We start from the raw sequence: 56529 nt of genomic DNA, 5'->3' as shown, positions 1-56529 counted from the left end.
CCGATGCGGCCCACCGCGGCGCCATAGCGCTGCTCGCCTTCGATCAGCGGCAACGTGGACAGATCCAGCGCACGCAGTTTTTCCAGGCCGGCATTGGTGAGGTGCTCACCGGCGACATCGTCGATGACACCGCTCAGGTCGCGGATGCGGCCTGCGGTGTCGATCACGCCGGGACGTTCGTGGCCTTCGGCGCCAATACGTACGAGTTTCATGCAGTCTTCCTTTGCAGGGGAGGAATCGGAGCGAGCAGCCAGCTGTTGCAAGGTGTTTCAGCAGGAGGTGGACAACGCGCTCGGAACAGGACTATCGGTGATGCGTGCTGGCAACAGGTCACGTCGGCGTGCGATGCGGCGTGTTGTCAGCGGTACTCAGTGCGGCTGAGACACCATCGCGAGCGGCCAAGGGTCTGGCCGCTGCACAGCAGTGTGGTCGGCTGGGTTTAGTTGGACCAGCCCCCGTCGATGATGTGGGTCTGGCCGGTGGTGAACGAGGATTCGTCCGAGGCCAGATACACCACCAGCTGCGCGATTTCGCGCGGGTCGCCCAGGCGGCCCATCGGCTGGCGATCGGTAAAGCTCTTCCACACCGCCTGTTCGTCGCCGCCCAGGGCCTGCACACGCTGGCCCAGCGACGGCGTCTTGATGGTGCCCGGGCAGATCGCGTTGCAGCGCACGCCTTGGGCCACGTAATCGGCAGCAATGGCCTTGCTCAGGCCGATCACCGCGGCCTTGGTCACGCCGTACACAAAGCGGTTCGGCACGCCCTTGATGCTGGACGCGACCGAGGACATGTTGATGATGCTGCCGCGGCCGCGTTCGAGCATGCCCGGCAGCACCGCCTTGCAGGTGTAGTACATCGCATCGACGTTGATCGAGAACGAGCGGCGCCATGCCGGCTCGTCGCAGTCGAGAATGCTGCCCTGATGCACGTAGCCGGCGCAGTTGAACAACACATCGAACGGGCCGTGTTCGGCGACCAGCGCCACAATCGCGGCGGCATCGGTGACATCGAGCAGCTGGGTGGTGATCGCATCGGACTCGGACGCCAGCGCCTGCAAGGCAACGGCGTCGATGTCGGTGGCGATCACCTGCGCGCCGGCACGTGCACAAGCCAGCGCGCTTTCGCGGCCGATGCCGGCGCCGGCGGCGGTGATCAGGCAACGCTTGCCCTGCAGACGGGTGTTGGGCGTGGTGGGAATGGAGACTGTCATACCGATAAGGTTCCGTGGGTGGGGGCCGCCGGCCGTGGCAGACGATAGAACGTGCGTGCGTTGTCGCCGAACACCGCATCGGCATGTTCGGCGGCATGCCGGGTGACGAGCTGTTGCGCAAGATCGAACCATTGCGCGTAATCGGCGCGCAGGGTCAGCACCGGCCAGTCGCTGCCCCAGAGCAGGCGCTGCGCACCGAAGCGCGCAAACAGATGCGCAACATACGGCTCCAGTGCATCGATGCCGGCGCCGCGCGCGGCTTCGGTGAGCAGCCCGGACAGTTTGCAGTGCACGTTGGGATGCTGTGCCAACGCGGCCATGCCTGCGGCCCAGGCGACGAATTCGCCGGCCGCAATCTGCGGCTTGCCGCCGTGATCGACGACCACGCGCAACTGCGGGTGGCGCTTCAAGCGCGCCTGCAATGCCGGTACATGCACGGGGCGAATCAGGGCATCGAAGGCCAGATCGTGCGCCAGCATTGCATCGAAGGCGGCGTCCAATGCGGGGCTTGCCAACCACTGCGCATCGGCGATGTCCTGCACCATCGGGCGCAGCCCCTTGAGTACACCGCCGGCTGCGCGGACCAGTGCGCCGATGCGTGCGGCGGCATCGGGCGCAGCAAAATCCGTCCAACCCACCACGCCTGCAATGCGTGGCGCGTCGTGTGCAAGCTCGAACAGGTAACAGGTTTCGGCTTCGGTTGCGGCGGCCTGCACCACCACGACGCTGTCGACACCGGCCGCATCCAGTGCGTCGTCCACATCATGCGGCGCGAAATCGCGGTACAGCGGCGCAAGCTCCGGCGTCAGCCAGGCGTAGTCGCCACGGGCCAGGTGCCAGAAATGCAGATGCGCATCGACGCGGCTCATGGTGTGGGCAGGTCCGTGTCGAGCAGGCCGCCATCGCGCAGGCGCTGCCACAGCGCAGGCGGGATCGATGCCTGCAGGCGCGTGGCGGCCGATTGCACCTCGGCCAGCGTGCGCATGCCGGCCACCACGGTGGTCACCGCCGGATGTGCCAGCGGGAACTGCAGGGCGGCCGCGCCGATATCCACCTCGAACGCCGCGCACGCCGCATACAGACGCTGCGCATGCTGCAAGGTGGCGGTATCCACCGGGGCGTAGTTATAGGTGGCGCCGGGGCCGCGCGCATCGCTGAGCAGGCCGGAACTGTACGGGCCGGCCGACAGGATCGACACGCCGTGTTGCTGCGCCTGGTCGAGCAGCGCACGCGCGCCGTGCTGTTCCAGCAGGGTGTAGCGCCCGGCCAGCATCACGCAGTCGATCGGGAAGCGTGCCAGCACCTCCAGTGCCACGTCCTGCTCGTTGACGCCCAGCCCGATCGCCCCGCACGCACCGGATGCCTTCAACTCCGCCATGGCCGGCAAGGCCTCCTCCAAGGCCTGCTGCAGCACGTGGGCGTGGTTGTCGCCGTGGGTCAGCGCACCGATGTCGTGCAGCAGCAGCACGTCGATATAGTCGGTGCCCAGGCGCTCCAGGCTGGAGGCGAACGCGCGCCGCACGCCGTCGGCGCTGTAGTCGAATGCGGCGCGGCGGCCGGCCACGGCAAAACCGTCGCGCCCGGCAACGGCGTGTGCGTCGTCGTAGATGCAGCGGCCGACCTTGGTCGACAGCGTATAGGCAGCGCGCGGCACGCCGGCCAGGCCGCGGCCCAGGCGCGTTTCGCTGAGTCCGTAGCCGTAGTAAGGCGCGGTGTCGAAGTGACGGATGCCGGCCTCGAACGCGCCTGCCACCGCCGCCAGCGCGTCTGCCTCGTCGACTTCGGTGTACAGGTTGCCGATCGGCGCAGCGCCAAAGCCCAGCGCCGACAGCTGCACGTCGGTGCGGCCCAGACGTTGCCGTGCCACGGCGCTCATGCGCCACGCTCGGCAAGGGTGGCGCAGGCGCGAAGGGTATCTGGAGGGCAGCTGGGCATCGCAACGTCCACCAGCCGGCAGGTGCCCGGCTGTTTGCATATGAATATCGCAATCATCAATGAACAGATCACGCTGCAGTGCAGCATGGCGAGCCAGGACGGCTGACGAGATTGGGCGATGGGCACCGTGCGCGTCGCGCGCTCTCTCTGTTCGTGCGCGCATCGCTTTTGGTCGTCTGGTACATCGGCCATCGGCCATCGGCTAACGGCTAACGGCTAACGGCAAGACCGCACTCCGCTGACCAATCGGATCTTTCGTGCGGCAGCTGCGGCCGGTGAAACGGCAGGCGTGTGGAATCCATGACCCAGACCCGCATGGTCTTCGATCCGTGTGCCCCCATTGCGAACTCGTTCGTCCACGCGCGCTGGAGAGATCGCTCTACCGCTCTCCACGCCAAGGGTCGCGCCGCACTGATCGCGCGGGCGCGCCTGCTTTCGCCGTCTGGATACCCGCATCACAGCGCAGCGGCGTGCCCCCTCGCATTGCAACGCACTCCATCCCTGCTATTTCAAAATCCGGGCGCCGCATCACCAGTTCCTATAACGCGGCCTGCGCGGTTGCCTCGCACCGGCGGCTAGGGCTAGATACCAGCCCTGATCCGATGAAGCTGATGCATGCCAGACACGACACGGCGGGAGTTGTTCAAGGTGCTGGCCGCAGGCGCATTGGTCGCGCCGTTGCCGGCCGCCGCGCAGGCGTCAGCCGTGCCATGCGCCGCGCATCCGCCGCCATGGGCACGCGGCATCGAGGGCCAGCGCAAGGCCGACCTGGGCAACGGCACCTATCTCAACCCCATCGTGGCCGGCGATCACCCGGACCCCACCATCCTCAAGGATGGCGACGACTACTACATGACGTTCTCGTCGTTCTTTTCGTACCCGGGCATCGTGCTGTGGCACTCCACCGACCTGGTCAACTGGACCCCGATCGGCCCGGCGCTGCGCCAGCAACTGGGCACGATCTGGGCGCTGGATCTGTGCAAGCACGCCGGCCGTTACTTCATCTATATCCCGGCCAATCCGGACGACAAGGGCTGGTCGATCTTCGTGATCTGGGCCGATGACATCCGCGGGCCATGGAGCGCGCCGATCGATCTGAACATCGCCGGCTGCATCGACCCCGGCCATGTCGTCGGCGAGGACGGCAAGCGCTATCTGTTCGTCAATGGCATCCGCAAGATCGGCCTGCGCGACGACGGCCTGGCCACCGATGGGCAACTCGAACCGGCCTACGCGCCCTGGCGCTATCCCGACGACTGGGTGGTGGAGAACTTCGCGCCCGAAGGCCCCAAGCTCACCTGGCACAACGGCTGGCTGTATCTGGTCACCGCCGTCGGTGGCACCGCCGGGCCGGTGACCGGGCATATGGTCATCGCCGCGCGGTCGCGCTCGGTGCACGGGCCGTGGGAACACTGCCCGCGCAACCCGCTGGTGCGCACGCTGTCCGAACAGGAGCCGTGGTGGTCGCGCGGCCATGCCACGCTGGTGCAAGGCCCACGCGGCGACTGGTGGCTGGTCTATCACGGCTACGAACACGGCTTCCGTACCTTGGGGCGCCAGACCCTGCTGGAGCCGATCGAGTGGACCGCCGACGGCTGGTTTCGCGCCACCGGCGGCGACCTGTCCACGCCGTTGCGCACGCCGGCACGCGCTGCCACCAGCAGTGCGAATGTGGCCGCCGGCTTCGCGTTGTCCGATCACTTTTCCACCGACCGATTCGGCATCCAGTGGAGCCTGCACGCGCCCAAGCCCGGCGAGCAGGCGCGCGTGCGGCGGGCCAACAAGGCATTGACGCTGACCTGCGCCGGCACATCGCCCATCGACAGCGCACCGTTGACCTGCGGCGTGCCCGATCGCGCCTATGCTGCCGAGGTGACGCTGGAGCTGGTCGGCAATGCCGAAGGCGGCCTCCTGTTGTTCTACAACCACAAGGCCTTCGTCGGCATCGGCTTCACCGCCGACACCATGAAGACCTACGAATATTCCGAAGAACTGGTGTGGGCACGCGCGCCCAACACGCATCGCCGCATCCGCGTGCGGCTGACCAACGACCGCCACATCGTGAGCTTTGCGTATTCGTTCGACGACGGCAGGCAGTGGACGCGCCATCCCACGCGCATGGAAGTGTCCGGATTCCACCACAATGTGTTCGGCGGCTTCTTGAGCCTGCAGCTGGGCGTGTATGCCGCGCAGCAAGGCGAGGTGGTGTTGCGCGATTTCAGCTATCGCGCGCTGGGCTGAGCATGGCGCACGGCGGACCCAGCGCATTGGCACTACGTGGTGTCAGTGCCTGGGTTCACGAAGAGGGCGGGGCCTTGATGGCCCCGCCGCTGGACTCAACCGCAGCAGTAGCAGACGTTGCCCGGTCCGAGGTCGCCGCCGAACTCCGGACACTCGGCCCTGCAGGCCCATGCACTACACGACTCGGCCTTTGGCTGTGCGCCGTCCACGGCCATCACCTGGAACGCACCGAAACCGGTGCTGGCCAGAAACGTCGCTGCCATCAACGCACTACGCAAGCTCACCCAACGCTTTTTCATGCACTACTCCCTCAACGTTGCAAAAGCCGCTGGCGCATCCGTGCGGCCCAAGGCGGCGACCAGGTCCTGCACCCGCTCCGTGGTATCGAATACGCCAACATGAGAATGGCGCACGCGCCCGTCCCCATCGATGGCCATCAGCAGCGGCACGTTGCGCGCGCGGAACAGCATCAGTGCGCGACGATCGGTCAACGTGACCACCGGAAAATCGAAGCCATGCACCTGCGCATAGCGCGCGGCCTGCGCCGCATCGCAATGGCACACGCCCAGCAACTGCGGCCGGCCCGGCAGGTTGGCCTGCAACTGCCGCGCCGCGCGCAGTACCGTCGGCGCCGAGCGCTGGCAGTACGGACACGTGGTCGTGAAAAAGAACAGCACCTGCGCCGGCCCCTGCGGCGCACCCAGCAGATGGTGCTGACCCTCGGCATCCACCGCCTCGATGCGCGGCACGTACATGCCCTCGTACGGCGTGGTGATGCGCGTCTGCAGCCATTGCTGCTGTACGCGCAGTTGTCGGTTCTGCCACGCCAGCGCCGCGATCAATGCACAGGCCACCAGCAGGCCGATCCAGAGCCAGGGAAAACGTCGCGCCATGCCAGCTCCAAAGCGTCCTTGATGCCCGAGCCTTGCCCAGGCATCAGCTTATGGTCAATGGTGATATCGACAACTGCGATGTCGCGCGGTGCGCAGGTGTGGATGCGATCACGCCGGTGCGCTTGGGCTTGCCACCGTCGGGCGATGACATGCGGGAGGTTTGCGCAAACGCGGCTGCAACCACTGCCTTGCGACAGATAACGCACGCAGTTAGTCGCGCCATGCCATCTGCCGAGGCGGTCATGCCAGTGCGCGTGGCCTGCCACCTGTGAGCAACGACAAGCGAGTGGGCAGCGCGAGCACCGCTGCAACCAGTACTTTGCGACTAATAGCGAGCGCAGCTATCACACGATGCCAACTGTCGATGCGGTCATGCCGATGCGCTTGGGCTCGCCATCGTTGGGCAACGGCACGCGGACTGTGTGCACAAATAGCTGTAACCGGCCCGCCGCTGCAGCTAACGCATGCAGCTGTCGCACGCTGCCATCTGCCAGTGCGCGGTGCATGGCATGCTGTGCAGTGCGGCGCGTCGGTGCGTGCCGGTGACGGGGGAGCGATGCATAACGGTTCAATGGCGTGCCGGCTGCTGCTGGCGGTGTTCGTCTGTGCGACAGCGCACGCCAACGACAGTAGTTTTGGCGACGACAACGGCAGCATCCTGCTGCTGCACCAGCCCGACATCAGCATGGACAAAGAAGCGCTGCTGCTCAGCGAAGAACGTGTGCAGGTGGACTACGTGTTCACCAACAACAGCGAGCGCGACCTCAGCGTGCCGGTGGCCTTCCCGATGCCGCCGATGTACTTCGGCATGGCCGACCACAGCGAACTCACCGACTTCAAACTGTGGGTGGACGGCAAGCCGATCGCCACCACGCGCAAGTTGGTGGTGTTGCTGGACGACGGCAGCGATATCTCCAAGGCATTTGCCGCCACCGGGTGGACCCAGGACGATGTGCAGGCCTTCACCGAATCCGGCACCGCGCCCAAGGGCCGCAAACCGCTGCCCGCACGCTGGGTCGATGCCGACGCGCAACCGCGTTTCACCCTCAACGAGTACTTCGTCTGGCAACAGGCATTTCCGGCGCGCCGCAGCGTGCAGATCCGGCATGCGTATGCGCCCAGCCTGTCCACCGGTGTGCCGCAGCCCAGCACGTATTTGCTGGAGTCCTATGCAAAGGACACCTGCATCGAACCGGCCACCAAGACCAGCATGCAGCGCCGCGAAGGTCAATACGGGCTGGCTTGGTCCAACTTGCGCTACGTGCTCACCACCGGCAAGAACTGGAACGGCCCGATCAAGGACTTCCAGCTGACCATTCGCAAGCAGGCCGCCAGCAACATCCTCAGCCTGTGCTTCGACGGCGAGCTGAAAAAGATCGACCCGCTGACCTTCCAGTTCAAGCAGACCAACTTCGTCCCGATGCGCGATCTGAACGTCTTGTTCGTGCGCGCGCCGGAGTAAACGCCAAAGCCCCACACGTAGGAGCGCACCCGGGCGCGATGGGGCTTTACCGGTAACGCCCAGCACAGTCGTACGCGCCAACGCGCGTCAGGTTTCTTCTGCAAAACAAGCTTTGCCGGTAACGCCCATCGCGCCCAGGTACGCTCCTACGCGGGTGTCGTTTCGTGTTGCGTTGCACGGCACAGCACAGCAAATCTATCGATTGCCCACCAACGACGACGACGGCAAACGTAGCGGGATCACACGTAGGAGCGCACCCGGGCGCGACCGGGCTTTCCCGACCCACCCCAACGCACAAAGACTCACCGCTGCGCGTCAGTCCTCTTCCGGCGGCGGCAACACGATGCCGTCGGAGTCGATGGCGAGCTTGCCGGCCATCAGCACGGCCTGGGTACGGTTGGTGACGCCGAGCTTGCGCAGGATCGCGGTGACGTGCGCCTTGATGGTGGCTTCGGACACGCCAAGGTCGTAGGCGATCTGCTTGTTGAGCCGGCCTGCGCCCAGCATCTGCAGCACGCGGAACTGTTGCGGGGTGAGATCGCGCAACCGTTGGCCGACCTCGCGCTCTTCGCTATCGGTGGGCGGCAGGTTTTGTGCTTCGGCCGGAATCCAACGTTCGCCGTCCAGCACGGTGGCCAACGCGCGGCCGATGGTGTCCGAGTCGGCGGATTTGGGAATGAATCCGAACGCACCATGGTCGATCGCACGCCGCATCACCGTGGGCTCTTCGCGTGCGGACACCACCACCACCGGCAACTGGGGATGCAGCGAGCGCATATGCACCAGCGCGCTGAAGCCCTGCGCGCCCGGCATGTTGAGATCCATCAACAGCAGGTCCGCGTCCGGTTGCGCATCGGCCAGCGTGTACAACGCATCCACGTTGTCGGCTTCGAACAATTGCACGCCCGGCATGACCCGCTGCACCGCCCCGCGCAAGGCCTCGCGAAACAGGGGATGGTCATCGGCAATCAGCAGGGTGGTCATTGAGGGGCCGGGAATCGTGAGTCGGGAATGGGGAATCGCAACAGCAACAGCGCAGAGCGGCGAGGCAAATAATGGCAATTTCGGCGTGGTGAGGTTGAGGACGACAGTCGGCAGTGATCAGCTAGGTTGGCAATCCGCTTCAGCGGATCCCCAATCCCCAACCTCAACTCCCAGTCGCTCAGGGAATCGCTCTCACGATTCCCGATTCCCCATTCCCAACGCGCGTCAGCGCGTCAGCCGCTCATTGACCAGCGAATCCACCACCGACGGGTCGGCCAGGGTGGAGGTATCGCCGAGTTGATCGGGTGCGTTTTCGGCGATCTTGCGCAGGATGCGGCGCATGATCTTGCCCGAGCGCGTCTTCGGCAGGCCCGGTGCCCACTGCAGGTGATCGGGCGAGGCGATCGGGCCGATCTCCTTGCGCACCCAGTTCACCAGTTCCTTGTGCAGTTCTTCGCTGGGGTTTTCGCCGGCGATCAAGGTGACGTAGGCGTAGATGCCCTGGCCCTTGACGTCGTGCGGGAAGCCCACCACCGCCGCTTCGGCAACCTTGGGGTGCGAGACCAGCGCGCTTTCCACTTCGGCGGTGCCGATGCGGTGGCCGGACACGTTGATCACATCGTCCACGCGACCGGTGATCCAGTAATAGCCATCGGCATCGCGGCGGCAGCCGTCACCGGTGAAGTAGCTGCCTGGATAGGTACGGAAATAGGTGTCGATGAACCGCTGGTGGTCGCCGTAGACGCTGCGCATCTGGCCCGGCCACGAATCCAGCAGCACCAGGTTGCCTTCGGTGGCGCCGTCCAGGATCTTGCCTTCGGCATCGACCAGCGCCGGCTGCACGCCAAAGAACGGCAGCGTGGCCGACCCCGGCTTGAGGTCGACCGCGCCGGCCAGCGGCGAAATCAAAATGCCGCCGGTTTCGGTCTGCCACCAGGTGTCCACGATCGGGCAGCGGCTGTCGCCGACCACTTCGTAATACCAGCGCCAGGCTTCCGGATTGATCGGCTCGCCGACGCTGCCGAGCAGGCGCAGGCTCTTGCGCGAGGTCCGCTTGACCGGCGCTTCGCCATCGCGCATCAGCGCGCGGATCGCGGTGGGCGCGGTGTAGAACAGGGTGACCTGATGCTTGTCGATCACATCCCAGAAGCGCGAGACATTGGGGTAGTTGGGCACGCCTTCGAACATCACCGCAGTGGCGCCATTGGCGAGCGGGCCGTAGACGATGTAGCTGTGGCCGGTGACCCAACCCACGTCGGCCGTGCACCAGTAGATGTCGTCCTCGCGCAGGTCGAACACCACTTCGTGCGTGTAGCTGGCAAACAGCAGATAGCCGCCGGTGGTGTGCAGCACGCCCTTCGGCTTGCCGGTGGAGCCGGAGGTATAGAGGATGAACAACGGATCTTCCGCGTTCATGCGCTCGGGTTCGCACTCGGCCGGCTGGCCATCGACCACGTCATGGAACCAGCGATCGCGCGGCGCCTGCATGTCCACTGCGCCACCGGTATGGCGCACCACCAGAACGGTTTCGACCGTGTTGGTGCCGGGGATCTTCAGCGCCGCATCCACGTTGGCCTTGAGCGGAATCTTCTTGCCGCCGCGCAGACCTTCGTCGGCGGTGATGATCAGCTTGCTCTGGCAGTCGATCACGCGGTCGGCGATCGAGTTGGCGGCAAAGCCACCGAACACCACCGAGTGCACCGCACCGATGCGCGCGCAGGCGAGCATGGCCACGGCCGCATCGACGATCATCGGCAGGTAGATGGTGACCCGGTCGCCCTTCTGGACGCCCAGGTTGCGCAGCGCGTTGCCGAGCTTGCAGACGCGCTCGTACAACTCGCGGTAGGTGACCGGGTAGGATGCCGCATCCGGGCTGTCGGGTTCGAACAGCAACGCGGTCTTGTCGCCGCGCGTGGTGAGCTGGCGGTCCAGACAGTTGACGCTGGCGTTGAGCTCGCCATCGCCGAACCAGCGGATGTGGAAGTCGTCCAGCGCAAAGCTGACGTCCTTGACCTGGGTGGGTTGCTTGAACCAGTCCAGCCGCTGCGCGGCCTTGCCCCAGAACTGCTCGGGATGCTCGATCGATTCGCGGTACAGCGTTGCGTACTGCTCGCCATTGACGCGTGCGCCGTTAGCGAACGCGGGATCGACGGGATAAACATCAGCCATGGCACCCTCACTTGCGATGAACTTGTCGGGAGAGGGCGTTGCGGCTGCCCTCGGTAGGCAATCAGTGTGCCGTATCCATTCTGTCCCGGTGGTCAACGGCGCGTTAGACAATGGTCGTAACCGAAGGGCGTGCGCTGGCGCACATCCATTGCGGGTCCTGGTGCGACCATCGCTCACCCGGTGGAATGCTGCGTTGCAGCTACGACCAAAGGCGAATAGGCTGCAAAGCGCGGACTGCCTCACGCTCCGCACAGCATCGCCATTAAGCGCGAGGCCTTCATTGGGGAGAGGGTTCCATGAAACACCGTACTGCACCGCTGGTGCGCCATCCGTTGGCGGCCGCCTTGTTCGTGGCCAGCATCCTGCCAGGCGTCGCGTTTGCGCAGACGCCAAAGGAAAAGGCGCTGGAAGCACGTATTGCCGAGCTCGAGCGTCAGGTCCAACTGCTGGTGACCGCGCAGCAACAACAGCAGGGCCAGATTGCCCAGACGCAGACGCAGGTCACCGAGGTGCGCACCTTGCAGGCGCAGACTCCGCCCGCGCCTGCGCTCCCGGCCGGCAAGAAGCCGATCCAGCTGACCAGCATCACGCCGAACGCGTTGCCGGGGACAACGTTTCGTTACGGTGGTTTCATCAAGGCCGACTTCATGACTACCCGCACCAGCGACGGCGCATTGCCTGAAGGTGCGGTGGGGCGCTACCTGTACATCCCGACGCAGACGCCTGTCGGGGGGCAGGCGTCGAGCACCGATACCGACTTCCATGCCAAGTTCTCGCGCTTCAATCTGGGCGTGGACACGGTCACCGAAAACGGCGACAAGCTCACCGGCTTCATCGAACTGGATTTCTTCGGCAACGCGCTGGCCAACCAGGTCAACAATCTGTACGGCGGCACCTTGCGGCACGCCTACATGAGCTGGAACAACTGGCTGGCCGGCCAGACCTGGTCCAACTTCGTCGACTCCACGATCCTGCCGGAAGCGGCCGACATCGTCGGGCCGACCGACGGCGCGCTGTTCAGCCGTCAGACCCAGATCCGTTACACCCGCGGCGCCTTCAGCGTGTCGGCGGAAAATCCAGAAACGCTGACCACGCCATACCAGGGCGGCAACACCATCCTGGCCTCGGACCATGGCGCGATGCCGGATCTGACCGCGCGTTACAACTGGAAGGGCACCTGGGGCACGTTCGGCCTGTCTGCGATTGCACGCCAGTACCGCACCCGCAGCGCGCTGACCAACGACACCGACTTCGGCGGCGCCATCGCCGGCGGCGGCCGCTGGATCATCAACTCCAACAACGACCTGCGCTATCAGCTCAGCTACGGCGAAGGTCTTGGCCGCTATCTGGGCCTGGGCAACGGCTCGGATGTGGAAATCGACATGGATGGCAACATCCAGACCGTCAGCACCGTGGCCGGCTGGGTGGCCTGGCGCCACGATTACAACGCCAAGTTACGCAGCACCATCATGTATTCGCGCGTGGATTACGACCACGACATCGCCAATACCGGCGGGCTGGCGAGCAAGTCGCAGCAGAGCATCCGCGCCAACGTCTTCTATTCGCCGCTGCCCAAGGTCGATGTGGGTGCAGAGCTGATGTACGGCCGCCGCGAAGCAGAGAACGGTGATTCCGGCGACATCTCGCGCCTGCAGTTCACCACCAAGTACAGCTTCTAAGATTCACCCCGCCGGTGGCCCGCCACGCATGTGGACGGGCTGTGCCGCCCGCACTCCAGGAGACAGACCATGACCGTCTCGAATGACGCATTGATCGCCAAGATCGATGCCAATCCGAAGTACCACGCGCTCAAACGCCAACGCAACACGCTGGGCTGGACGCTGACCGTGCTGATGTTGCTCGCCTACTACGGCTACATCGGCCTGATTGCCTTCGACAAGGAATTCCTCGCCAAGCCGATCGGCGCCGGGGTGACCTCGATCGGCATTCCGATCGCGATCGGGGTGATGGTGTTCACCATCATCATCACCGCCATCTACGTGCGTCGTGCCAACAGCACCTACGACCAGCTGACCGCGCAGATCCTGGAGGAAGCCCGCAAATGAGCAAGACTTCGCGCCTTCTTCTGATTTTGGCCGGCCTGCTGCCGGCCGGCCTCGCGCTGGCCGCCGGTGGCGACATGGGCCAGGTCGACAAGCAGCCCACCAACTGGGTGGCGATCGGCATGTTCGGCTTCTTCGTGCTGGGCACCTTGTGGATCACCAAATGGGCGGCGGCCAAGACCAAGTCGGCCGCCGACTTCTACACCGCCGGCGGCGGCATCACCGGCTTCCAGAACGGCCTGGCGATCGCCGGCGACTTCATGTCGGCGGCTTCGTTCCTGGGCATCACCGCGGCGGTGATGGCCAACGGCTACGACGGCTTGATCTATGCGATCGGCTTTCTGGTCGGTTGGCCGATCCTGACCTTCCTGATGGCCGAACGGCTGCGCAACCTCGGCAAGTACACCTTCGCCGACGTGGCCGGCTATCGCTTCGCACCGACCGCCATCCGCAGCTTCGCCGCTTCCGGCACGCTGGTGGTGGTGCTGTTCTATCTGATCGCACAGATGGTCGGTGCCGGTGCGCTAATCAAGCTGCTGTTCGGGCTGGATTACTGGGTCGCGGTGACCCTGGTCGGCGTGCTGATGATGGTCTACGTGTTGTTCGGCGGCATGACCGCCACCACCTGGGTGCAGATCATCAAGGCGGTGCTGCTGCTGACCGGCGTGACCTTCATGGCCGTGGCGATCATGTGGCACTTCAACTTCAGCTTCGAGGCGCTGTTTGCCGAGGGCGTGCGGGTGAAGACGGCGATTGCGGCCAACGGCGGTGCATCGCCCGACGACGCGGCCAAGGCTGGCCTGGCGATCATGGGCCCGGGCGGTTTCGTGAAGGACCCGATCTCGGCGATCTCGTTCGGCATGGCGCTGATGTTCGGTACCGCCGGCCTGCCGCACATCCTGATGCGCTTCTTCACCGTCCCCGATGCCAAGCAGGCACGCAAGTCGGTGCTGTGGGCCACCACCTGGATCGGCTACTTCTACATCCTGATCTTCATCATCGGCTTCGGTGCGATCGCCCTGGTGCTGACCAACCCGCAGTTTGCGGACGTCACCACCGGCACCATCCACGGCGGCAAGGGGGCGGCCAACATGGCGGCGGTGCTGGTCGGCAATGCGGTCGGCGGCAACGTGTTCATGGGCTTCATCTCGGCGGTGGCCTTCGCCACCATCCTGGCGGTGGTTGCAGGGTTGACCCTGTCCGGTGCCTCGGCGGTGTCGCATGACCTGTACGCCACGGTGATCAAGAAGGGCAACCCGGCGCCGGGCTCGGAGCTGAAGGTCTCGCGCATGACCACCCTGGTGCTGGGTGTGATCGCGGTGCTGCTGGGCATCGTGTTCGAGAAGCAGAACGTGGCCTTCATGGTGTCGCTGGCCTTCGCCATCGCCGCCTCGGCCAACTTCCCGGTACTGATCCTGTCGTTGCTGTGGAAGAACTGCACCACGCGTGGCGCAGTGACCGGCGGTTTCCTGGGTCTGATCTCCTCGCTGGTGCTCACGGTGCTGTCGCCGTCGGTGTGGGTGGACACGCTGGGTAACGCGGCTGGGTCGGCGCCGTTCCCGTACACCTCGCCGGCACTGTTCTCGATGACGATTGGCTTTGTCGGCATCTGGCTGTTCTCGGTGCTGGATCGCAGCCCGCAGGCGGCCAACGAACGCGCAGCGTTCAAGGCGCAGCAGATCCGTGCCGAAACCGGCCTGGGTGCCAGCGGTGCGTCGGGTCACTGAGTGCAGCGTCACTGGATGTAGTCGCAAAACGCCGGCCCAGTGCCGGCGTTTTGCGTTTTGGCGCCCTTCGGAGCAGGCAGCGTCGCTGCTGCCACGTATCCATGCGCATCCGCAGAAGCCAAGGCTCTGTCTGTATCGCTCGACCGTGCGCGCAGTTGCCGATGCTGGCGGCGATCCAATGTCGGGATCACCCAGGCACGGCGCGACATCAGACATCGGTGCGCAGGCGCCCGCCGCGTTACGCGCAGGGAAACCAATCGCCGCGTACTTGCGCGCCAACGATGCGATCGCTGTCGTCCACTTCGTTTTTCACGCAACGCCTGCGCGATCGCGAACAACCGCAACACCAGCGAAGAAATTAAGTCATCGATAGTGACTAAATTGGCTCGCAAGCCGAACGCTGATCACGCACGGCTTGGCCTCTCCCCCGGTATCGACCGGCTGGCGAGTGCGCTGCAAGCGAGTGCGCCGATTGCGTCGACCCGTCGGCTCTCGTCCATCCCTTGCCCTTCCTGCACCTACGAACCGGGACACAGAGACCATGCTTACCCTCCTCGCTCCACATCCGCTGGCCCGCGCCTGCCGCCTGCTCGGCGCACTGGCCCTGCTGGCGGCACTGCCGCAGCTGGCACTGGCTGCCTGCAGCGACAGCTCCGACGTCAAGATGCAACGCATCCTGTTCAACTCCTCCAATACCGTCGTGCTGGCGCACCGCGGCTTATGGGGCAACTACGCCGGCATCGCCGACATGCCGGAAAACTCGCGTGGTTCGCTGCAGACTGCCAACGACCAATGCATGGATGGCGTGGAGCTGGACGTCAAGCTCACCAGCGATGGCGTGCCGGTGTTACTGCACGACTACAACCTGGGGCGCACCACCACGGTGTGGCAGCACCATCCGGGGGTGAAGTACGACCCGATCACCAATCAGGGCGTCAACCCATCCGTGTTGGTCACCCCGTGGTCGGAAGTCAGCCAGTTGTTCCTGCTGGCGCCGAATCGTCGTACCACCACCGGCTATCACGTGCCGCGTGTGGATGAGCTGTTCGCCTACTACAAACAGCGCCAGCTGCGCACACCGATGGTGTTCGATATCAAGGACGCCAAAACCGTGCGTGCGGTCAGCAGTGCAGCCAATAAGGTGTTTGGCATCGCTTCCGGCAGCTACGTCGCCGCCAAGGTCAATGCAACGCTGTACACCAGTCGCGATGCTTACCGTGCCGATGGCAGCGGCATGGTCGGCATTCCGGTGTTCACCACCAACATGCTGGGCAAGATCAATGTGCGCCAGACGATCTCGGCATGGATGAACTCGGGTAACCAGACGATGGAGATCAACGTCAAACAACTCGGCGGCTTGCTGCAGAGCGATGCCGATTTCATTCGCGAGCGTGGTTATCGCGTGGGCGTGTTCCAGGCAATTCCGGATGGCCCGTCTGCCGGCAAGTTCTATCAGAACAGCGGCGCTTGTTGCTACGCGCTGTCGGATCTGTATTTCTCTTACGCCGGTGGCCGCGACACGGCCGACAATCGCGGCAATCTGGATTTCATCGTGCGCGACGAGGCCTTCGGCCTGATCACCAGCGACAACCCAAAAGCGGCCATCGCCTACCTGCATGCGCGCGGCAAGCACGACTAAGAGCGACTCACAAAACGACTGCGCGGCCGCCAGGCGGGCGCGGACGGTGCTCTGAATCGGCATGTACCACTCATACACGCCGGTTCTGAGCGCGCCGTCCACGCCCACCTGACGACTGCTCACTACGTTGTGTTAGCCGCTTCAAGCAGCTGTTACCGGCCCGTGCGGGCCGGCTGTCCCGGCGACGGCACCTGCCGCCGCCGGTTCATGCCATCACGGAGATTGCCCATGTTTTCCACACCGCATTTTTTCAAAGTGCTTTCGCTGAGCCTTGCCTGCTGCACGCCGCTGGCGCAGGCCGCCACGGCCGATGCACACCTGCAGGCTGGCCCGGCTTCCGGAAAGGTGCTGCAGATCGGGCAGCAGACGTTCACTGCGCCGGAATATCGCGCGCTGGCCCTGGCCGATCTGCCGCAAAACGCCAATCCGGCCGTTGCGGCCGACCCGAGTTTCGTTCGCGAATTTGCCGACCGGCTGCTGCTGGTGGACCAGGCGCGTCAGACGCATCTGCAAGACGACCCGGTGGTGGCCGCGCACATCCGTCAGGCCACCGATGCGATTCTTGCCGAGGCGATGCAGCGGCGCGCACGCGATGCCGCACCGATCGAGGCGACCCAGGTGCAAGCGCAGTTCGATGCGCATCCGCACGATTACGACGAGGTGCGCCTGAGCCATCTGTTCGTCGCGTTGCAGCCACAAGGCGATGCGCGGCGTGGCACACCGTTGACCGATGCGCAGGCGCTTGCACGCGCACAGCAGCTCAAGCAGCAGCTGGATGCCGGGACGCCCTTCGAAGAACTGGCGATGCGCGAATCCGACGATGGCAGCACCGCGGCCGAGGGCGGCCAGTTGTCATCGATTTTCCTGCGCAATGTGGCCGATGCCTTTGTTGCGCCGGTAGAGGGAATAGGCGTGGGGGAGGTGTCGGCCCCCGTGCGCGGGCCGGAGGGGTATCACCTGATTCGGGTGGATGCGCGTAGTCCCGCCACGCTGGAGACAGCGCGCGGGCAGATCGAAGTGCAATTGCGCGACCAGGCCGCCACCGCTGCACTGGAGCGTCTGCGCCAGGCCAATCCGTTGCAGTTCGATCGCGCCGCGCTGGAAGCGGCGCTGCGTTGATGCCGGCGCCTGCGCTGAACGTCGGCACGCAGCCATGCCATCGGCCCCGGCTGCTCTGGCCGGTGGCGGGTGCGATGTGTGTGATTGCAGCGGTGTCGGCAGCAGGGATGTGGGGCCTGCGCACGCCGGCTGCATCGGCTCTGCAGCGCAGCGTCGCTGCGCCCCAGTTGCTGCCTGCCGGCGTTGCGTCCGCGCAACCGTCTGCACGCGCCGCGCAGGGCCTGTTCGACAGCGCCATGCAACAGCTGGCCTGTCGCGACCAGGGCGAGGAACGCGCGGCGCAGATCGCGCACGGCGGCACGCACAGTCCGCCGTTGGACGCGCGTCGCTGCGTCGCCGGGACGCCGTTGCAGATCGAGGCACTGCTGCGCACGGCCGCAGCGCACGGCGATGCCGACGCGCAACGCTATCTGCTTGCACAGCATGTGACCGAGTTACTGCAACGTGCGGTGGCCGTCGCACCCGCCGGCATGCCCGCGCAACTGTCGGCGAGCGACGAACAGGAGGTGGCCGCGATTGTGGCCGAGCTGGAAACGCTGGCGCTGGCAGGCCATCGCGATGCCATCGAGACCCTGGCGCAGGTGGTGGAATCGCCGCTGTTGCACGCGCCCGATCCGGTGTATGCAGCCGCGTGGCGACTGGCCGCGCGGCAACCGCCGGGCCGTGCGTTGGATGCAGCCGCACCGTTGCAGGCAGAAGACGAGTTGCTGGAGTCGATGCCGCAACAGCAGCAGCAACAGGCACGTGCGCTGGCAGTGGCAGTGTTCGGCTATTGCTGCCGCACGCGTGTTGCGGCAGCACGATGATGCGACTTATCCAATGTAGTCGCCGAGCGCATGTGTGTTCGACGGCCAGGCACTGTGCGTGCCAGCGCCGCTGCAGCGCTGCCGCCACTCAACGGAAGTAGCGCGCCTTCAACGGCAGCGTTGCCGCGCCGATCGCGCACGCATCGGCCGGTGCTTCGGCCGGCAGCAGCAGTGGCATCGGGCGGCCCTGGCCGCGGCGCGGCTGGTTGTCGATCTGCACGGCGGCGATCAGCCGTTGCGCCAGATCGGCCGGCAGGCGGCCGCCGAAGACGATGGCTTCCGGGTCGCACACTGCAGTGATCGCCGAGACGATCAGCGACACGCCTGGCGCGCTGCGCGCGATCCAGCGATCGATTGCCGGCCATGCCGGGTCGTAGGCAGACAGCAACGCGCGCACATCCGGCAGCGCGATGCCGTCTTCTGCCACCAGTTCGCGTAGCAACTCCAGCGTGGCGCGCTCGAGCTGTTGCGCCGGCAGCATACCGGCGAACTCACCGGCGTTGCCGCGGGCGCCGCGCAGCACCTGGCCGTCGACCACCAGCCCGCCACCGAAGCCGTAACTGAGGTAGAGATAGGCGAAATCGCGATGCCGCCGGCCCACGCCCAGCATCGCTTCGCCCGCCGCTGCCACGCTGCCGTCGTTGTCCATCCACACCGGCTGGGTAAACGCATCGGCCAGCCACGGACACAGCGCGACCTGGCCCAAGGCGCGCAGCGGCTCGGGCGGATTAATGAAGGTGTCCACGCCGGTAAAAAACCCGCTCATCGCCACGCCGATGCCCAGCCGCGGGCCTGCATCGTCGACGCTCGCCAGCAACGCGGCATCGGCGGCCTGCAACTGGGTCAGCACGCCGTACAAGGTGGTATCGGTCAGCGCGACCTCGGTGACGGCCAGTACCGCACCGGAAAAATCCATCAGCGCCAGGCTCAGCGCATCGGTGGCGATGGAGATGCCCAGCGTGTGGCCGTGCCCCGCGTTCAACGACACCGCCACGCCCGGCTTGCCGCGCCCGGCGCGCGCGATGCCGCTGCCCATGTGCACCATGCCGCGCGCCTGCAGGCCCTCGATCAGGCGCACTGCGGTCTGCACGGTCAGCCCGGTGCCGCGGCTCAAGTCGGCGCGGGTCAGCACCCCGGCCAGCCGCAAGCGGTCGAGCATGTCGCGCTCGTTGAGGCTCAAGCCGGGCACGGCGGGCGTGTGCGGTGGCAGCGCAAAGGCGGCGGGAGAGGCCATGGGGGAGGGTAGCGCGGGGGAGACACAAGCTTACCCGCCCGCGACTGAAATAATTAATTCACAGTAAGTTATTAAATTAGCCACCTCATCCTCGACCGGCCGCCCCATGTCCCGCCTCAGCACCCGCCCGTGCCCCCGCCTGTGTCTGCTGGCCCTGTGCGTCAGCGCCAGCCTGAGCGCCCATGCCGCCGAGCCGGCGCCGTCCCCGGCGGCTTCCGCCAGCGACGCACCCGTCCAGCTGGACACCGTGCAGGTCTCCGGCCAGCACCTGTCGATCCGCCAGGCCATCGGCGCCAAGCGCGAAGCGGCGGTGGTCTCCGATGGCGTGGCGGCCGACGATATCGGCTCGATCCCCGACTTCGGCCTGGGCGAGGCGTTGCAGCGCGTGCCGGGCGTGTCGATGGTGGTCAACAACGGCCGCGGCGAGGCGCAGTTCATGAGCCTGCGCGGCTTCAATCCCGACTACAACACGGTGCTCATCGACGGGGTGGCGCTGCCGTCCACCGAAACCAGCCGGCGCGTGCAGTCGCTGGATGTGATTCCCGCATCGCTGGCGCAGCAGGTGGACATCTACAAAACCTTCAACGCCGACATGGACAGCAATGCCATCGGCGGCATCGCTGCGCTGCGCACGCGCAGCGCGTTCGATCACGACGGCCCGTTCGCCACCGTGCGCGCGAATCTGGCCGATTGGGAAAACCGCCGGCAGCTGCAAGGCAGCGGGCCGTCCGGGCAGGTACAGGGCAGTTTCAGCAACACCTTCGGGCCGGACCACCGCTTCGGTGTGGTGCTGTCGGCCGATTATTTCCGTCGCGATTCGTCGTCGTTGAACACCGCCATCGACAGCTACAGCTACTACGCCAACGGCGCGCGGCAGACCCTGGTCCCCACGCTGGACACCAACGGCATGGCGATCGCCCCGGACCGTTTCCGCCCGCTCAGCTACGACAACGTGCGTCAGCGCCGCAGCGTGTTCGGCAAGCTGGAATACGACGATGGCGATGCGCTGAAACTGGCGTTGAGCGCCGGCTCCTTCGAACACGGCAACGACGAACAACGCCGCTCGCAGTGGATCAACCGGGTCGGCAATGCGCTGGTGGCCGATGCCGACGACGGCCTCTACGCGCAGGGCAGCGCACAGACCGACGCCAACCGCTTCGACCAGACCCGCACGCTGCGCTATGCGCAAGCCAGCGGCAGCTTCCGCCTCAATCCGCAGGGCCACATCGATGTGTTGTTCAACCGTGCCACCGGCAAGTATCGACAAGACACGCGCGAAGACGTGTTCACTGCGGCCGCCTCCGCACGGCTGGGATTCGGCTACGTGCTGGGCAACGACACGCGCCCGACCATCACCCTGGTCGACCCCGGCTACTACAGCAATCCGGCCAACTACCTGCAGTCGTACTTTCTGACCCGGGTGGAAAAGAGCAGCACCGACACCACCACGGTCAAGGTCGACTACAGCCAGAACGCCGATGCCGATGCGCAGGGATGGGGGCTGCGGACCGGCCTGCAGTACCGCGATCTGCAGCAGCGCTACAACCTGGACGAGGTGCGTCGCAATCCGGTCGGGCGGGTCAGCCTGGCGACGGTCGGGACCGACGATGCGCGCATCTGTCCGTATGCAGATTTCAGCTGCCTGCTGCTGGTCGACCCTGCGCGGGTGGCCGCGTTTGCGGCCGCTTCGCCAAGCGCCTACGTGCTGGCCAACACCAATGCGCGCAATAGCGCGATCAGCGATTTCCGTATCGACGAACGCAATGGCGCGGCCTACCTGATGGGCACCTGGCATGGCGAACGCACGCAGGCCACGTTCGGCCTGCGCAACGAGTATCTGCAGCGCGAGGTGCTCAGTGCGGTGCCGCAGCCGCTGAGCAGCACCACCAATTATCTGCAGCAATCCGACGCCAGCGACCGGCGCTTTCTGCTGCCATCGGCCAACCTTGCCTGGGACATCACCCCGGCGCTGAAACTGCGCATGGCCGGCAGCCGCACCATCGGCCTGCCCACCTACGGCGATATCGGCCAGAACAGCAGCCCGGTGGTCGATACCACCGGCTTGACCATCAACCGCAGCATCGCCAACCCGCAGTTGCGTCCGCGCCGCGCCGACAATCTGGACCTGTCGCTGGAGTGGTACCCGGACCAGGATTCGCAGGTGTCGATGGCGGTGTTCCACAAGCGCATCGACGACGAGATCGTGCGCGTCACCAACACCGATCTGCAGCGCGATCCGGGTGGGCTGGTCGGCACGTATCAGGTCACCACCACCCAGGCGATCAATACCGGCGCGGCCAGCGTGCGCGGCGTCGAGTTCACCGCCATCGATACGCGGTTCGATTTTCTGCCGGGTGCGTGGTCGCATCTGGGTGCGATGGCCAATCTGACCGTGCTCGACCCGCGCACCGCCGACGTGCAGATGAGCGATGGCAGCCTGCGCGCGCTGCCCGGCCTGATGGAATCGCCCAAGCGCAGCGCCAATGCCTCGCTGCTGTACGACCTCGGCCGCTTCAGTGCACGCGTCAGCGCCAATTACACTGGTCTGCAATTGCTGTCCGCAGCCACCGACAACCGCGTCAACGACCGTTACTACGATGCCATCACCAGCTACGACGCACAGCTGGCGTGGCGCTTGTCCAGCAAGCTGCGCATGACCGTGCAGGGCCGCAACCTCAGCAACGCGCGGCTGACCCGCGTCATCGGTGCCGATCAGCAATTGATGCGCGAGCAACTGGATAACGGCCGCGCGTATTACCTGGGAGTGGACTATGCGTTCTGATCGACGCTTTGCTGCGGCACTGGGTATTTGTCTGATGGCCGCATGCATCGGCAATGCGTGTGCCGACCAAGCGGCCACGCCCGCAGCAACGCCGCCGTTTGTGGCGATGGAGACCATCGTCAGCGGCGATTGCTGGGGCCAATGGCCCGGCGACGTGCTGGCGGCGGTAACCCGCTGCAAACCGGCCGAGCACAATCGTATTGCGTTGCAGGTGCTGGACGATGCCGACGGCCCGGCACGCGTGGGCAGCGACGCGGCACCCTGCAGTGGCGCGCGCTGCATCGGCCTGGCACAGCTGCTGCAGTCGGCACCGGCGCAAGCGCTGCTGTTGCGCACACCACCGGCACGCATCGATGCGGTCCTGGCTGCGCTGGATCGCGCGCAGGCGCGTGCGCGCGTGACCATCGAGCCGCTGGTGCAACCGGTGCCCGCACCTGCCGCGCCGGTCACGCTGGCGCCGGGCGTGCGCTATTGGCGCAAGCGCGTGGATGGGCCGCAGCCGGTGATGCTGCACATCGCCCAGATCGACCTGACCACGCCGGGCCTGCAAATGGTCGGCACGCATGGCGACCGCAGCGGCGGTGGCGAATTCCTCGCCAACCCCACCACTGCCTTCGTGCGCGATAACGGGCTGGCGCTGGCGATCAACGCCGACTACTTCCTGCCGTTCGATGGCGGGCATCTATTCGACAAGGCATTCGTGCCGGCGGCTGGGCAGGGCGTCACCGCCGAAGGTTTAGCCATCGACGACGGCCACCTCGATTCGGCCGCCGCCACCAGTGATGCGCGTGTCGATGCCGCTTTTTGCGTGAGCGCGCGCAACGCCGTGCGCATCGTGCGCGGCAGTTGCCCGTCCGGCACGCGCGTCGGTGTGGGCGCCGGCCCGCTGCTGTTGCTCGATGGCAAGCGCCAACCGCGCGAAGCCACCCAAGCCGACTACTACAATGGCCCCGAACCGCGCAGCGCGCTGGGCCTGGACCGCGCCGGCAACACCCTGTGGATGGTGGTGGTCGACGGCCGCCAACCCGGCTACAGCGCCGGCATGACGCTGGATGCGCTGACCGCCGTGCTGCAGCAGCTCGGTGCCTATGCGGCCATCAACCTGGACGGCGGCGGCTCCAGCACCCTGGCCGCCCGCGTGGACGGCCGCGTGCGCACGCTCAACCGCCCCATCCACACCGGCATTCCGGGCCGCGAACGCCCGGTCGCCAACCAGTTGGGTGTGCGGATCGTGGGGCAGCCCTGAGGCGTCGGCAGATGGCGCGGTACCATTGGTGGTTTGGACCACGGCCCCCGCCATGAAGATCGCCTCCTGGAACGTCAACTCGCTCAACGTGCGCCTGCCGCACCTGCAACAGTGGCTCACCGATGTCGCGCCGGACGTGGTGGGCATCCAGGAAACCAAGCTGGAAGACCACAAGTTCCCGGATGCGGCGCTGGCCGCGCTTGGGTACCGCAGCGTGTTCTGCGGGCAGAAGACTTACAACGGCGTGGCGATCCTGTCGCGCGCGCCGGCGTTGGACGTGCAGATGGGCATCCCCGGGTTCGATGACGTGCAACAGCGCGTCATCGCCGCCACCGTCGATGGCGTGCGCATCATCAATCTGTACGTGGTCAACGGCCAGGACGTGGGCACCGACAAATACGCCTACAAACTGCGCTGGCTCGATGCGGTGCACGCCTGGATCGCGCAGGAGCTGCAGCGCCATCCGCAGTTGGTGGTGCTGGGCGACTTCAATATCGCCCCGGACGCGCGCGACGTGCACGACCCGGTGGTGTGGAACGAGACCCACATCCTCACCTCCACCGCCGAGCGCGCCGCGCTGGAAAAATTGCTGGCGCTGGGCCTGCACGATGCGTTCCGTTTGCATCATGACCAAGCCGAGCAGTTCAGCTGGTGGGATTACCGCCAGGCCGCGTACCGCCGCAACCTGGGGCTGCGCATCGACCTGACCCTGGTGTCGGATGCGCTGCGCGCACGCGCGGTGGCGGCGGGCATCGACCGCGAACCGCGCACCTGGGAGCGCCCCAGCGACCACGCCCCGGCCTGGGTGCAACTGGCGGAGGCCGGCGCATGAGCGAGCGTCACCTGCGTCGCAGCACGCACAAGATCGGCGACGTGACGCTGGGGCCGGTCCACCGTTTGAGTTGCCATTGCGGCGCCGTGCAGATCGACCTGGAATTGCCGCACGGCCTGCTCGATCCACGCCGTTGCGATTGTTCGATGTGCCGCCGTCGTGGCGCCATCGTCGCCTCGGTCGCGCTCGATGGCCTGCACGTCCGGCAGGGCGAAGACGTGCTGCGCCTGTATCAGTTCAACACGCACGCCGCCGCGCATTATTTCTGCGGCGTGTGCGGCATCTACACCCATCACCGCCGCCGCTCCAATCCCAACGAATACGGCTACAACGTCGGCTGCCTGGACGGCGTCAACCCGTACGCGCTGAACATTGCGGTGCAGGTGCACGATGGCGTCAACCATCCGGCAGATCGCGCCGCTGCCGGCAGCTGAAACGACACTGCCCGGGCAAGCCCGGGCAGTGTCGTCACCGATGTTGCGCGATTCAGATCGGCTAACCAATCGACCGCGTAGTCGTTAGGTGCGCGGACGGTGCTCGAAGCCAGTATGTACCGCTCGTACGCTGCGGTTCTCCCGTGCCGTCCATCTCCACCGGCGACTGCTCTTTAGCCGTTCTTAAAGCGACCAGCAAAACAGCCAGGAGACTACTGAGTGGATGCGGCCGATGCCCGGAGGCATATGCCGCGCGTACGCTAAGATGACGCCGTGTTATCCGCATGCACCTGACGGCCGCACCCACCAGTTTGTCCGACGCTGTTAGCGCAACCGGCCACGGGTAAACAGATTGACGATGGCCAGCAGAATCACCGCACCCACCAGCGACCAGACAAAGGTCATCAGCGTGATCGCCTGATTGATGCCGCCGCCTAAGAACCAGCCGGCGATCATGGCACCGACGATGCCGACCACCACATTGAGAATGATGCCCTGCTGTGCATCGCGACGCATGATGATGCTGGCCAGCCAACCCACGATGCCGCCGATGATCAACCAGATGATGATGCCCATGGTGCCAATCTCCTCGTTCGCTTGCACCGGGAGCGGTGCATGCGCGCCATTGGACGCAGCGCGCCGTGAAGCAGCTGTCGCGTGCGACCCACGCACTGTCCAAGCGTTGGGGTTGGTGTGCACGGCGTGACAGCGCACGCTGGGTGGCAGCATGGCCCGGTGCAGCTATGGCTATGCCCGCATCGGCCCGGTGAGCGCGGCGAACCGCAGGCGCGGCAGCTGCTAGGCCCGGCCCTGGCGATCGACCCGGCCGCGGTGCCGCTGCTGCGCGATGCGCGTGGTCGCCCTTCGCTGCAGCCGGCGCTGCCCGACTGGGATACCGGATGGAGCCACAGTGGCGATTACTTGCTGGTCGGGCTGGGCCGCGGCGTGCGGCTGGGGGTGGATCTGGAACGCATCCGCGCCCGCCCGCGCCTGCTGGACATCGCGCAGCGTTTCTTTCATCCGGACGAACTGGCGTTGCTGGCGGCGCTGGAGGCCGATGCGCAACAGGCGCTATTTTTCCGCCTGTGGTGCGCCAAGGAGGCCTTGCTCAAGGCCTACGGGCATGGCCTGTCGTTCGGTCTGCATCGGCTTGCGTACGCCGTTGACTCGGATGGCGCATTGCACCTGCAGTGGTGCGACCCCGAACTAGGTGATGCCGCACAGTGGCAGCTGCACGAATGGTGGGTCGCGCCGGACTGCCGCGCCGCGTTGGCGTTCTATCCTCAGCCCGCCGCGTGAGACTCCGCGCCATACGGCAGGATCGGCTGACGGAACTGCGCCACGCCATCGAGATCGCGCAAGGTCACCGTCAACACGCCGCTGGCGCCGTCGATCTCCACCTCGCCGAAGAACTGATACCCGGCCAACGGTGAGGTGTTCGGCGCGGGCGGCGCCTTCTGGAACACGACCGTTGGGCCGAAGGTGGCATCCAGCGCATTCGGCCCGAAGCTGCCGGCATTGAGCGGGCCGCCGACAAATTCCCAGAACGGCTCGAACTGCTGAAACGCCGCGCGGTCCGGGTGGTAGTAATGCGCGGCGCAGTAATGCACATCGGCCGTCAGCCACACCGTGTTACGGATACGCGCGCGGCTGATGAAGCGTAGCAGCGCGGCGATCTCCTGCTCGCGTCCGCGCGGCGCGCCGTCATCGCCGTTGGCGATCGCTTCCCAGCGCGGGCGCCCGTTGCCGTCTTCGCCATCGGGGACCTGCAAACCGATCGGCATGTCGGCGGCAATCACCTTCCACTGCGCGCGCGAGCCGGCCAGCTCGCGCTGCAACCAGGCCAGCTGCTCGGCGCCGAGAAATGCGGTGTCCGCGCTTGGCGTGGGTTGCAGATTGTCGCTGTTGGCAGCGCGATAACTGCGCATGTCCAACACGAATACATCCAGCAGCGGGCCATAGCCGATCTTGCGATAGATGCGCCCATTGCCATCGGCGCGCACCCCGCGCATCGGGGCGTATTCCAGGAACGCCTTGCGCGCACGTGTGGCCAGCACGCCGATGTCGCGCACCTGGTAGCGCGCATCCAGTTGCTTGCCGGGCGACCAGTTGTTGGTGGTTTCGTGGTCGTCCCATTGCCACAGTTGCGGCACCTCGCCATTGAAGCGCCGCACATGGTCGTCGAGCAGGTTGTAGCGGTAGTTGCCGCGAAATTCGTCCAGCGTTTCGGCCACCTTGCTCTTGGCCGCGGTGGTGAGATTGCGCCAGCGTTTGCCGTCTTCCACGGTGAGTTCGGCCGGGATCGGGCTGTCGGCGTAGATGGTGTCGCCGCTATGCAGGAAGAAATCCGGGTTGCGTGCGCGCATCGCGCTGTAGATGCGCATGCCGCCGATGTCGGGATTGATGCCGAAGCCCTGGCCCACGGTGTCGCCGCTCCAGACAAAACGCACATCGCGGCGCGTCTGTGGTGCGCTACGCAGATGGCCATGCGGCGCACTCAGCACACCGCTGTCGGCGTCCTCGAAGCGCACCCGATAGAAGATGTCCTGATCGCACGGCAACCCGCCCAGGTCCACGCGCGCGGTGAAATCGTGGGCGGGTACCGCCATGCCTCCCTCCACGCGGCGCGCCTGGCGCAGGCTGGGCCGCGTATCCCATTCCACCCGCATCCGCGCCGGGCGGTCTGCGCGGCTCCACAGCAGCGCGCTGCCGTCGCGCACATCGCCGCTCTGCACGCCATCGGTGATGATCGGTCGCCCGGAGGGCGCGGCCAGGCTGCGTGCAGACCCACCGCCGGCGGCCGGCAGCAACAGCCCGGCGCCCAAACCTTGCAACACGCGGCGGCGCGCGGGATCGGAAGCGGTCATGGGGTGTCCTTCGCGCAACGGGGGAGCCTGCAGATGTAGCGCCGCTGTCTTACCGCTGCGTGTCCGGCAACGGCACAGCTCCATGCCGCGTGACCGGGATCACGCCGATGCCGGTAAGCGATGCGCCCGCATCGCCGGACACGCCGGACCGCACGCCCGCGATGCGTTGCCGTATCGCGGCCGCCAACCAATGCCGTGAAGTGCCGGCCGACTGCGTCGACGCACGCTCCGTTTGAATGCTGCTTCAGATCATTCCTGCGAGCATCGACGATTCCCGATTCCCGATTCCCGATTCCCAATCCCCAATCCCCAATCCCCAATCCCCAATCCCCAATCCCCAATCCCCAATCCCCAATCCCGCCACGCCACGCCACGCCACGCCCACCTGCGATAATCGCGGCATGAACGATGCCGCACTTCCCCCCGATGTCTCCGCTGCACTGGCGCATGGCCTGCAGGCCCAATCCCTGGATGCGGATTTCGCCGCGCCGTTGCTGCGCTATCTCACGCTGCTGGTGCGCTGGAACAAGACCTACAACCTCACCGCCGTGCGCGACCCGCGCGAGATGGTCACCCGCCATCTGCTCGATTCGCTGGCCATGCAGCCGTACATCGCCAGCGGTACCCTGGCCGATCTGGGCACCGGCCCCGGCCTGCCCGGCATCCCGCTGGCGATCACCCGCCCGCAGCTGCAGGTGACCCTGGTGGAAAGCAACGGCAAAAAGGCGCGCTTCATGCGCGAGGCGCTGCGTCACCTGGCGCTGGGCAATGCGCGTGTGGCCGAGTCGCGCGCCGAAGCGCTGGATGAGCCGGCCGCCTACGACCACCTCACCGCCCGCGCGCTGGATACGCTGGCCGGCATCATCGCCGTCGGCGGTCACCTGCTGCGCCCGGGCGGCAGCCTGCTGGCGATGAAGGGGGTCTATCCGCACGAGGAAATCGCCGCGCTCCCGGCCGGCTGGACGCTGGCCGAGGTACACCCGCTGCAGGTGCCTGGCCTGGATGGCGAACGGCATCTGGTGGTAGTGCGTAAGGCCTGAGCCGAAGCCACGTTTATCGGCCTCGAGCGGCCCTCACCCCGACCCTTTCCCGCAAGCGGAAGAGGGGGCGAAGCACGTCACGTCCTTTACCTCCGGCGAACCTTTACCTCCGGCGAAGAGGTGACGACCGGCTTCTGACAAGCCCACCACGTCCCTTCCCCCGCCTGCGGCGGAAGGTGCCCGCAGGGCGGATGGGGCCAGTCCCCGACTCGCCCCGCCATATCAATCCAGCCGCCGATACTCCAGCCACACCCGTGCGCCGGCCCGCGTTGGGACTTCCGGCCCATGGCAGCGCTCCCGGGGGCTGCCATGATCGGGCGTTCGCTCCAGATCAGGCTCTCCGCACGTGACCTCTCCTCTCGCCGCTGCACTCTCGCTCGCCCTGCTGGGCCTGTCCTTCGGCGCTGTCGCCGCTCCGCCCGTCGCGGCTCCGGCCACGCTGACTGCCGAAGCACCTGCCGACGCGCGCTTCCGCGCGATCTACGAAAAAGAGTGGGCATGGCGTCAGGCCGAAACCGGCCAGGCCGATGAAGACACCGACACCACCGGCGACAACACCAAGCTGCCGGACGTCGGCGCGACCGCGCAGCAGGCGCGTCTAGCAGTGTGGGAGGGTGTGCTCAAGCGGCTCGACGGCATCGACCCCAAGCAGCTCTCGCCCGCCAACCAGGTCAACCTTGCGATCTATCGCCCGCAGGTGGAAAACCTCGCGGCCGAAGTGCGTCTGCGCCTGTACGAGATGCCGTTCAATTCCGACAGCTCGTTCTGGTCCAACCTGGGCTTCATGGCGCAGCGGCCGATGAAGACCGCCGCCGAGTACCGCGCCTACATCGCGCGCTTGAATGATGTGCCGCGCTATTTCGATCAGCAGATCGTCAACATGCGCACCGGGCTGGCGCGCGGCTTCAGCGTGCCGCGCGCGGTGCTGGACGGGCGCGATGTCTCCATCGCCACCGTCGCCGAGGTCAAGGACCCCACCGAGTCCACCTTCTACGCGCCGTTCAAGCAACTGCCGGCGCAGATCCCGGCCGCCGAGCAGGCGCAGTTGCGTGCGCAGGCCAAGACTGCGGTCAGCGGCGCGGTGCTTCCGGCCTACGCCAAGTTGCTGACCTTTTTCCGCACCGACTACATGCCCAAGGCGCGCACTACTTTGGCCGCCGAAGCGCTGCCCGATGGCAAGGCGTTCTACCGGCAGCAGATCCGCGAATACACCACGCTGGAATTGACGCCCGAGCAGATCCACCAGATCGGCCTGGACGAAGTGGCGCGCATCCAGACCCAGATGAACGCCATCATCCAGCAGGTGGAGTTCAAGGGCAGCTTCGCGCAGTTCCTCAGCTTCCTGCGCACCGACCCGCAGTTCTACGCCAAGACCCCGCAGGAGCTGCTCGATCGCGCCGCATGGATCTCCAAGCGCGTGGACGGGCAGGTGGGCAGGTTTATCGGCACGCTGCCGCGCGGACGCTTTACCATCAAGCCGGTGCCGGCCGATATCGCGCCGTTCTGGACCGCCGGGCGCGGTGGCGCCACGACCTATTGGGTCAACACCTACAACCTGCCGTCGCGGCCGCTGTACAACCTGCCGGCGCTGACCTTGCACGAGTCTTCGCCCGGCCATTCCTTGCAGGGCTCGCTCGCATTGGAGCAGGGCGAGCAGCCGGCATTCCGGCGCGAAAACTACATTTCCGCCTATGGCGAAGGCTGGGCGCTGTACACCGAAAAACTTGGCCAGGAGATGGGCATCTACGAGACCCCGTACGAGGAATTCGGCCGGCTCACCTACGAAATGTGGCGCGCCTGCCGGCTGGTGATCGACACCGGCGTACACCACGACGGCTGGACCCGCGAGCAGGCGCTGGCCTATCTGCGCGACCGCACCGCGCTCAGCGAGCATGAAGTCACCACCGAAGTGGACCGCTACATCTCCTGGCCCGGCCAGGCGCTGAGCTACAAGCTGGGCGAGATCACCATCGTCAAGCTGCGCGCCGAAGCCGAACGCGAGCTGGGCGAGCGCTTCGACATCAAGGCCTTCCACGACGTGGTGCTGAAGCAGGGCTCGGTCACCCTGCCGGTGCTGGAGCAGCAGGTGCGTGCGTTTATCGCCCAGAGCAAGGCGCGCCCGGCCGATGCCAAGCGGGTCCGCACCGTGGCGCCGTGATGGCTAGGAGCACTGGGAGCACTTGGAGCGGCGGACAGGACCACCTGTAGAGCGTCTGATCTGTGGTTGGGCTGCAGGGCCCTTGCCCGCCCACCATCACGGGACACGCCGTGAATCCGTCCCTGGAGGCTCTTACGCGGCATCCATGCCGCGTAAGGTCCCGCGACGGTGGGCGGGCAAGGACCAGTGGACATGGTCGGTATGAACGGTAGGAGCAGTGCTTGATGCGCGTTGTCGGATCGTGACGCGCCGGCGCAATGTTTGATGTGCAGCGCGCTACAAGCGGCTTTTACGCGACCACCGACCAACGTTCTGGTGCGGTGTCCCCGCCGCTTGCGGGACCGTTGGCGGCATGGATGCCGCCACCGAGCCCCCAGGGAAGGGTTCACGGCGTGTCCCGCGAGCGGTGAGGGCACCGCACCCTCGGCCCACCAAGGCTCTGCCCTGAGCTTCCAACTAAGAGCGGCTAACAAAACGTAGCGAAGCGGTCGTTAGGTGAGTGCGGGTGGCGCGCTCAGAACCGGAGTGTAGGAGTGGTACATGCCGCACCGAGCACCGACCGCACCCGCCTGGCGGCCGCGCAGTGGTGCTGTTGGCCGCTCTTAGCCGTGCATGCGATTGTGTAACTACCCTGGCCCCGATACGCTGCGCCCCATGTTGCTTCGCCGCGCCCGCCTGTTGCACCCTCTGCTGCGCCTGATGGCGTTGGCGGTGCTGGTCATGGGCGTGCTGGTCGCCCCGGTGGCCTGTGCGCTGGGAGATGTGCATGCGCTGGCGCACGACCAGGCGCATCTGGACGACAGCGCGCCGCACGGCCACGACGGCGCCGATGAAGACGATGCCGGCGAGCGCGATGGTGCTGGCCTGCTGCATGCGTTGATGCACAGCGGTTACTGCCATGGGCATAGCCCGGCGATGCTGCCTGCCATCGCCTGGGGTCCACTGCCGATGCGCGCACACGCGCAGCCGGCCGCGCTGACCTCCGACTACCGTTCGCATCTGATCGATACCTTGCTGCGGCCCCCGATCGCGGCCTGATGCCTTGCCGGCGGCTGCCGGCCTGTCCATCGATCCCGATTCGCGGAGATACCCTCATGTGGTTGCGACTGGCGGCACTTGCCGCCTTCGCGGTCGTGCCGTGCGCCATGGCGCAGGACGTACCGCCCCAAACCGTGCTTACGTTGGACGACGCCATCGCGCGCGTCGCCGCCAAGCACCCCGATCTACGTCTGGCCGACGGCCAGCAGGCCGTGCTCACCGCCGAGGCGCAGCGCGATGCGTTGCGCCCGCAGTTGCGCATCGGCGCGGAGATCGAAAACGTATTCGGCAGCGGGCCGACCCGCGCGCTGGACCAGGCCGAACTCACCGTCACCCTGGCCAGCGTGCTGGAACGCGGCGGCAAGCTGGATGCGCGCCGCACCCTGGCGCAGGCGCGCATCGATGCGCTGGCTCCGCAACGTGCCATCGCGCGGTTGGACGTGCTGGCCGACGTGGCGCGGCGCTATCTGGCCATCACCGCCGCCCGCCAGCGCCACACCATCGCGCTGGAAACCCTGGCGCAGCGCCAACGCACCGTGTCCGCCGCCCGCCAACGGTTGCAGGCCGGCGCATCGCCCGAATCGGTCTTGCTCACCGCACAGGCCCTGCAGGCGCGTGCGGAACTGGACCGCGACCGCGCGCAGCTGGAACTGGCCGCGGCACGTCGGCAACTGGCGCTGCTATGGGGCGCGCGCAGCATCGAGGCCGACCAGATCAGCGGCGATGCCTTGCAACTGCCGGCCATCCCGGAGTTCGAGGTGCTGGCACAGTTACTCGACAGCACACCGGAGCTGGCACGCCTGAACAACGAGCAGCGCCTGCGTGATGCGCGGTTGCAGCTGGCCCGCAGCCAGGCCAGCCCGGACCTGGACTGGCAAGTGGGTGTGCGCCGGCTCGAAGGCAACAACGCCACCGCGCTGGTCGGCAGTGTGTCGCTCGCACTGGGCAGCGCCGGTCGCGCGCAGCCGGACATCCGCGCCGCGCAGGCCGAGCTGTCGCTGCTGGACATCGAACGCCAATCGCAGGCCTTGCAGCTGTACGCCACCTTGGCCGATGCGCATGGGCGTTACCGCGCCGGCCAGCTGGAAGTGGCGCGCATGCGCGAAGAGGTGCTGCCCGCGCTGGCACGCGCCGATACCGCTGCAGAGCGCGCTTACCGCGCCGGTGCCACCAGTTATCTGGATTGGGCGCAGCTGCAGGCGCAGCGCAGCGATGCACGGCAGCAGCAACTCGCTGCCGCAGTGGAAGCGCAGAGCGCATTGATCGAAATCCAGCGGCTGACCGGGCAACCGTTCGTGGTCACGGCGGAGACGACGCCATGACGACGATCATCCAGGTGCACGCGCGGTTGCACACACCGTTGCACGCCATCTCGCCCGCACCGCTAGCCGTAACCTGCACCGCAGACGCTACCCACGCGGGCACCTCTACGCGCACGCAGCCGCAGCCGCCGTGCCGCACCTCACTCGCTGCATCGTTCGGCGCAGTGCGCCGGCATTCCAAAGGATCTCGTTCGATGACGCCATACATTTTTGCGCCGCTGCTGCTGGCGCTGTTGCTCGGCGGTTGCGGCCGCGCCGATGAAGACGCCCACGGCCATGCAGGCAGCGAGGCCGGCCATGCCGAAGAGGGTGGCGGTGCCGAGGAGGGCGGCAGTGCCGAGCACGCCGACGAGGCCAAAGGCAAACACGGTGGCCGGCTGCTCAGCCAGGACGGCGACAGCGTAGAGCTTGCGATTGCCGAAGACGGCCGCCCGCCGACGTTCCAGGCCTGGCTGTATCGCGATGGCAAACCAGTGCCGGCCAGCGCCGGCAGCGTGGAGGTCAAGACCACGCGGCTGGGGGGCAAGGTCGACACCTATCCGCTGCGTGCGCAGGCCGACGGAAGCCTGCTGGCCGCCAGCGAAGTGGGCGAGCCGCATTCGTTCGATGTGGAAGTGCGCGCCAGCGTGCAGGGCAAGACGCATCGCTGGACCTATTCCAGCTACGAAGGCCGCACCACGATCGCCGCCAAGATTGCGCAGGACGCCGGCATCCGCGTGGCGCCGGTGGGGGCCGGCAGCATCGCCGATCAGCACGAAGTGCAAGGCCTGCTGACGCCGGCAGAAGGTGCGCAGGCGCAGGCGACCGCGCGCTTTCCCGGGCCGGTACGCAGCTTGCGCGTCAACGTCGGCGATCAGGTGCGTGCGGGCCAGGTGCTGGCCACGGTGGAGAGCAATCTCAGCCTGACCACCTACTCGGTCACCGCGCCGATCAGCGGCACCGTGCTGGCGCGTCACGCCAGCCTGGGCAGCAACGCGGGTGAGGGCCAATCGCTGTTCGAGATCGCGGATCTGTCGAGCCTGTGGGTGGATCTGCACATCTTCGGCGCCGACGCCGGGCATATCGCCGCCGGCGCGCCGGTGACGGTGACGCGCATCAGCGATGGCGTGGTGGCGCAAACCGTCCTGGAGCGCGTGTTGCCGGGCACGGCCACGGCCAGCCAGAGCACGGTGGCACGCGCGGTGTTGCGCAATACCGACGGGTCCTGGCGACCAGGCTCGGCAGTGAAGGCGCGGGTGACGGTCGCGCAGCAGCCGGCCGCGATGGTGGTGCCGGTGGGAGCGTTGCAGCAGTTTCGCGACTGGGATGTGGTGTTTGTGCGCGTGGGCGATGTGTACGAGGCGCGGCCGGTGACGTTGGGCGCGCGCGACGCGCAGCAGGTGGAGCTGGTTTCGGGCGTGTCGCCGGGCGACACGGTGGTGGTGGAGCAGAGTTATCTGGTGAAGGCCGACATCGAGAAGTCGGGGGCATCGCATGATCATTGATCAGCGTGTTTCCGGTTTGATTCGACGCCGACCGCATGTGCGTGCTTGGGAGCGACTCTTCTCTTGTGCGCTTTTAAGCGACGCTCCCGGTAAGCACGGGTGCGGCGATCTCCTCGATCATCGTGCGTGGAGGTGGGTGTCATGCTGACCAACATCATTCGGTTTGCGATCGCGCAGCGGTGGTTGATGCTGGCGCTCACGGGGGTATTGATCGCGATCGGGGCGTGGAGTTTTTCGCGCTTGCCGATCGATGCCACGCCGGACATCACCAATGTGCAGGTGCAGGTCAATACCGCAGCGCCGGGGTATTCGCCGCTGGAGTCGGAGCAGCGGGTGACGTTTCCGTTGGAGACGGTGCTGGCGGGATTGCCGGGGTTGGAGTCGACGCGCTCGCTGTCGCGCTATGGTTTGTCGCAGGTGACCGCCGTGTTTGCCGATGGCACCGATCTGTACTTTGCGCGGCAGCAGGTGGCCGAGCGTTTGCAGCAGGTCAAATCGCAGTTACCGGCCGAGCTTGAGCCGCAACTGGGGCCGATCGCTACCGGCCTGGGCGAGATCTTCATGTACACCGTGGAGGCCAAGCCCAATGCGCGCAAATCCGACGGTACCGCGTGGACGGCGACCGATCTGCGCACCCTGCAGGATTGGGTGGTGCGGCCGCAGTTGCGTAATGTGCCCGGCGTCACCGAGGTCAACACCATCGGCGGCTATGCGCGGCAGATCCATATCACGCCCGATCCGGCGCGCCTGGTCGCGTTGGGCTTTACGCTGGATGACGTGGCGCAGGCGGTAGAAGCGAATAATCGCAACATCGGTGCCGGCTATATCGAACGGAACGGGCAGCAGTTTCTGGTGCGCGTGCCTGGGCAGGTGGATGACATCGCGCAGATCGGCGCGATCGTGCTGGATCGCCGCGAAGGCGTGCCGATCCGGGTACGCGATGTGGCGCAGGTGGGCGAAGGCCGCGAGTTGCGCACCGGGGCCGCCACGCAGGACGGCACCGAAGTGGTGCTCGGCACGGTGTTCATGCTGGTCGGCGCCAATAGCCGCACGGTGTCGCAAGCGGCCGCCGAGCGCCTGAAAGTGGCCAACGCCAGCTTGCCGGCCGGCGTGCAGGCGGTGCCGGTGTACGACCGCACCGCGTTGGTCGACCGCACCATCGTCACCGTCGCCAAGAACCTGATCGAAGGCGCCTTGTTGGTGATCGTGGTGTTGTTCCTGCTGCTGGGCAATGTGCGTGCGGCATTGATCACTGCGGCGGTGATTCCGTTGGCGATGTTGTTCACCCTCACCGGCATGGTGCGCGGTGGCGTGTCCGGCAATCTGATGAGTCTGGGTGCGCTGGATTTCGGCTTGATCGTCGATGGTGCGGTGATCATCGTGGAGAACTGCCTGCGTCGCTTCGGCGAAGCGCAGCTGCGGCTGGGGCGTGTGCTCGATCGCGATGAACGCTTCGCACTCACCGCCGAGGCCACCGCCGAGGTGATCCGTCCCAGCCTGTTCGGCCTGGGCATCATCACCGCGGTGTATCTGCCGGTGTTCGCGCTCACCGGCATCGAAGGCAAGATGTTCCACCCGATGGCCATTACCGTGGTGCTGGCGCTGAGCGGAGCGATGCTGTTGTCGCTGACCTTCGTGCCGGCGGCGATCGCCTTGCTGCTCGGCGGCAAGGTCGCCGAGCATGAAAACCGCGCAATGCGCTGGGCGCGCGGGGTGTATGCGCCCTTGCTGGATGGCGCGCTGCGGCACGGGCGCTGGGTCGGCATTGCGGCGCTGACCACGGTGGCGCTGTGTGCGGTGCTATCCACACGGCTGGGCAGCGAATTCATCCCCAATCTGGATGAAGGCGATGTCGCCCTGCATGCCTTGCGCATTCCCGGCACCAGCCTGGAACAAGCCATCACCATGCAATCCACCCTGGAAAAACGCATCAAGCAATTTCCTGAAGTGGCGCATGTGTTCGGCAAGCTCGGCACCGCCGAAGTGGCCACCGACCCGATGCCGCCATCGGTGGCCGATACGTTCTTGATCATGCATCCGCGTGCGCAATGGCCGGACCCGCGCAAGCCCAAGGCGCAGTTGGTGGCCGAGATCGAAGCGGCGGTGAAGCAACTGCCGGGCAACAACTACGAGTTCACCCAGCCGATCCAGATGCGCATGAACGAGCTGATTTCCGGCGTGCGTGCGGATGTGGCGATCAAGGTCTACGGCGACGATCTGGAAACCCTGGTGAAAGTGGGGCAGCGCGTGCAGGAGATCGCCAGCAGCGTGCCCGGCGCAGCCGATGTCAGCCTGGAACAGGCCACCGGCCTGCCGATGCTGGCGGTGGTGCCCGATCGCGCAGCACTGGCCGGCTACGGGCTCAATCCCGGTGTGGTGCAGGACACCGTGGCCGCTGCGGTGGGCGGGCAGGAGGCCGGGCAATTGTTCGAAGGCGACCGCCGTTTCGACATCGTGGTACGGCTGCCGGAGAGCCTGCGTCAGGACCCGGCCGCCTTGGCGGATCTGCCGATTCCGCTGCGCGGCGATGGCGAGCGCGCCGATGCCGACGAATCCAGCCGCGCGGCCGGCTGGCGCAGCGGCGAGCCGACCACCGTGCCGCTGCGTGAGGTCGCCAAGATCCAGACCGTGCTCGGCCCGAACCAGATCAATCGCGAAGACGGCAAGCGCCGCATCGTCATCACCGCCAACGTGCGCGACCGCGATCTGGGCGGTTTCGTGGCGGAGGTGCAGCAACGTGTGCAGGCGGAGGTCGCCTTGCCCACCGGTTACTGGATCGGCTACGGCGGCACCTTCGAGCAACTGATCTCTGCCGGCCAGCGCCTGGCCTGGGTGGTGCCGGGCACCTTGTTGCTGATCTTCGCGCTGCTGTACTGGTCGTTCGGTTCGTTGCGCGATGCGGTGGTGGTGTTCAGCGGCGTGCCGTTGGCGCTGACCGGTGGCGTGGTGGCCTTGGCCATGCGTGGGTTGGCGTTGTCGATCTCGGCCGGTGTCGGCTTCATCGCGTTGTCGGGCGTGGCGGTGCTCAACGGCTTGGTGATGATCGCCTTCATCCGTGGCTTGCGCGCCGACGGCATGCCGTTGGAGCAGGCCCTGCGCGAAGGCGCATTGTCGCGCCTGCGGCCGGTGTTGATGACCGCGCTGGTTGCCGCGCTGGGCTTCGTGCCGATGGCCTTCAATGTTGGCGCCGGTGCAGAGGTGCAGCGCCCGCTGGCGACAGTGGTGATCGGCGGCATCGTCTCGTCCACCTTGCTCACCTTGCTGGTGTTGCCGGTGCTGTATCGGTGGCTGCATCGGGAGCGATCAGGGCGATCCAGAGCTGTTGTCGCGGCAACGCCACGCGGGGGCGACGCATGAGCAAGTCCTGTTGCGGGTGTAGCAAGACACTTGGGATGTTGCAGCGATGCAGGCCCGTCAGCGGCGCGTGCTTTGGTGGGTGTTGGCGATCAATGTCGGCGCCTTTGCGCTGATGCTGGCAGTTGCGCTGCACAGTGGCGCCGCCTCGCTGCTGTCCGGCAGCCTGGATAATCTGGGCGATGCGCTCACGTACGCACTGAGCCTGGCGGTGGTGGGCGCCAGCCTGGCGGCCAAGGCGCGGGTGGCCTTGCTCAAGGCCGGGTTGATCCTGCTGGCGGCGCTGGCGGTGGCGGCGGAAATCGGCTGGAAACTGGCTCACCCGCAGTTGCCGTTGTTCCAGAGCATGGGCGTGGTGGCGGCGCTGAACGTTGCCGCCAATCTGGCATGCCTGCGCCTGCTGTGGCCGTACCGCAACGGCGACATCAATCTGGCGTCGGCGTGGGCCTGCTCGCGCAACGATGTCTACGAGGGCATTGCGGTGCTGGCTGCCAGTGCGGCGGTGTGGGCGTTCGGCAGCGGTTGGCCCGACCTGGTGATCGCGGTGGCGTTGCTGCTGCTGTTCCTGCGCTCGGCCTGGCAGGTGGCGCATGCAGCCTTGGCGGAGTTGCACCAGGCCTCTGCGATGGCGCAGGCCGGGGGCGGCTGATCGACGCCTGCGCACGCGGGCTCGCTGTAAGTGCTTGCGATACAAGGAATTGCCGTGCATAATGCGCGGCTCGCTGTGCCCGGATCGCTCCGGATGGCGGCACCCAGCGCGATGGGGTTGCCGGCCGGTTCCAGCGTAAGTTCTTGATTCCCAACGTTGCGTGGCAGCTTGATGCTGTCGGGGCCGCCGCTCCCCAGGCTATGGGTGGCAATTCATTTATCGAGGTGCGTAATGTCCCGCGTATGCCAAGTGTCCGGCAAGCGTGTGCAGACGGGTAACAACGTCTCCCACGCAAACAACAGAACCCGTCGTCGCTTCCTGCCTAACCTGCACGAGCGCCGTTTCTGGGTCGCCAGCGAAAACCGCTGGGTGAAGCTCCGTGTCTCCGCGCATGCATTGCGCACCATCGACAAGAACGGGATTGATGCCGTTCTGAAAGAGCTGCGTGCGCGCGGCGAAAAGGTCTGAGGAGTAAGCAGTCATGGCAAAAGGCAAGCGTGACAAGATTCGTATGATTTCCTCGGCCGCTACCGGCCACTTCTACACCACGGATAAGAACAAGAAAAACACTCCGGGGAAGATGGAAATGATGAAGTACGACCCCGTCGTGCGTAAGCACGTGATGTACAAGGAAGGCAAGATCAAGTAATCCACCGATTACGCGATCTGCATCCAAGCAAACACCCGCCGAAAGGCGGGTGTTTGCGTTTGGGGAATCGATCGCGCCGTGCTCGACTGCCGTAACGCGTTTGATCGGCCAACGTTGATGCACGGGTTGTGTTGCGCCCTGCAAACGTTGGGATGCAGTTTGGTTGGCTGCATTCGTTTCCCCCCTGCGGCAGAGGGTGAAGGGCGAACTGGTGGCGTTTCATTTCTGTAGGCGCGTGGCGACGCGTTTGATATCGCAGGCGGTGACACTCTCTGCGTCGCCCCTCATCCGCCCCGTCGGGGCACCTTCTCCCGCTGGGAGAAGGAATCGCTAGAGCCCACGCGCGCGCAATTGCGCGTCCAGGCGTGGATACACGCGTCGCGCGTTGCCTTCGAACACCTTGCGCTTGTCTGCATCGGAGATCGCCAGTGCATCGATATAGCGTTTGGTGTCGTCGAAATAATGCCCTGTCTGCGGGTCGATGCCACGCACCGCGCCGACCATTTCCGAGCCGAACAGGATGTTGTCGATGTCGATCACCTCGAACAGCAAGTCGATCCCGGGCTGGTGATACACGCAGGTGTCGAAGAACACGTTGCGCATCACGTGTGTGGATAGCGGCGGCTTGCCCAACATGTCGGCCAGGCCGCGGAAGCGACCCCAGTGATACGGTACGGCGCCACCGCCGTGCGGGATGATGAAGCGCAGCTGCGGAAAATCGGCGAACAAGTCGCCTTCCAGAAACTGCATGAAGGCGGTGGTATCGGCGTTGAGGTAATGCGCGCCGGTGGCGTGGAAATTGGCGTTGCAACTGCCGGACACGTGCACCATTGCCGGCACATCCAGCTCGACCATTTTTTCGAAGAACGGGTACCAGGCGCGATCGGTCAACGGCAGGCCGGTCCAGTGGCCACCGGATGGGTCTGGATTGAGATTGCAGCCGACAAATCCGAGCTCGGTGACGCAGCGTTCCAGCTCCTGGATCGAGTGCGCGATCGACACACCCGGCGACTGCGGCAGCTGGCACACGCCGATAAAGCTGTGCGGATACAGCTGCACCACGCGGCCGATGAGGTCGTTGCAATGCCGCGTCCATACCTGGCTCACGGCTTCGTTGCCGATGTGGTGCGCCATGGTGCTGGCACGTGGCGAAAAAATCGTCATGTCCGCACCGCGCTCGCGCAGCAGGCGCAATTGATGCTGCTCGATGCTGTCGCGCAGCTGATCATCGGAGATGTGCGGATACACCGGTGCCGGCAGATTTGCGTCGGTGTAATGCGCAATCTGCGCCTTGCGAAACGCATCGTGTGTAGCGGGTGCGGTGGTGTAATGGCCGTGGCAGTCGATGATCATGGCGATGCTCGTTGAAGTGCGGGTCGGATCCGTCGGATGCGTTCGGGTGAAGGCGTGCAGCGTGTGACAGCAGCCACTGCTGCGTGTGCGTCTGCCCAGCCGCCAGTCGCACGCAGTCTCTGAGCGGGTGTGCCATCGTTATCGCCCTCCACCACGGCGTCTCCGGAATGCGTTTGTCGCGGTGCGCGGCGATTCGACGGCACTGCATCAGTACGTGCATGCCGCTGCACGTGCGTCGTTTCCCGCTTCAAGCTGCACCCCAGGCCGCCCGACGCGCCCACCACGTAGGAGCGCACCGGGGCGCGACCGGCACTCGATCCGCTGCAGGTGCTGCTCCCCGTTTGCCACGCACCTGCCTGGCATATTCCCGGCCGGCAACGCGTTACCGAGATGTCACGGGACGTTGCGCCGATGTGCGATCCGCAGCGGCGCAAGCACACGCGCTTGCATGACAACGCAGACGACACCGGGCAGCACATCGACGATCGGACGTGTGCAGGGCGCGCACCACCATCCCCCTGCTCGAACCAGCCTGACGCTGGCAACACAGCCCGAGACTGGCAGTGCTTACCCAAACAACACCCCATCGAACAATTTGCGTGCCGTCCTGACCACCGCGGCGCGCACCACTGCGCCATGTGCATCGCGTTCGATGACGCAGCCGGTCATGCCGCTGGGGTGCTCCACGTCCACCTGCTGGATGTTGCCGCCGGGCAGCTGCGCCAGCGCGTGCGCGGGCGACTCCGGCAGCAGGCACGCGGTGGCGACGGTGACAGCGCCGAGCACGCCGATCGAGGCATGGCAGCGGTGCGGGATGAACGAGCGCACGCTGATCGCGCCACCGTTGCGCGGTGCGGCCACCAGCATCATCTTCGGCACTGTCGCTGCACTGACATCGCCCAACTGCATCACCGGGCCGGCCTGCAGGCGAATGGATTCCAGCCGTGCTTTGAGTGCGTCATCCGCATCCAGCGTGGCACGGTCTTCATACCCGCTGATCCCGACATCGGCAGCGCGCAGCACCACGCATGGCATGCCGTTGTCGATCAGCGTCACCGCCACGCCATCGAGCATGTCCACGGCGCGCCCGGTGGGCAACAGCGCGCCGCAGGAGGAACCTGCGATCTCGGCGAATGCCAACGCAATTGGGGCGGCAGTGCCCGGCACGCCGTCGATGCGCGCATCGCCCGCATACGTGACCCGGCCGCCGGGCGTGCGCACGGTGGCCGTTGCCAGGGTGCCGGTGTTGCGCATGAAGATGCGCACGTCGGTCTGCCCGTCGCGCGTGGGCAGCAGGCCGCGCTCCAGCGCGAAGGGCGCCACGCCGGCCAGCATGTTGCCGCAATTCTGCGCATCGCTGACCTGCGCCTGCTCGACCGCCACCTGTAAGAACAAATAGTCCACATCGGCATCGGCGCGTGTGGAGCGCGACACCACCGCGACCTTGGAGGTGAGCGGGTCGGCGCCACCCATGCCGTCGATCTGGCGCAGGTCCGGCGAGCCGAAGGCACGCAGCAGCAAGGCATCGCGTGCTGCAGTGTCGGCGGGCAAGTCGTCGGCGAGAAAAAAGCCGCCCTTGGAGGTGCCGCCGCGCATCCACATCGCGCGCACCTGCTCAGACATAACGCAGCCCCTTGGCCGCCAGGCGCTCGCGCATGGCGTAGAGATCCAGGCCCAGTTCGCCGCGCGCCAGACGTTCGCGCTTGATCAGTTCGCGCGCTTCGCGGGCCTGCGCTTCGGCCAGCACGGCGGCCGCAGTGGCGCACGGCACCACGCACACGCCATCGTCGTCGGCCACCACCACATCGCCGGGCTGGATCAGTTGCCCGGCGCAGACCAGCGGTACGTTGACCGAGCCCAGCGTCTCCTTGATGGTGCCTTGCGCGCAGATGGCGCGGCTCCACGCAGGGAACTGCATGGCGGTGAGGTCGCGCACGTCGCGCACGCCGGCATCGATGATCAGCCCGCGGCAGCCGCGCGCCTGTGCCGAGGTGGCCAGCAGATCGCCGAAGTAGCCGTCGCAGCAGTCGCTGGTGGGCGCCACCACCAGCACGTCGCCGGGCTGCAGCTGTTCGATGGCCACATGCATCATCCAGTTGTCGCCCGGCGGTAACGACACCGTGATCGCGGTGCCGGCGATGCGGCAGCCGGCGTAGATCGGGCGCAGCCGGTGGTGCAACAGGCCGCTGCGGCCCTGCGCCTCGTGCACGGTGGCTACGCCGGCCGGTGCCAGCCCGTCCACGAGGGCGATCGGGGTGCGCGCAACCTGGGTGACGACCTGGCTCATCCATCCGTCCTCGTTAGTGTTGCCCCAAGTCTGAGCGGCAAGAGTCAATCAGCTCAAGATTCATTTGAGGTATGCGTATTGATTTTGCTTATAGTTAGAGCATGCCGCCGACGCCCGAGCCGAACCTGCGTCATCTGTATGCCCTGGTCGTGGTGCACCGGCTGGGCAGCATCAGCGCGGCTGCGCCGCAGGTGAATCTGTCGCAGCCGGCCTTGACCCAGGCGGTGGCGCGCCTGGAACAGCAGCTGGGTGTGCGGCTGTTCGAGCGGCAGCCGGGCGGGATGGCCGCCACCGAAGCCACCCAGCTGGTGGTGCCGCGGATCGAGCGCGCCCTGGCGCATCTGGGGCGTGGCATCCGGGTGGCGCGGCGTGCGCTGCGGCTTCCGGCGCGCCCCGGTCTGGAGCGACGGGTCTCGTTGGGCCAGCTGCAGGCGCTGGTGGCGGTGGACGTGGCAGGCAGCTATTCGCTGGCGGGGGTGCAGCTGGGCGTGTCGCAGCCGGCGGTCTACCGCGCGGTGCAGGCGCTGGCCGATGTGATCGAGGTGCCGCTGACCGTGCGCCGCGGCAAGGCGATGCAGCCCACGCCGGTGGCGGAGCGGTTGCTGCGGCAGGTGCGGCTGGCGCTGGCGGAGATACGTGCAGCGCTCGATGAAGTGGCCGCGCTGCGCTCGCAGCATGCCGGGCGGGTGGTGGTGGGGGTGATGCCGCTGGCGCGGGCGATCCTGTTGCCGCAGGCGTTGGCGCGGTTTGCGCGTGCGCACCCGGCTGCCAGCATCGGCGTGGTGGAAGGTCCGTATGCGGAGTTGCTGGCGCATCTGCGCGAGGGCGGGCTGGATTTGCTGATCGGTGCATTACGCGACCCGCTGCCGGTGCGCGACGTGCTGCAGGAGCCGCTGTTCGACGACGAGCCGGTGATCGTGGCCCGCAGCGGGCACCCGTTGGCGGGTAAGGCGTACCCCTTTGCGCAGCTGCTCGACTACCCCTGGGTGATGGCCGCGGCGGGCACGCCGGTGCGCGAGCGCTGGGAGCGCATGTTCCGCGACCGGCAGCTGGAGCCGCCGCCGCTACGCATCGAATGCGGCGCCGAGCTGACCGTGCGCGGCCTGTTGCTGGAAGACGATTGGCTGACCCTGATGTCGCGCGACCAGTTCCTGTTCGAGCGCCGCGCCGGCCTGTTGCGCGAGATCGGCAGCGCCGGGCCGCGCTTGCGTCGGCAGATCGGCATGACCACGCGCAGCGACTGGCACCCCACGCGCGCGCAGACCGCCTTCGTGCAGACGCTGCGGCAGGTGTGCGCCGAGCGCGTGCATCCGGCGGCGGCAGATGCCGGCCCGTTTCGCCATTGCCTCCAGCCGATGGGCACCGCGCCGTTGCGTTTACGCGCAGCCGGGTCAGAATCGGCTTCCTCATGAGAATGGAGCGCTGATGCTGCCCGACTGGTCGCAAGGCACCTGGCTGCTGGCACTGGACTGGGCGATCCGCCTGGTGGCGCTGCTCTGGATTCCCAGCCGCACCACGCCTGGTGCGGCGCGCAGCTGGCTGTTGTTGATCGGCTTTGTGCCGGTGGTCGGGCTGCCGCTGTATCTGTTGCTCGGCCAACCGTGGGTGTCGCGGCTGCGCGTGGAGCGGCAGGCGACCGCCTCGCAGGTGATCCGCGAGCAGCAGTTGCCCTTGCATGCGCTGCGCTGGACGCCGCAGGCCGACAGCAGCAGTGCCGAGGTGGTGCCGCTGATCGAACGGCAGGGCGACTTCATGCCCACCTTAGGCAATGCGGTGGAATTGCTCGACGACTACGCGCAGTCGCTGCAGTCCCTGATCGCCGCCATCGATGCCGCCGAAAAACGCGTGCATCTGCTGTATTACCTGATGTTCGACGATGCAGTGGGCGATGCGGTGGTGGCGGCGCTACAGCGGGCAAGCGCGCGTGGCGTGCGCTGCCGCGTGCTGCTCGATGCGGTAGGCGCCAAGCGCGGCCTGCGGCGTTATCGCAAGCGCTTGCAGGCCGATGGCATCGAGGTGCTGGCCGTGCTGCCCGGTGGGTTGCGCTGGCGTCGCAGCGGGCGCATGGATCTGCGCAATCACCGCAAGATTGCGGTGGTCGACAACCAGGTGGGCTTTGTCGGTTCGCAGAATCTGGCCGACGCCGGCTTTATCGATGGCGTGCCCAATCGCGAGCTGGTGGCGCGCGTGCGCGGGCCGGTGGTCAATCATCTGGAAGCGGTGTTCGCCAGCGACTGGTTCACCGAAACCGGGCAGCGCCTGGATGTCTGGCCGGATGCGCCTGTCTGCGAGGCCAATATCGCCACCCAGTTATTGCCCAGCGGGCCGGCGTATCCGTTCGAAAATGCGCGCGATGCGATCAATGCGATGATCCATCTGGCACGACGAAGAGTGGTGCTGGTGACGCCGTACTTCGTGCCGGACGAAGCCTTGCTGAGCGCCTTGCGCATCGCCGCAGTGTCGGGCGTGGATGTGCAGCTGATCCTGTCCGAGCGCAACAACCAGCGGCTGGCGGCGTGGGCACAAGATGCGTATTTCGACGAACTGCTGCGCTGTGGAGTAAAGATTGCGCTGTACCGCCCGCACTTCCTGCATGCCAAGCACCTGAGCGTGGACGACGACATTGCGCTGGTGGGCTCGATCAATCTGGATATCCGCTCGTTTGCGCTCAACGCCGAGATCGGCATGGTGTGCTACGACCGCACCGTGGTGCAGCGGCTGCGGGACATCGAACAAGACTATCTGGCCCACGCGCGGCAGCTGGATCTGGCGCAGTGGCAGCGCCGTCCGGCCTGGCGACGCAGTCGCGAAGGCATCGCGCGGCTGGCCGATGCGTTGATGTAGTAGCCTGCGGTCAGTCCGGGCGCATCACCTGGAACACGTTTCCCTCCGGGTCGCGGCCGTCGTACATCTGGTAAGCGAAGCCCGCATCGCGTTTGAGTTCATCCACACGCACGCCTGCGCTGCGCAGTTGCTCGCGATGGGCGGCCAGATCGGAGGCGATGGCGAACACCAACTTGGTGGTCGAACCTGCCGTCGGTGCCCCGTTGGATGCGGGCGATGACGGCTGCTGTCGGTCCCTGTCGCCCATCAGGTGCAGCGCCAGTTCGATCTGGCCCGCCGCCAGCACGACCCACTGATCGGTAATCTCCTCGATGACCGGAGGCGCGAAGTGGGTCTGGTAGAACGCCTTGGCCACGGCGACCTCGCGGACATAGATGATGCGCCTGACCAATGCGATGGACATCCTGTGGGCCTCCCGCGGCGTTTGCCGAGCGTGCGCGGCTGATCGTACGTATTCTGATGCCGAGACGGGTGGCAACCGCTCCGCCCCTTGGAGCGGCTGGCGACGCGCCTGCGCAGCCAAGGGGTGCGGTGACCGAGGGGTCTGGTGCAGCCATCGCCTACAATGCGGCAATGAACACATCGCGTGATCCCGGCGTTGCAGCGATCGCCATCGTCGGAGGCGGCGCTTCCGGCGTGCTGGTGGCATTGCAGCTGCTGCATCAGGCAACCACGCCGCTGCGGATCGTGTTGATCGAGCCGCACCCGGTGCTGGGCGAGGGCGTGGCGTATGCCACCGCACGCCCCGAGCATCTGTTGAACGTGCCCGCCGCGCGCATGAGCGCGCTGGCCGATGCGCCGCAGGATTTTGTCGACTATCTGCGCACGCACGCATGCTGCCCGGAGCTGGACGACGCGCAGCTGCCGCAACAGTGTGTCGGGCGCAGGCATTACGCCCCGTACCTGCGCGATCGTCTGCAGGCCGCGCGTGCAACCAGCCCTGCGACCTTGCGCGTGCGCACCGCACGTGTGCAGACCCTGCAGCCCAACGCAGACGGCGCGCTGTTGCAGCTGGATGACGGACACACCGTGCAGGCCGCCGCCGTGGTGTTGGCGGTCGGTAATGCGCTGCGCCCGTTGCCGTTGCGTGGTGCCACCGGCCTGTCGGCGGCGCAACGGGTGGAAGCCTGGGATACCGAGGCGGTGGCCGCGCTACCGCACGACGCTGCCGTGTGCATCGTCGGTTCGGGGCTGAGCATGGCCGATACCGTGGTGACGCTGGCCGCGCAGGCACATCGCGGCGCGGTGCATGTGGTGTCGCGGCATGGTCTGCTGCCCTTGCCGCATGCGCATGGCGCCGCCGCAGACTTCGACCCGCAACCGCTGCTTGCGCTGCCGTTGCGCGCACGCATGCGTGCGTTGCGCCAGCACGCCGGCGTGGCGCTGGCGCAGGGGTTGCCGTGGCAGAGCGTGATGGAACGCATCCGACCATTGAGTCAGGCCTTGTGGCAGACCTTGTCGGCGGCCGATCAACGCCGTTTCCTGCGGCATGTGGTGCGCTATTGGGATGTGCACCGGCATCGCATCGCTGCGCCGGTGCATGCGCAGTTGCAGGCGATGCAGGCGCGTGGGCAACTGCAGGTGCATCGCGCGCGGCTGGATGTGGCCTTCGAGGTAGGTGCATGCGTGCGCGTGAGTGCCGGCGCCGCCAGTGCCGGGCATGCGTTGCAGCTGGATGTGCAGACCCTGGTCAATGCCACGGGCGTGGAAATGCGCGTACAGGCGATGCGTAACCCGTTGTTGCAGCAGTTGCTGGGGCAGGGCATTGCGATGGCCGGCCCGCACGGCATCGGCGTGGATACCGCTGCCGATGCCAGCCTGATCGATGCCAACGGCCACGCGAACCCGCGTCTGCGGGTGATCGGCAGCCTGCGGATCGGTTCGTTGTGGGAAAGCCTGGCAGTGCCGGAGCTTCGCGAACAGGCTAAGACGATTGCGCGCGACGTGCTGATGCTGCTGCGGCGCTGATCGATCGGCCCCGAAATTCAACGGGAGCCGGGTGTTGTTCCCTTCTCCCATCGGGAGAAGGTGCCCCGTAGGGGCGGATGAGGGTGCGTGCGAAGCCTCGCAATTCCAACCGCTTCATCGCAATCTCAGCCGCAGCGACGTCACAACCGGTAAAATGCGCCGGTGGATGTCTCTCATTTGCTCGATCATTTAAACCCCGCCCAGCGCGAGGCCGTTTCCGCGCCGCCGGGGCATTACCTCGTGCTGGCCGGCGCCGGCTCCGGCAAGACGCGCGTGCTGATCCATCGCATCGCCTGGCTCAACGAAGTCCAGGGCGTGCCCAACCACGGCATCTTTGCGGTGACCTTCACCAACAAGGCCGCCGGCGAGATGCGTCACCGCACCGACCTGCAGCTGCGTAACGGCAGCCGCGGGATGTGGATCGGCACCTTCCATGGGCTGGCGCATCGGCTGTTGCGCCTGCATTGGCAGGACGCGCGGCTGCCCGAAGGCTTCCAGGTCATGGACAGCGACGACCAGCTGCGGCTGGTCAAGCGCGTGGTGCAGTCGCTGGAGCTGGACGAGAGCAAGTATCCGCCCAAGCAGATGAGCTGGTGGATCAACGAGCAGAAGGACGAAGGCCGCCGCCCGCAGCATATCCAGCCCGAGCCCAACGACGATTGGACCGAGGTGCGCCGGCAGGTGTATGCGGCCTATCAGGAACGTTGCGACCGCTCCGGGCTGCTGGATTTCGCCGAGCTGCTGCTGCGCGCGCACGAACTGCTGCGCGACACCCCGGCATTGCTGGCGCATTACCGGGCACGCTTTCGCGAAATTCTGGTGGACGAGTTCCAGGACACCAACGCCATCCAGTACGCCTTCGTGCGCGTGCTGGCCGGCGAGACCGGGCATGTGTTCGTGGTCGGCGACGACGACCAGGCGATCTATGGCTGGCGCGGTGCCAAGGTCGAGAACGTGCAGAAGTTCCTCAAGGATTTCCCCGGCGCGCAAACGGTGCGGCTGGAGCAGAACTACCGTTCCAGCGCCAATATCCTTGGCGCGGCCAATGCGGTGATCGCGCATAACCCGTACCGTATCGGCAAGCAGCTGTGGACCGATTCCGGCGATGGCGACCCGATCGATCTGTACGCGGCCTACAACGAGGTGGACGAGGCGCGCTATGCGGTGGAGCGTGCGCGCCAGTGGGTGCGCGATGGCGGCAGCTACGGCGAAGTGGCGGTGCTGTATCGCAGTAATGCGCAATCGCGCGCGCTGGAAGAAGCGCTGATTTCCGAGCAATTGCCGTACCGCGTGTATGGCGGCATGCGCTTTTTCGAGCGCGCCGAAATCAAGGATGCGCTGGCCTACCTGCGCCTGCTCACCAACCGCAGCGACGATGCCGCCTTCGAACGCGCGGTCAATACGCCCACGCGTGGTATCGGCGACCGCACGCTGGACGAAGTGCGCCGGCTGGCACGCGCCAATGCGTTGTCGTTGTGGGAAGCGGCAATGCTGGCCACGCAGGAAAACAGCCTGGCTGCGCGTGCGCGCAATGCCTTGGCGACCTTCCTGAGCCTGGTCGGCCAGTTGCATGCCGAAACCGGGCAGATGGAGCTGGCCGAACGCATCGACCACGTGCTGATGCGCTCGGGCTTGCGCGAGCATTGGGCCAAGGAAAGCCGCAGCGGGCTGGATTCGGAATCGCGTACCGAGAACCTGGACGAACTGGTGTCGGTGGCCTCGCGCTTCACCCGGCCGGACGACGAAGACAGCCAGGGCATGACCGAGCTGGTTGCGTTTCTGGCGTACGCCTCGCTGGAAGCCGGCGAAGGCCAGGCGCAGGCCGGCGAAGAAGGCGTGCAGTTGATGACGCTGCATTCGGCCAAGGGTCTGGAGTTTCCGATCGTGTTTCTGGTCGGCCTGGAAGATGGCTTGTTTCCGAGTTCGCGGTCGCTGGAAGAAAGCGGCCGGCTGGAAGAAGAACGGCGTCTGGCGTATGTGGGCATCACCCGCGCACGGCAGAAGCTGGTGCTGTGCTACGCCGAATCGCGCCGTATCCACGGCCAGGACAACTACAACGTCCCATCGCGGTTCTTGCGCGAGATCCCGCGCGAGCTGCTGAACGAAGTGCGCCCCAAGGTGCAGGTTTCGCGCACCGCCTCGTTGGGCGCAGCACGTGGCGGGCAGGTGCACGGAATCGTGGAGACCGCGCCGATCAAACTCGGCGCCAATGTCGAGCATCCTACCTTCGGCGGCGGCGTGGTCGTCGATTACGAAGGCAACGGTGCGCATGCGCGCGTGCAGGTGCAGTTCGACGAGGTAGGCGCCAAATGGCTGGTGATGGCGTACGCGAATCTGACGGTGATGTAGCTAGGCGATGGCGCGCTTTCTCTTCTTCCTGCAGGCAGGTGCGGCGCGCAGTTCCGGATGAGGGTGGGGCGCGGTGACGGAGCGTCATCTTCGTGTCCAGGCCGTTCCAGCACCGTATCGCGCCGTTGTGCGCTGCCCGATGCATTCGCCACAGCATTCGTGACACGCTGCGGTCGAACCGACTGCATGAAGACACACGGCCCGATGCACACCGAAAAACAGAAAATGCTCGCAGGCGAGCTGTACAACGCTGCCGATGAAGCGTTGCAGGCCGATCAGGCGGCCGCTGCCGAGTGGATGGCGCGTTACAACGCAGCTGGCCTGCAGACGGCTGAGCAGCGGCACGCGCTCTTGTGCGAGCGGTTGGCCGAGGTGGGCGCGGGCGCGGTGATCCGCCCGCCATTTCATTGCGACTACGGCTACAACATCCGTCTGGGTGCCGGTGTCTTTCTCAATTTCAATTGTGTGATTCTGGATATTTGCGAGGTCAGCATTGGCGCTGGCACGCAGATCGGCCCTGGCGTCCAGCTTTACGCTGCCGACCATCCACGCGATGCGGCCGGCCGTGCCAGCGGTCTGGAATTTGGACGCCCGATTCGCATTGGGTGCAACGTGTGGATTGGTGGCGGCGCGATCATCCTGCCGAGCGTGAGCATTGGCGACGATGCGTTGATCGGCGCAGGCGCGGTGGTCACCCGCGATGTCCCCGCAGGTGCCACGGCAGTGGGCAATCCGGCGCGTGTGCGCGAGATGCGGCCTGATCCGGATGCCGCAGCGACGGATTGAGCGCAGTGAAAGACGCGTTGCGTGCGATGTGATCGATCGTGCATGCAGTGCACGTAGGAGCAAAAACACCATGAGTCGCCACGCCAGCAATTGCAGCATTGATCCACATCAAGGCAGCCATCACCCGCACCTGTCATCGTAAATCCGGCACCAGCCAACGGCAGCACTGCCACCCTTGCAGGAGGTCACCATGTACAAACGTATTCTCATCGCCATCGATGCATCCGAGCTGTCGCATCGCGGCTTGTTTCAGGGACTGGAATTGGCCAAGGCGACCGGTGCCAAGGTCGACATCGTCACCGTGTCCGAGCCGTGGGCGATGGGCATGTACGACGCGATGGGCTGGAGCGTGGGGTACGAGGCGAGCCCGGAATATCGCGCCGAGCGCGAAGCCGCTGCCGAAAAGATTCTGCGTCCTGCACTGGAGCTGGCGATAGCTGCAAACATCAAGGCCACCTCGCGGCATGTGCTGGACCGCTTCGCCGCCGAGGGCATCGTGCAGATCGCAGAGGAATGCAGAAGCGATCTCATCATCATGACCTCGCATGGGCGACGTGGCGTGCGCCGCATGCTGCTCGGCAGCCAGACCGTGGAAGTGCTCACGCACAGCACGATTCCGGTGCTGGTGATTCGTTGAGGCCGATATTAAGTTGTTGATGAGCAGGCATGCAGACGTCCCATCGGGTTGTCACACGTAGCAGCGCACCCGGGCGCGATGGAGCGTTCCCGGTAAGGCCAGTCGCGCCCAGGTGCGCTCCTACGTAGTGTTTATAGTCTCCGGTGTGCACGAGGCAGACAAGAACACGATGAATGGACGTGCAGTCTGATGCATGCACGCTTTTGTAGGAGCGCCCCTGGGCGCGATGGGGCGTCCCGGTGAAGCCCGTCGCGCCCAGGTGCGCTCCTACGCAACCCACCGTGCTTAGCCCTTTATCGGCTCCGTCTGCGCCGCAAAGCGTGGTGCCGGTCGGGCGAGCCGGCGCAATGCTTCGGCGTGCACCAGCGGGGAGCCATGGGTGGGTGTGACCGCGCCGCTGCGGATCGATGCGTACTCGGGTTGTGCGTCCTGGCCAAGCTCGCGCATGAAGCGCCACATCGGCATGTAGTGGCCGCGGCGCGGCGCCGGTGCGTGCGGCGTGGCGCGGCATTGGCGGCGCCACTGCATCGGCGGCATGCCGAAGCGCTGCTGGAAGGCGCGCTGGAACTGCCGCTCCGAGGCAAACCCCATTTCGTACAGCAACCAGGTGAGGCTGCACTCCGGATACGCCTGCAGATAGCGGTGCGCGGTGCACAGGCGCTGCTCGCGGATATAACTGGCGACGCCGCCACGCGACTGGAACAGCCGATACAACGACGCCCGCGACAGCGCGAACGCCTGTTGCAACGACTCGGTGCCGAGCTCGGCCTCACTGATGTGCTGCTCGATATAGGCCAGCAGATCGATCATCAGCGGCGCATGCGCCTGCATGGTCGAGGACGCTTGCGGCGCGATGGCGCTGTAGTAGCTGATGCTCATGCGGTACTGCCTGCGGCCCACTCCCCGGGGCCTGTCCTTTGATCAACCGAAAAAAGCATCGCCAACCCATCACGCCTCTTTCACGAAGTCGGCCGCGCATCACGCATCGGCATGATTGAGACGATTTGTCGGGTGAGCGCGCAGGGCCATTCCTAGACTCGCCGCAACGCTGAAGAGCGTCATCGCACGGCCTGTCGCTTTGGTCCGCGTGGTGCGGCAGTTGCGGGGAAGCCCGCAGCACCGGCGTCGCACGCAGGCTCCAGGCGATCGGCCGGGCCGGCGATATCCAGGCCACAAGGCAGCGCACGTGCCCCGCACGTTGGCGCAACGGGCAAGCTCAATCGGAGATCAGGCATGGCCAGCAGTCAGAAGTTCATCGCCCGCAATCGGGCGCCACGCGTGCAGATCGAATACGACGTAGAGGTCTACGGCGCGCAGAAGAAAGTGCAGATTCCGTTCGTGATGGGAGTGATGTCGGACCTGTCCGGTGCCAACGCCGGCGAACTGCCTTCGCTGGACGAGCGCAAAGCATTGGAGATCGACGTCGACAACTTCGATAGCCGCCTGCAGTCGATGCGCCCGCGTGCGCAGTTCAAGGTGCCCAACACGCTCACCGGCGAAGGCGAGCTGGCGGTGGACATCACCTTCGAAAGCATGGACGACTTTTCCCCGGCCGCCATCGCGCGCAAGGTCGCGCCGCTGGCCAAGTTGCTCGAAGCACGCACGCAGTTGGCTAACCTGGACACCTATATGGACGGCAAGGCCGGCGCCGAGCAGCTGATTGCCAATGCCATCCGCGACCCGGCGTTGCTGCAGTCCCTGGTGTCGGCGGCCAAGCCTGCCTCCGAGCCGGAAGGAGCCTGACGCCATGTCCGCCACCGAAGCCGCACTGGCCAGCAGCAGTACCGACACCAGCGAGCAGGGCGATTTTGCCGCGCTGCTCAATCGCGAGTTCCGCCCCAAGAGCGAACGCGCCAAGGAAGAAGTGGAAGCGGCGGTACGCACGCTCGCCGAGCAGGTGCTCAACCGCAGCGATGTGGTCAGCGAAGACGTCTCGCAAACCATCAAGGCTTATATCGCCGAGATCGACCGCACGCTCACCGAACAGCTCAACCAGATCCTGCATCACGCCGATCTGCAGCAGCTCGAAGGTGCCTGGCGCGGCCTGCATTACCTGGTCAACAACACCGAGACCGATCAGCAGCTCAAGATCCGCGTGCTGAACATCAGCAAGAAGGAACTGGGCAAGGTGCTCAAGCGCTACAAGGGCACCGCGTGGGATCAGAGCCCCATCTTCAAGAAGGTCTACGAGCAGGAATACGGCCAGCTCGGCGGCGAGCCGTATGGCTGCCTGGTCGGCGATTACTACTTCGACCAGAGCCCGCCGGATGTGGAGCTGCTCAACGGTATTGCACAGGTTGCTGCGGCTGCGCACGCGCCATTCATTGCCGCGGCCGCGCCCAAGTTGATGGGCATGGACAACTGGAACGAGCTGTCCAACCCGCGCGATCTGGCCAAGATCTTTTCCACGCCCGATTACGCCGCATGGCGCTCGCTGCGCGAGTCGGAAGACTCCAAGTACATCGGTCTGGCGATGCCGCGCACGCTGTCGCGCCTGCCGTATGGTGCGGCCACCAGCCCGGTGGATGAATTCGATTTCGAAGAAGAGACCGCCGGTGCCGATTCCAATAAATACACCTGGCAAAACGCTGCCTATGCGATGGCGGTGAACATCAACCGCTCGTTCAAGCAGTATGGCTGGTGCTCGCGGATTCGCGGCATCGAATCCGGCGGGGCGGTGGAAGGGCTGCCGACGCATACCTTCCCCACCGACGACGGTGGCGTGGACATGAAGTGCCCCACCGAAGTGGCGATCACCGACCGCCGGTCGGCCGAGCTGGACAAGATGGGCCTGATGCCGCTGGTGCATCGCAAGAACTCTGACATGGCCGCCTTCATCAGCGCGCAGTCCTTGAACAAGCCCGACGAATACGACGACCCGGATGCCACCGCCAATGCCGCATTGGGCGCGCGCCTGCCGTACATGTTTGCGTGCTGCCGCTTTGCGCATTACCTCAAGTGCATCGTGCGCGACAAGATTGGTAGCTTCAGCAGCCGCGAGCAGATGCAGAGCTGGCTGGGCAAGTGGATCTTGAATTACGTCGACGGCGATCCGGCCAACTCGAGCGAAGAGTACAAGGCCAGCCATCCGCTGGCCGCCGCCGAAGTGGTGGTGGAGGAAGTGGAAGGTGCTCCGGGCTACTACACCTCCAAGTTCTTCCTGAAGCCGCATTACCAACTGGAAGGTTTGACCGTCTCATTGCGTTTGGTTTCCCGGTTGCCGTCTCAGGCCAAGGCCTGAGCCCAGCCACGATCCGTCGATCCTGTCGGGATCGTCCCATTCAGTCCGATATCTCAAGGAGTAATTCATGGCGTTCGACATGCATATCAAGTTCAAGGGCGGTAGTGTGGCCATCGAAGGCAGCTCCGGCCACTCCAAACACAAGGGTGAGATTCCCGTACTCGCCTGGTCCTGGGGGGCCAGCAACTCTGGCGATCTTCATAGCGCTGGTGGCTCGTCCGGTGGTGGCAAGGCAAATGTGCAGGATATTTCGCTCACGAAATACGTGGACAAGAGTTCGAATGCTTTGCTGCAGGCCGCTTGTACCGGCGCGCGTCTGGAGGAAGCATGGCTTTACGTGACCAACGCCACGGGCGAGCAGACCGATTATGTGACGTTGCATTTATCCAATGGCGTACTTGTTACTTCCGTATCGACGGGTGGCTCTGGCGGTGAGGATCGGCTGACCGAGAACATCACCCTGCACTTCGGTAAATTTCAATACAGCTTCCAGCCGCAAAAGCCTGACGGCTCTGCTGACGGCGCTGCAAAGCCGTTTGTGTACGACATGCAGCAGGTTGCCAAGGGCGCCTAACTGACGCAGCAAACAGCGAGCACGCTTGCAGCGTAGCCGTACGCCGCTGCACACGTGTTCCTGCGGTGCCGTACGCCGGCACCGCTACCTTCTTCGATAAGGACGCGCGCGATGGATGCTACCGCACAGAACTTGCTTGCCCGCGGCGAGCCGGCGCAGGCGTTGCAGCAATTGGTGCAGCAGGTGCGTCGGCAACCGGCCGATGCTGCGCAGCGCGTATTTCTGTTTCAGCTGCTGGCCGTCCTGGGCCAGTGGTCGCGTGCGGCCGACCAGCTACGCGCCTGCCTGGAGCTGGATGGCGGCAGTGCGCCGATGGTGCACACCTACCAGCGCGTGTTGCAGGCAGAACAGATGCGCGCGGCGGTATTTGCCGGCGACTGCCTGCCTACCGTGATCGGCGCACCCGATGCCTGGATGGCGCTGCACCTGCAGGCCTTGCAGTTATCGCTGCGCGGCAATGCAGCGCAGGCGGCCGAACTGCGCGAGCAGGCGTTTGCGCAGGCCCCGGCCATCGGCGGCACGCTGGATGGCGTGCGGTTCGAGTGGCTGGCCGATGCGGATGCACGCTTCGGCCCATGCATCGAACTGATTCTGGACACCGGCTATGCGTGGGCACCGCTGCATCAGGTGCAGCAGCTGCGCTTCGAAGCGCCCAGCGATCTACGCGATACCGTGTGGGCGCCGGTAAGCGTGTTGTGGCGCAATGGCGGCCAGGCGTTTGCGTACATGCCGGTGCGCTATCCCGGCAGCGAACACCTGGATGCGGGCGAGCTGCAGCTGGCGCGTCGCACCGAATGGACCGACGGTGCACAGGGCGAAATCGGCCTGGGCCAACGCATGCTCAGCACCGAGTCGCGCGAGGTTGCGCTGCTCGAGGTGCGCGAGCTGCAGTTCGACGCGTCCTGATCGCCATGGCCGAGCTCACCACCACCGAACGCTTGCAGCCCTCGCTGCTGGACCGGCTCACCGATGCCGCGCCCAGCCAACGCGAAGAGAGCCGCGATCAACGCGTGATTTCGGCAACGCGCCTGCGCGAATGCGTGATCCGCGATCTGTCGTGGCTGTTGAATGCAGTGAATCTGGAAACCAGCCGGCCGCTGGACGCGCATCCGCAGATCCGTCGCTCGGTGCTCAACTTCGGCATCCCCGATCT

48 protein-coding genes, 2 other RNA genes and 1 pseudogene (2 of these 51 only partly in view) are annotated in these 56529 nt (G+C 65.9%); 34 read left to right on the top strand and 17 right to left on the bottom strand.

Annotation, left to right across the window (positions count from 1 at the left end; all coding sequences use genetic code 11):
• From ACCQ06_RS22165 to ACCQ06_RS22150, 4 genes are all read right to left on the bottom strand, one after another.
• A protein-coding gene (locus ACCQ06_RS22165) for a fumarylacetoacetate hydrolase family protein (RefSeq protein ID WP_104615164.1) crosses the window boundary here: on the bottom strand, positions 1-212 show its 5' portion. Its footprint begins 646 nt before the window's first position; only the first 212 of its 858 coding nucleotides appear in the window; its start codon is at positions 210-212; the stop codon falls past the left edge of the window.
• 227 nt (positions 213-439) lie between these two features.
• Entirely contained in the window at positions 440-1210 is a 771-nt protein-coding gene (locus tag ACCQ06_RS22160) for an SDR family oxidoreductase (RefSeq protein ID WP_104615163.1), read from the bottom strand.
• Positions 1207-2079 (bottom strand): amidohydrolase family protein, encoded by an 873-nt coding sequence (locus ACCQ06_RS22155; RefSeq protein WP_228323712.1) that lies wholly within the window; start codon positions 2077-2079, stop codon positions 1207-1209. Before ACCQ06_RS22155 ends, ACCQ06_RS22160 begins: the two co-directional genes overlap by 4 nt.
• Positions 2076-3086 carry an aldo/keto reductase gene (locus tag ACCQ06_RS22150; RefSeq protein WP_228323713.1) on the bottom strand — a complete coding sequence of 337 codons (1011 nt, stop codon included), beginning with the start codon at positions 3084-3086 and terminating at the stop codon, positions 2076-2078. Before ACCQ06_RS22150 ends, ACCQ06_RS22155 begins: the two co-directional genes overlap by 4 nt.
• A 674-nt stretch (positions 3087-3760) precedes the next feature.
• On the opposite strand from ACCQ06_RS22150, the gene ACCQ06_RS22145 reads away from it, so the two are divergent.
• Positions 3761-5386, top strand: a complete 1626-nt coding sequence (locus ACCQ06_RS22145; protein ID WP_316689459.1) for a family 43 glycosylhydrolase — start codon at positions 3761-3763, stop codon at positions 5384-5386.
• A 95-nt stretch (positions 5387-5481) separates the two neighbouring features.
• On the opposite strand, the gene ACCQ06_RS22140 is transcribed toward ACCQ06_RS22145, so the two are convergent.
• Together ACCQ06_RS22140 and ACCQ06_RS22135 are read right to left on the bottom strand one after the other, a co-directional pair.
• The gene (locus tag ACCQ06_RS22140; protein WP_228323715.1) at positions 5482-5685 is read right to left on the bottom strand and encodes a hypothetical protein; all 204 of its coding nucleotides are present in this window, start codon (positions 5683-5685) and stop codon (positions 5482-5484) included.
• Between the two features lie 3 nt (positions 5686-5688).
• Positions 5689-6252 carry a peroxiredoxin family protein gene (locus ACCQ06_RS22135; RefSeq protein ID WP_211287660.1) on the bottom strand — a complete coding sequence of 188 codons (564 nt, stop codon included), beginning with the start codon at positions 6250-6252 and terminating at the stop codon, positions 5689-5691.
• A 583-nt stretch (positions 6253-6835) separates the two neighbouring features.
• Here ACCQ06_RS22135 and ACCQ06_RS22130 point away from each other — a divergent pair.
• Entirely contained in the window at positions 6836-7741 is a 906-nt protein-coding gene (locus ACCQ06_RS22130) for a DUF4424 domain-containing protein (protein WP_316689456.1), read from the top strand.
• 315 nt (positions 7742-8056) lie between these two features.
• Here ACCQ06_RS22130 and ACCQ06_RS22125 read toward each other — a convergent pair whose 3' ends face one another.
• Together ACCQ06_RS22125 and acs are read right to left on the bottom strand one after the other, a co-directional pair.
• Positions 8057-8725 carry a response regulator transcription factor gene (locus ACCQ06_RS22125; RefSeq protein ID WP_104615155.1) on the bottom strand — a complete coding sequence of 223 codons (669 nt, stop codon included), beginning with the start codon at positions 8723-8725 and terminating at the stop codon, positions 8057-8059.
• Positions 8726-8950: 225 nt separating this feature from the next.
• The gene (gene acs, locus ACCQ06_RS22120) at positions 8951-10894 is read right to left on the bottom strand and encodes an acetate--CoA ligase (RefSeq protein WP_316689454.1); all 1944 of its coding nucleotides are present in this window, start codon (positions 10892-10894) and stop codon (positions 8951-8953) included.
• A 296-nt stretch (positions 10895-11190) separates the two neighbouring features.
• Here acs and ACCQ06_RS22115 point away from each other — a divergent pair, with 296 nt between their 5' ends.
• The 7 genes from ACCQ06_RS22115 to ACCQ06_RS22085 all read left to right on the top strand — a co-directional run bounded on the left by ACCQ06_RS22115 (position 11191) and on the right by ACCQ06_RS22085 (position 18248).
• Positions 11191-12573 (top strand): DcaP family trimeric outer membrane transporter, encoded by a 1383-nt coding sequence (locus tag ACCQ06_RS22115; RefSeq protein ID WP_228323718.1) that lies wholly within the window; start codon positions 11191-11193, stop codon positions 12571-12573.
• 69 nt (positions 12574-12642) lie between these two features.
• Complete coding sequence (locus ACCQ06_RS22110; protein WP_104615153.1) at positions 12643-12960, top strand: DUF485 domain-containing protein; 318 nt, start codon at positions 12643-12645, stop codon at positions 12958-12960.
• Positions 12957-14684 carry a cation acetate symporter gene (locus tag ACCQ06_RS22105; protein WP_104615152.1) on the top strand — a complete coding sequence of 576 codons (1728 nt, stop codon included), beginning with the start codon at positions 12957-12959 and terminating at the stop codon, positions 14682-14684. Before ACCQ06_RS22110 ends, ACCQ06_RS22105 begins: the two co-directional genes overlap by 4 nt.
• 631 nt (positions 14685-15315) lie before the next feature.
• Complete coding sequence (locus ACCQ06_RS22100; protein ID WP_316692723.1) at positions 15316-16323, top strand: glycerophosphodiester phosphodiesterase family protein; 1008 nt, start codon at positions 15316-15318, stop codon at positions 16321-16323.
• A 61-nt stretch (positions 16324-16384) separates the two neighbouring features.
• A non-coding RNA gene (locus ACCQ06_RS22095) (sX9 sRNA) lies at positions 16385-16461 on the top strand.
• A gap of 90 nt (positions 16462-16551) precedes the next feature.
• Positions 16552-17442, top strand: a complete 891-nt coding sequence (locus ACCQ06_RS22090; protein ID WP_316689448.1) for a peptidylprolyl isomerase — start codon at positions 16552-16554, stop codon at positions 17440-17442.
• A 107-nt stretch (positions 17443-17549) separates the two neighbouring features.
• A complete protein-coding gene (locus ACCQ06_RS22085) occupies positions 17550-18248 on the top strand; it encodes a hypothetical protein (RefSeq protein WP_372365896.1) in 699 nt (232 codons plus the stop codon).
• A gap of 88 nt (positions 18249-18336) precedes the next feature.
• On the opposite strand, the gene ACCQ06_RS22080 is transcribed toward ACCQ06_RS22085, so the two are convergent.
• On the bottom strand, positions 18337-19482 hold the full coding sequence (locus tag ACCQ06_RS22080) for an ROK family transcriptional regulator (RefSeq protein WP_228323721.1): 1146 nt from the start codon (positions 19480-19482) through the stop codon (positions 18337-18339).
• 106 nt (positions 19483-19588) lie between these two features.
• Between ACCQ06_RS22080 and ACCQ06_RS22075 the strand changes: the two genes are divergently transcribed.
• Genes ACCQ06_RS22075 through ACCQ06_RS22060 form a run of 4 tightly spaced genes read left to right on the top strand, consistent with a single transcriptional unit; the run spans position 19589 to position 24776 of the window.
• Positions 19589-22264, top strand: coding sequence for a TonB-dependent receptor (locus ACCQ06_RS22075; protein ID WP_316689444.1), 2676 nt, complete (start codon positions 19589-19591; stop codon positions 22262-22264).
• Complete coding sequence (locus tag ACCQ06_RS22070) at positions 22254-23510, top strand: phosphodiester glycosidase family protein (RefSeq protein WP_316689442.1); 1257 nt, start codon at positions 22254-22256, stop codon at positions 23508-23510. The genes ACCQ06_RS22075 and ACCQ06_RS22070 overlap by 11 nt, the downstream gene beginning before the upstream one ends.
• A 52-nt stretch (positions 23511-23562) precedes the next feature.
• Positions 23563-24342 (top strand): exodeoxyribonuclease III, encoded by a 780-nt coding sequence (gene xth / locus ACCQ06_RS22065; protein ID WP_316689441.1) that lies wholly within the window; start codon positions 23563-23565, stop codon positions 24340-24342.
• The gene (locus tag ACCQ06_RS22060; RefSeq protein WP_104615145.1) at positions 24339-24776 is read left to right on the top strand and encodes a GFA family protein; all 438 of its coding nucleotides are present in this window, start codon (positions 24339-24341) and stop codon (positions 24774-24776) included. Before xth ends, ACCQ06_RS22060 begins: the two co-directional genes overlap by 4 nt.
• A gap of 324 nt (positions 24777-25100) precedes the next feature.
• On the opposite strand, the gene ACCQ06_RS22055 is transcribed toward ACCQ06_RS22060, so the two are convergent.
• Complete coding sequence (locus ACCQ06_RS22055) at positions 25101-25352, bottom strand: GlsB/YeaQ/YmgE family stress response membrane protein (RefSeq protein ID WP_104615144.1); 252 nt, start codon at positions 25350-25352, stop codon at positions 25101-25103.
• A 126-nt stretch (positions 25353-25478) separates the two neighbouring features.
• On the opposite strand from ACCQ06_RS22055, the gene ACCQ06_RS22050 reads away from it, so the two are divergent.
• The gene (locus tag ACCQ06_RS22050; RefSeq protein ID WP_228323725.1) at positions 25479-26075 is read left to right on the top strand and encodes a 4'-phosphopantetheinyl transferase family protein; all 597 of its coding nucleotides are present in this window, start codon (positions 25479-25481) and stop codon (positions 26073-26075) included.
• Here the strand turns inward: ACCQ06_RS22050 and ACCQ06_RS22045 are convergent.
• Entirely contained in the window at positions 26060-27643 is a 1584-nt protein-coding gene (locus tag ACCQ06_RS22045; protein WP_316689437.1) for an alkaline phosphatase D family protein, read from the bottom strand. The two genes, ACCQ06_RS22050 and ACCQ06_RS22045, sit on opposite strands and share 16 nt — an antisense overlap.
• A gap of 401 nt (positions 27644-28044) precedes the next feature.
• Between ACCQ06_RS22045 and rsmG the strand changes: the two genes are divergently transcribed.
• Positions 28045-28683, top strand: coding sequence for a 16S rRNA (guanine(527)-N(7))-methyltransferase RsmG (gene rsmG / locus ACCQ06_RS22040; protein ID WP_316689436.1), 639 nt, complete (start codon positions 28045-28047; stop codon positions 28681-28683).
• A gap of 346 nt (positions 28684-29029) precedes the next feature.
• Entirely contained in the window at positions 29030-30841 is a 1812-nt protein-coding gene (locus ACCQ06_RS22035; protein WP_316689434.1) for a DUF885 domain-containing protein, read from the top strand.
• Positions 30842-31305: 464 nt separating this feature from the next.
• Here the strand turns inward: ACCQ06_RS22035 and ACCQ06_RS22030 are convergent.
• Positions 31306-31383: non-coding RNA, sX9 sRNA (locus ACCQ06_RS22030), on the bottom strand.
• 112 nt (positions 31384-31495) lie between these two features.
• On the opposite strand from ACCQ06_RS22030, the gene ACCQ06_RS22025 reads away from it, so the two are divergent.
• The 7 genes from ACCQ06_RS22025 to rpmG all read left to right on the top strand — a co-directional run bounded on the left by ACCQ06_RS22025 (position 31496) and on the right by rpmG (position 39337).
• Positions 31496-31879 (top strand): hypothetical protein, encoded by a 384-nt coding sequence (locus ACCQ06_RS22025; protein ID WP_170068563.1) that lies wholly within the window; start codon positions 31496-31498, stop codon positions 31877-31879.
• Between the two features lie 56 nt (positions 31880-31935).
• Complete coding sequence (locus ACCQ06_RS22020; protein WP_316689432.1) at positions 31936-33201, top strand: TolC family protein; 1266 nt, start codon at positions 31936-31938, stop codon at positions 33199-33201.
• Positions 33202-33395: 194 nt separating this feature from the next.
• The gene (locus ACCQ06_RS22015; protein WP_316689430.1) at positions 33396-34685 is read left to right on the top strand and encodes an efflux RND transporter periplasmic adaptor subunit; all 1290 of its coding nucleotides are present in this window, start codon (positions 33396-33398) and stop codon (positions 34683-34685) included.
• Between the two features lie 141 nt (positions 34686-34826).
• Entirely contained in the window at positions 34827-38042 is a 3216-nt protein-coding gene (locus ACCQ06_RS22010; protein WP_316689428.1) for an efflux RND transporter permease subunit, read from the top strand.
• Positions 38043-38088: 46 nt separating this feature from the next.
• Positions 38089-38688, top strand: coding sequence for a cation transporter (locus ACCQ06_RS22005; protein WP_316689426.1), 600 nt, complete (start codon positions 38089-38091; stop codon positions 38686-38688).
• Between the two features lie 231 nt (positions 38689-38919).
• Positions 38920-39156, top strand: a complete 237-nt coding sequence (rpmB, locus tag ACCQ06_RS22000; protein ID WP_002809459.1) for a 50S ribosomal protein L28 — start codon at positions 38920-38922, stop codon at positions 39154-39156.
• A 13-nt stretch (positions 39157-39169) separates the two neighbouring features.
• A complete protein-coding gene (gene rpmG / locus ACCQ06_RS21995; protein WP_002809462.1) occupies positions 39170-39337 on the top strand; it encodes a 50S ribosomal protein L33 in 168 nt (55 codons plus the stop codon).
• Positions 39338-39667: 330 nt separating this feature from the next.
• Here rpmG and ACCQ06_RS21990 read toward each other — a convergent pair whose 3' ends face one another.
• The 3 genes from ACCQ06_RS21990 to ACCQ06_RS21980 form a co-directional block, all read right to left on the bottom strand.
• Positions 39668-40690 (bottom strand): amidohydrolase family protein, encoded by a 1023-nt coding sequence (locus tag ACCQ06_RS21990; RefSeq protein ID WP_228323734.1) that lies wholly within the window; start codon positions 40688-40690, stop codon positions 39668-39670.
• A 567-nt stretch (positions 40691-41257) separates the two neighbouring features.
• Positions 41258-42313, bottom strand: coding sequence for a 4-oxalomesaconate tautomerase (locus tag ACCQ06_RS21985; protein ID WP_316689325.1), 1056 nt, complete (start codon positions 42311-42313; stop codon positions 41258-41260).
• Positions 42306-42977 (bottom strand): 4-carboxy-4-hydroxy-2-oxoadipate aldolase/oxaloacetate decarboxylase, encoded by a 672-nt coding sequence (locus ACCQ06_RS21980; RefSeq protein ID WP_316689324.1) that lies wholly within the window; start codon positions 42975-42977, stop codon positions 42306-42308. The genes ACCQ06_RS21985 and ACCQ06_RS21980 overlap by 8 nt, the downstream gene beginning before the upstream one ends.
• 101 nt (positions 42978-43078) lie before the next feature.
• Between ACCQ06_RS21980 and ACCQ06_RS21975 the strand changes: the two genes are divergently transcribed.
• Positions 43079-44389: a LysR family transcriptional regulator gene (locus tag ACCQ06_RS21975; RefSeq protein ID WP_316689323.1), complete on the top strand. Its 1311-nt coding sequence runs from the start codon at positions 43079-43081 to the stop codon at positions 44387-44389.
• Between the two features lie 13 nt (positions 44390-44402).
• Positions 44403-45821, top strand: a complete 1419-nt coding sequence (gene cls / locus ACCQ06_RS21970; protein WP_228323738.1) for a cardiolipin synthase — start codon at positions 44403-44405, stop codon at positions 45819-45821.
• Between the two features lie 10 nt (positions 45822-45831).
• Here cls and ACCQ06_RS21965 read toward each other — a convergent pair whose 3' ends face one another.
• Positions 45832-46224, bottom strand: coding sequence for a VOC family protein (locus tag ACCQ06_RS21965; RefSeq protein ID WP_104615132.1), 393 nt, complete (start codon positions 46222-46224; stop codon positions 45832-45834).
• 170 nt (positions 46225-46394) lie between these two features.
• Between ACCQ06_RS21965 and ACCQ06_RS21960 the strand changes: the two genes are divergently transcribed.
• From ACCQ06_RS21960 to ACCQ06_RS21945, 4 genes are all read left to right on the top strand, one after another.
• Positions 46395-47789: an FAD/NAD(P)-binding protein gene (locus tag ACCQ06_RS21960; RefSeq protein ID WP_316689322.1), complete on the top strand. Its 1395-nt coding sequence runs from the start codon at positions 46395-46397 to the stop codon at positions 47787-47789.
• A 162-nt stretch (positions 47790-47951) separates the two neighbouring features.
• Entirely contained in the window at positions 47952-50138 is a 2187-nt protein-coding gene (gene uvrD / locus ACCQ06_RS21955; RefSeq protein ID WP_316689321.1) for a DNA helicase II, read from the top strand.
• Between the two features lie 204 nt (positions 50139-50342).
• Positions 50343-50924, top strand: coding sequence for a sugar O-acetyltransferase (locus ACCQ06_RS21950; RefSeq protein WP_228323771.1), 582 nt, complete (start codon positions 50343-50345; stop codon positions 50922-50924).
• A gap of 190 nt (positions 50925-51114) precedes the next feature.
• Positions 51115-51561, top strand: a complete 447-nt coding sequence (locus tag ACCQ06_RS21945) for a universal stress protein (protein ID WP_228323742.1) — start codon at positions 51115-51117, stop codon at positions 51559-51561.
• Between the two features lie 285 nt (positions 51562-51846).
• Here the strand turns inward: ACCQ06_RS21945 and tagK are convergent.
• Positions 51847-52505: pseudogene (gene tagK, locus ACCQ06_RS21940) on the bottom strand (transcriptional regulator TagK).
• A 289-nt stretch (positions 52506-52794) separates the two neighbouring features.
• Between tagK and tssB the strand changes: the two are divergent.
• The 5 genes from tssB to tssE all read left to right on the top strand — a co-directional run.
• The gene (gene tssB / locus ACCQ06_RS21935; protein WP_008572540.1) at positions 52795-53304 is read left to right on the top strand and encodes a type VI secretion system contractile sheath small subunit; all 510 of its coding nucleotides are present in this window, start codon (positions 52795-52797) and stop codon (positions 53302-53304) included.
• Between the two features lie 4 nt (positions 53305-53308).
• Positions 53309-54802: a type VI secretion system contractile sheath large subunit gene (gene tssC / locus ACCQ06_RS21930; protein ID WP_104615128.1), complete on the top strand. Its 1494-nt coding sequence runs from the start codon at positions 53309-53311 to the stop codon at positions 54800-54802.
• Positions 54803-54869: 67 nt separating this feature from the next.
• Positions 54870-55376, top strand: coding sequence for an Hcp family type VI secretion system effector (locus ACCQ06_RS21925; protein ID WP_316689320.1), 507 nt, complete (start codon positions 54870-54872; stop codon positions 55374-55376).
• 111 nt (positions 55377-55487) lie between these two features.
• Positions 55488-56282 carry a type VI secretion system accessory protein TagJ gene (locus ACCQ06_RS21920; RefSeq protein ID WP_316689319.1) on the top strand — a complete coding sequence of 265 codons (795 nt, stop codon included), beginning with the start codon at positions 55488-55490 and terminating at the stop codon, positions 56280-56282.
• Between the two features lie 5 nt (positions 56283-56287).
• Positions 56288-56529: the 5' end (the start) of a type VI secretion system baseplate subunit TssE gene (gene tssE, locus ACCQ06_RS21915; protein WP_115514269.1), read on the top strand. The gene runs 262 nt beyond the window's last position; only the first 242 of its 504 coding nucleotides appear in the window; it begins with the start codon at positions 56288-56290; its stop codon lies off the right edge, out of view.

The sequence above is a fragment of the Xanthomonas sp. NCPPB 4467 genome (genome assembly GCF_041475665.2).
Classification (GTDB): domain Bacteria; phylum Pseudomonadota; class Gammaproteobacteria; order Xanthomonadales; family Xanthomonadaceae; genus Xanthomonas; species Xanthomonas dyei.
This window is presented reverse-complemented; position numbering and strand designations above follow the sequence as displayed.

What these genes read in the sequence shown, in the direction of transcription:
- cls (WP_228323738.1), top strand. Translation starts at nt 44,403, where the DNA reads ATGCTGCCCGACTGGTCGCAAGGCACCTGGCTGCTGGCACTGGACTGG.
- ACCQ06_RS22055 (WP_104615144.1), bottom strand. Translation starts at nt 25,352, where the DNA reads ATGGGCATCATCATCTGGTTGATCATCGGCGGCATCGTGGGTTGGCTG.
- ACCQ06_RS21985 (WP_316689325.1), bottom strand. Translation starts at nt 42,313, where the DNA reads ATGTCTGAGCAGGTGCGCGCGATGTGGATGCGCGGCGGCACCTCCAAG.
- rpmB (WP_002809459.1), top strand. Translation starts at nt 38,920, where the DNA reads ATGTCCCGCGTATGCCAAGTGTCCGGCAAGCGTGTGCAGACGGGTAAC.
- ACCQ06_RS22025 (WP_170068563.1), top strand. Translation starts at nt 31,496, where the DNA reads ATGTTGCTTCGCCGCGCCCGCCTGTTGCACCCTCTGCTGCGCCTGATG.
- ACCQ06_RS22150 (WP_228323713.1), bottom strand. Translation starts at nt 3,086, where the DNA reads ATGAGCGCCGTGGCACGGCAACGTCTGGGCCGCACCGACGTGCAGCTG.
- ACCQ06_RS21945 (WP_228323742.1), top strand. Translation starts at nt 51,115, where the DNA reads ATGTACAAACGTATTCTCATCGCCATCGATGCATCCGAGCTGTCGCAT.
- ACCQ06_RS22145 (WP_316689459.1), top strand. Translation starts at nt 3,761, where the DNA reads ATGCCAGACACGACACGGCGGGAGTTGTTCAAGGTGCTGGCCGCAGGC.
- ACCQ06_RS22160 (WP_104615163.1), bottom strand. Translation starts at nt 1,210, where the DNA reads ATGACAGTCTCCATTCCCACCACGCCCAACACCCGTCTGCAGGGCAAG.
- ACCQ06_RS22060 (WP_104615145.1), top strand. Translation starts at nt 24,339, where the DNA reads ATGAGCGAGCGTCACCTGCGTCGCAGCACGCACAAGATCGGCGACGTG.
- ACCQ06_RS22010 (WP_316689428.1), top strand. Translation starts at nt 34,827, where the DNA reads ATGCTGACCAACATCATTCGGTTTGCGATCGCGCAGCGGTGGTTGATG.
- ACCQ06_RS22090 (WP_316689448.1), top strand. Translation starts at nt 16,552, where the DNA reads ATGTTTTCCACACCGCATTTTTTCAAAGTGCTTTCGCTGAGCCTTGCC.
- rpmG (WP_002809462.1), top strand. Translation starts at nt 39,170, where the DNA reads ATGGCAAAAGGCAAGCGTGACAAGATTCGTATGATTTCCTCGGCCGCT.
- ACCQ06_RS21980 (WP_316689324.1), bottom strand. Translation starts at nt 42,977, where the DNA reads ATGAGCCAGGTCGTCACCCAGGTTGCGCGCACCCCGATCGCCCTCGTG.
- ACCQ06_RS21920 (WP_316689319.1), top strand. Translation starts at nt 55,488, where the DNA reads ATGGATGCTACCGCACAGAACTTGCTTGCCCGCGGCGAGCCGGCGCAG.
- ACCQ06_RS22020 (WP_316689432.1), top strand. Translation starts at nt 31,936, where the DNA reads ATGTGGTTGCGACTGGCGGCACTTGCCGCCTTCGCGGTCGTGCCGTGC.
- ACCQ06_RS22140 (WP_228323715.1), bottom strand. Translation starts at nt 5,685, where the DNA reads ATGAAAAAGCGTTGGGTGAGCTTGCGTAGTGCGTTGATGGCAGCGACG.
- ACCQ06_RS21925 (WP_316689320.1), top strand. Translation starts at nt 54,870, where the DNA reads ATGGCGTTCGACATGCATATCAAGTTCAAGGGCGGTAGTGTGGCCATC.
- ACCQ06_RS22155 (WP_228323712.1), bottom strand. Translation starts at nt 2,079, where the DNA reads ATGAGCCGCGTCGATGCGCATCTGCATTTCTGGCACCTGGCCCGTGGC.
- ACCQ06_RS21950 (WP_228323771.1), top strand. Translation starts at nt 50,343, where the DNA reads ATGCACACCGAAAAACAGAAAATGCTCGCAGGCGAGCTGTACAACGCT.
- xth (WP_316689441.1), top strand. Translation starts at nt 23,563, where the DNA reads ATGAAGATCGCCTCCTGGAACGTCAACTCGCTCAACGTGCGCCTGCCG.
- ACCQ06_RS21990 (WP_228323734.1), bottom strand. Translation starts at nt 40,690, where the DNA reads ATGATCATCGACTGCCACGGCCATTACACCACCGCACCCGCTACACAC.
- acs (WP_316689454.1), bottom strand. Translation starts at nt 10,894, where the DNA reads ATGGCTGATGTTTATCCCGTCGATCCCGCGTTCGCTAACGGCGCACGC.
- ACCQ06_RS22085 (WP_372365896.1), top strand. Translation starts at nt 17,550, where the DNA reads ATGTGGGGCCTGCGCACGCCGGCTGCATCGGCTCTGCAGCGCAGCGTC.
- ACCQ06_RS21965 (WP_104615132.1), bottom strand. Translation starts at nt 46,224, where the DNA reads ATGTCCATCGCATTGGTCAGGCGCATCATCTATGTCCGCGAGGTCGCC.
- ACCQ06_RS22115 (WP_228323718.1), top strand. Translation starts at nt 11,191, where the DNA reads ATGAAACACCGTACTGCACCGCTGGTGCGCCATCCGTTGGCGGCCGCC.
- ACCQ06_RS22130 (WP_316689456.1), top strand. Translation starts at nt 6,836, where the DNA reads ATGCATAACGGTTCAATGGCGTGCCGGCTGCTGCTGGCGGTGTTCGTC.
- ACCQ06_RS22005 (WP_316689426.1), top strand. Translation starts at nt 38,089, where the DNA reads ATGCAGGCCCGTCAGCGGCGCGTGCTTTGGTGGGTGTTGGCGATCAAT.
- ACCQ06_RS21960 (WP_316689322.1), top strand. Translation starts at nt 46,395, where the DNA reads ATGAACACATCGCGTGATCCCGGCGTTGCAGCGATCGCCATCGTCGGA.
- ACCQ06_RS22070 (WP_316689442.1), top strand. Translation starts at nt 22,254, where the DNA reads ATGCGTTCTGATCGACGCTTTGCTGCGGCACTGGGTATTTGTCTGATG.
- tssB (WP_008572540.1), top strand. Translation starts at nt 52,795, where the DNA reads ATGGCCAGCAGTCAGAAGTTCATCGCCCGCAATCGGGCGCCACGCGTG.
- ACCQ06_RS22075 (WP_316689444.1), top strand. Translation starts at nt 19,589, where the DNA reads ATGTCCCGCCTCAGCACCCGCCCGTGCCCCCGCCTGTGTCTGCTGGCC.
- ACCQ06_RS22110 (WP_104615153.1), top strand. Translation starts at nt 12,643, where the DNA reads ATGACCGTCTCGAATGACGCATTGATCGCCAAGATCGATGCCAATCCG.
- ACCQ06_RS22125 (WP_104615155.1), bottom strand. Translation starts at nt 8,725, where the DNA reads ATGACCACCCTGCTGATTGCCGATGACCATCCCCTGTTTCGCGAGGCC.
- ACCQ06_RS22045 (WP_316689437.1), bottom strand. Translation starts at nt 27,643, where the DNA reads ATGACCGCTTCCGATCCCGCGCGCCGCCGCGTGTTGCAAGGTTTGGGC.
- ACCQ06_RS21975 (WP_316689323.1), top strand. Translation starts at nt 43,079, where the DNA reads ATGCCGCCGACGCCCGAGCCGAACCTGCGTCATCTGTATGCCCTGGTC.
- rsmG (WP_316689436.1), top strand. Translation starts at nt 28,045, where the DNA reads ATGAACGATGCCGCACTTCCCCCCGATGTCTCCGCTGCACTGGCGCAT.
- ACCQ06_RS22015 (WP_316689430.1), top strand. Translation starts at nt 33,396, where the DNA reads ATGACGCCATACATTTTTGCGCCGCTGCTGCTGGCGCTGTTGCTCGGC.
- ACCQ06_RS22080 (WP_228323721.1), bottom strand. Translation starts at nt 19,482, where the DNA reads ATGGCCTCTCCCGCCGCCTTTGCGCTGCCACCGCACACGCCCGCCGTG.
- tssC (WP_104615128.1), top strand. Translation starts at nt 53,309, where the DNA reads ATGTCCGCCACCGAAGCCGCACTGGCCAGCAGCAGTACCGACACCAGC.
- ACCQ06_RS22105 (WP_104615152.1), top strand. Translation starts at nt 12,957, where the DNA reads ATGAGCAAGACTTCGCGCCTTCTTCTGATTTTGGCCGGCCTGCTGCCG.